Origin of the sequence: Stenotrophomonas sp. PS02297, assembly GCF_029959705.1 — a bacterium.
GTDB classification, from domain to species: Bacteria; Pseudomonadota; Gammaproteobacteria; order Xanthomonadales; family Xanthomonadaceae; genus Stenotrophomonas; species Stenotrophomonas nitritireducens.
This window is the reverse complement of sequence record NZ_JASCOS010000019.1, coordinates 1-48,071: the sequence shown is the minus strand read 5'-3', so window position 1 is coordinate 48,071 and position 48,071 is coordinate 1. Positions and strand designations below refer to the sequence as shown.

General features: G+C 68.9%; 37 protein-coding genes. 23 read left to right on the top strand and 14 right to left on the bottom strand.

The annotated features are described in order from the left end of the window. Nucleotides 1–710: 710 nt before the first annotated feature. The 7 genes from QMX80_RS06580 to pilG all read right to left on the bottom strand — a co-directional run bounded on the left by QMX80_RS06580 (nucleotide 711) and on the right by pilG (nucleotide 12,576). Nucleotides 711–1,181: a chemotaxis protein CheW gene (locus QMX80_RS06580; protein WP_055771223.1), complete on the bottom strand. Its 471-nt coding sequence runs from the start codon at nucleotides 1,179–1,181 to the stop codon at nucleotides 711–713. A gap of 25 nt (nucleotides 1,182–1,206) precedes the next feature. Then, complete coding sequence (locus QMX80_RS06575; protein WP_055771227.1) at nucleotides 1,207–2,562, bottom strand: chemotaxis protein CheB; 1,356 nt, start codon at nucleotides 2,560–2,562, stop codon at nucleotides 1,207–1,209. Next, nucleotides 2,549–9,079 carry an Hpt domain-containing protein gene (locus QMX80_RS06570; RefSeq protein WP_282276017.1) on the bottom strand — a complete coding sequence of 2,177 codons (6,531 nt, stop codon included), beginning with the start codon at nucleotides 9,077–9,079 and terminating at the stop codon, nucleotides 2,549–2,551. The genes QMX80_RS06575 and QMX80_RS06570 overlap by 14 nt, the downstream gene beginning before the upstream one ends. 108 nt (nucleotides 9,080–9,187) lie before the next feature. After that, nucleotides 9,188–11,224 (bottom strand): methyl-accepting chemotaxis protein, encoded by a 2,037-nt coding sequence (locus tag QMX80_RS06565; protein WP_055771233.1) that lies wholly within the window; start codon nucleotides 11,222–11,224, stop codon nucleotides 9,188–9,190. 41 nt (nucleotides 11,225–11,265) lie between these two features. Then, on the bottom strand, nucleotides 11,266–11,796 hold the full coding sequence (locus QMX80_RS06560; protein WP_282276015.1) for a chemotaxis protein CheW: 531 nt from the start codon (nucleotides 11,794–11,796) through the stop codon (nucleotides 11,266–11,268). After that, nucleotides 11,796–12,158, bottom strand: coding sequence for a response regulator (locus QMX80_RS06555; protein ID WP_055771240.1), 363 nt, complete (start codon nucleotides 12,156–12,158; stop codon nucleotides 11,796–11,798). The genes QMX80_RS06560 and QMX80_RS06555 overlap by 1 nt, the downstream gene beginning before the upstream one ends. 16 nt (nucleotides 12,159–12,174) lie before the next feature. Next, nucleotides 12,175–12,576 (bottom strand): twitching motility response regulator PilG, encoded by a 402-nt coding sequence (gene pilG / locus QMX80_RS06550; RefSeq protein WP_054667142.1) that lies wholly within the window; start codon nucleotides 12,574–12,576, stop codon nucleotides 12,175–12,177. A gap of 249 nt (nucleotides 12,577–12,825) precedes the next feature. On the opposite strand from pilG, the gene gshB reads away from it, so the two are divergent. Together gshB and QMX80_RS06540 are read left to right on the top strand one after the other, a co-directional pair. Next, nucleotides 12,826–13,776: a glutathione synthase gene (gene gshB / locus QMX80_RS06545; protein WP_282276018.1), complete on the top strand. Its 951-nt coding sequence runs from the start codon at nucleotides 12,826–12,828 to the stop codon at nucleotides 13,774–13,776. Continuing rightward, nucleotides 13,773–14,663: an energy transducer TonB gene (locus tag QMX80_RS06540; protein WP_055771246.1), complete on the top strand. Its 891-nt coding sequence runs from the start codon at nucleotides 13,773–13,775 to the stop codon at nucleotides 14,661–14,663. Before gshB ends, QMX80_RS06540 begins: the two co-directional genes overlap by 4 nt. 39 nt (nucleotides 14,664–14,702) lie before the next feature. Here the strand turns inward: QMX80_RS06540 and QMX80_RS06535 are convergent, their stop codons facing one another. From QMX80_RS06535 to QMX80_RS06510, 6 genes are all read right to left on the bottom strand, one after another. Then, complete coding sequence (locus tag QMX80_RS06535; RefSeq protein WP_282276009.1) at nucleotides 14,703–16,640, bottom strand: prolyl oligopeptidase family serine peptidase; 1,938 nt, start codon at nucleotides 16,638–16,640, stop codon at nucleotides 14,703–14,705. 31 nt (nucleotides 16,641–16,671) lie between these two features. Further along, on the bottom strand, nucleotides 16,672–19,359 hold the full coding sequence (locus QMX80_RS06530) for a TonB-dependent receptor (protein WP_282276008.1): 2,688 nt from the start codon (nucleotides 19,357–19,359) through the stop codon (nucleotides 16,672–16,674). 385 nt (nucleotides 19,360–19,744) lie between these two features. Beyond that, the gene (locus QMX80_RS06525) at nucleotides 19,745–22,096 is read right to left on the bottom strand and encodes a TonB-dependent receptor (protein WP_282276007.1); all 2,352 of its coding nucleotides are present in this window, start codon (nucleotides 22,094–22,096) and stop codon (nucleotides 19,745–19,747) included. 147 nt (nucleotides 22,097–22,243) lie between these two features. Then, the gene (locus QMX80_RS06520) at nucleotides 22,244–23,935 is read right to left on the bottom strand and encodes an amidohydrolase (protein WP_282276006.1); all 1,692 of its coding nucleotides are present in this window, start codon (nucleotides 23,933–23,935) and stop codon (nucleotides 22,244–22,246) included. A gap of 125 nt (nucleotides 23,936–24,060) precedes the next feature. Then, nucleotides 24,061–24,762 carry a glycine zipper 2TM domain-containing protein gene (locus QMX80_RS06515; protein ID WP_282276005.1) on the bottom strand — a complete coding sequence of 234 codons (702 nt, stop codon included), beginning with the start codon at nucleotides 24,760–24,762 and terminating at the stop codon, nucleotides 24,061–24,063. 106 nt (nucleotides 24,763–24,868) lie between these two features. Further along, nucleotides 24,869–25,303 carry an OsmC family protein gene (locus QMX80_RS06510; protein WP_055771259.1) on the bottom strand — a complete coding sequence of 145 codons (435 nt, stop codon included), beginning with the start codon at nucleotides 25,301–25,303 and terminating at the stop codon, nucleotides 24,869–24,871. A 332-nt stretch (nucleotides 25,304–25,635) separates the two neighbouring features. On the opposite strand from QMX80_RS06510, the gene QMX80_RS06505 reads away from it, so the two are divergent. The 3 genes from QMX80_RS06505 to QMX80_RS06495 all read left to right on the top strand — a co-directional run bounded on the left by QMX80_RS06505 (nucleotide 25,636) and on the right by QMX80_RS06495 (nucleotide 27,551). Further along, complete coding sequence (locus tag QMX80_RS06505; RefSeq protein WP_055771902.1) at nucleotides 25,636–26,034, top strand: HU family DNA-binding protein; 399 nt, start codon at nucleotides 25,636–25,638, stop codon at nucleotides 26,032–26,034. 533 nt (nucleotides 26,035–26,567) lie between these two features. After that, nucleotides 26,568–26,873: a DUF3861 family protein gene (locus tag QMX80_RS06500; RefSeq protein WP_055771905.1), complete on the top strand. Its 306-nt coding sequence runs from the start codon at nucleotides 26,568–26,570 to the stop codon at nucleotides 26,871–26,873. 90 nt (nucleotides 26,874–26,963) lie between these two features. Then, nucleotides 26,964–27,551 carry a DUF1439 domain-containing protein gene (locus QMX80_RS06495; RefSeq protein ID WP_282276004.1) on the top strand — a complete coding sequence of 196 codons (588 nt, stop codon included), beginning with the start codon at nucleotides 26,964–26,966 and terminating at the stop codon, nucleotides 27,549–27,551. A 552-nt stretch (nucleotides 27,552–28,103) separates the two neighbouring features. Here the strand turns inward: QMX80_RS06495 and QMX80_RS06490 are convergent. Beyond that, nucleotides 28,104–28,571, bottom strand: coding sequence for an SET domain-containing protein-lysine N-methyltransferase (locus QMX80_RS06490; protein WP_055771908.1), 468 nt, complete (start codon nucleotides 28,569–28,571; stop codon nucleotides 28,104–28,106). A 178-nt stretch (nucleotides 28,572–28,749) separates the two neighbouring features. Here QMX80_RS06490 and QMX80_RS06485 point away from each other — a divergent pair, with 178 nt between their 5' ends. The 18 genes from QMX80_RS06485 to QMX80_RS06400 all read left to right on the top strand — a co-directional run bounded on the left by QMX80_RS06485 (nucleotide 28,750) and on the right by QMX80_RS06400 (nucleotide 47,675). Beyond that, nucleotides 28,750–29,196 (top strand): SUF system Fe-S cluster assembly regulator, encoded by a 447-nt coding sequence (locus QMX80_RS06485; RefSeq protein ID WP_055771265.1) that lies wholly within the window; start codon nucleotides 28,750–28,752, stop codon nucleotides 29,194–29,196. A 17-nt stretch (nucleotides 29,197–29,213) separates the two neighbouring features. Beyond that, nucleotides 29,214–30,689, top strand: coding sequence for a Fe-S cluster assembly protein SufB (gene sufB, locus QMX80_RS06480; RefSeq protein WP_055771268.1), 1,476 nt, complete (start codon nucleotides 29,214–29,216; stop codon nucleotides 30,687–30,689). Further along, nucleotides 30,686–31,096, top strand: a complete 411-nt coding sequence (locus tag QMX80_RS06475; protein ID WP_282275999.1) for a lysozyme inhibitor LprI family protein — start codon at nucleotides 30,686–30,688, stop codon at nucleotides 31,094–31,096. The genes sufB and QMX80_RS06475 overlap by 4 nt, the downstream gene beginning before the upstream one ends. A 38-nt stretch (nucleotides 31,097–31,134) precedes the next feature. Further along, nucleotides 31,135–31,899 (top strand): Fe-S cluster assembly ATPase SufC, encoded by a 765-nt coding sequence (sufC, locus tag QMX80_RS06470; protein ID WP_282275998.1) that lies wholly within the window; start codon nucleotides 31,135–31,137, stop codon nucleotides 31,897–31,899. Beyond that, on the top strand, nucleotides 31,899–33,161 hold the full coding sequence (gene sufD / locus QMX80_RS06465; protein WP_282275997.1) for a Fe-S cluster assembly protein SufD: 1,263 nt from the start codon (nucleotides 31,899–31,901) through the stop codon (nucleotides 33,159–33,161). Before sufC ends, sufD begins: the two co-directional genes overlap by 1 nt. Then, complete coding sequence (locus tag QMX80_RS06460) at nucleotides 33,158–34,414, top strand: cysteine desulfurase (RefSeq protein WP_055771279.1); 1,257 nt, start codon at nucleotides 33,158–33,160, stop codon at nucleotides 34,412–34,414. Before sufD ends, QMX80_RS06460 begins: the two co-directional genes overlap by 4 nt. A 225-nt stretch (nucleotides 34,415–34,639) precedes the next feature. Then, nucleotides 34,640–35,176 (top strand): GNAT family N-acetyltransferase, encoded by a 537-nt coding sequence (locus QMX80_RS06455; protein ID WP_055771911.1) that lies wholly within the window; start codon nucleotides 34,640–34,642, stop codon nucleotides 35,174–35,176. Continuing rightward, nucleotides 35,173–35,505 (top strand): non-heme iron oxygenase ferredoxin subunit, encoded by a 333-nt coding sequence (locus QMX80_RS06450; protein ID WP_282275995.1) that lies wholly within the window; start codon nucleotides 35,173–35,175, stop codon nucleotides 35,503–35,505. The genes QMX80_RS06455 and QMX80_RS06450 overlap by 4 nt, the downstream gene beginning before the upstream one ends. A 292-nt stretch (nucleotides 35,506–35,797) precedes the next feature. After that, complete coding sequence (locus QMX80_RS06445) at nucleotides 35,798–38,080, top strand: TonB-dependent receptor (RefSeq protein ID WP_282275993.1); 2,283 nt, start codon at nucleotides 35,798–35,800, stop codon at nucleotides 38,078–38,080. Between the two features lie 144 nt (nucleotides 38,081–38,224). After that, complete coding sequence (locus QMX80_RS06440; RefSeq protein ID WP_055771288.1) at nucleotides 38,225–38,944, top strand: tetratricopeptide repeat protein; 720 nt, start codon at nucleotides 38,225–38,227, stop codon at nucleotides 38,942–38,944. An 8-nt stretch (nucleotides 38,945–38,952) separates the two neighbouring features. Then, nucleotides 38,953–39,630: a Fe2+-dependent dioxygenase gene (locus QMX80_RS06435; RefSeq protein ID WP_282275991.1), complete on the top strand. Its 678-nt coding sequence runs from the start codon at nucleotides 38,953–38,955 to the stop codon at nucleotides 39,628–39,630. A 93-nt stretch (nucleotides 39,631–39,723) separates the two neighbouring features. After that, nucleotides 39,724–40,191, top strand: a complete 468-nt coding sequence (locus QMX80_RS06430; protein WP_156358028.1) for a hypothetical protein — start codon at nucleotides 39,724–39,726, stop codon at nucleotides 40,189–40,191. Between the two features lie 110 nt (nucleotides 40,192–40,301). Next, complete coding sequence (locus QMX80_RS06425; protein ID WP_282275989.1) at nucleotides 40,302–42,722, top strand: TonB-dependent receptor; 2,421 nt, start codon at nucleotides 40,302–40,304, stop codon at nucleotides 42,720–42,722. Nucleotides 42,723–42,867: 145 nt separating this feature from the next. After that, nucleotides 42,868–43,512 carry a PepSY-associated TM helix domain-containing protein gene (locus tag QMX80_RS06420; RefSeq protein WP_055771300.1) on the top strand — a complete coding sequence of 215 codons (645 nt, stop codon included), beginning with the start codon at nucleotides 42,868–42,870 and terminating at the stop codon, nucleotides 43,510–43,512. Between the two features lie 26 nt (nucleotides 43,513–43,538). Beyond that, a complete protein-coding gene (locus QMX80_RS06415) occupies nucleotides 43,539–44,057 on the top strand; it encodes a DUF2271 domain-containing protein (RefSeq protein WP_273082679.1) in 519 nt (172 codons plus the stop codon). Between the two features lie 25 nt (nucleotides 44,058–44,082). Continuing rightward, nucleotides 44,083–44,937, top strand: coding sequence for a DUF4198 domain-containing protein (locus QMX80_RS06410; RefSeq protein WP_055771306.1), 855 nt, complete (start codon nucleotides 44,083–44,085; stop codon nucleotides 44,935–44,937). Nucleotides 44,938–45,099: 162 nt separating this feature from the next. Further along, the gene (locus QMX80_RS06405) at nucleotides 45,100–46,071 is read left to right on the top strand and encodes an FAD:protein FMN transferase (RefSeq protein ID WP_282275986.1); all 972 of its coding nucleotides are present in this window, start codon (nucleotides 45,100–45,102) and stop codon (nucleotides 46,069–46,071) included. Next, nucleotides 46,068–47,675, top strand: coding sequence for a sulfite reductase flavoprotein subunit alpha (locus QMX80_RS06400; RefSeq protein ID WP_282275984.1), 1,608 nt, complete (start codon nucleotides 46,068–46,070; stop codon nucleotides 47,673–47,675). Before QMX80_RS06405 ends, QMX80_RS06400 begins: the two co-directional genes overlap by 4 nt. Nucleotides 47,676–48,071 lie beyond the last annotated feature (396 nt).

The window sequence follows — 48,071 nt, the reverse complement described above, 5'->3', positions numbered from 1 at the left end:
CCCCCCCCGGGGGCGCAACCCCCGCGCACCCCCCGCGGGGGGCGGCCGGCCGCTACCGGGCCGCAGCGCTCCATCCTCTTGTAGAGCGGGGCAACGCCCCGCTGCGGCATTACCGCGCCAGCCCCGCCGGGCGTTGCCCGGCGCTACAGGGCCGCAGCGCTCCACCCCCTTGTAGAGCGGGGCAACGCCCCGCTGCCGCATCACCACGCAAGCCCCGCCGGGGGTTGCCCGGCGCTACAGGGCCGCAGCGCTCCATCCCCTTGTAGAGCGGGGCAACGCCCCGCTGGGGCATTACCGCGCAAACCCGACCAGGCGCTGCCCGGCGCTGCAGCGCGGAGGCGCTAGAGAACGATTCGCCCGCAGCCACATGCAGGCAAGCGACGCCGGGGCCTTTGATCCAGGCAAGGGGCTGCGGAATCCTGGAGGAAGATCACCGCCGCAGGGGCCGCCCGGACAATGGCCAGCACGTACGCTCCCTGCAGCCGGCACCGCAACGGCCACATACGGCGCCAGGGCTGCGCGCCCATGATCGCCACGAACAGATCGACCCCGACCGGGTCGATGAAAAGGACCAGCGGTCTCGACCCAGGGGGCCAAGTGCACACCACGATAGCCAGGACAATGACAGCCGCAGACATCCACCGACGTCATTGCCGGAGCTGCATTTTTATTCGACGGGCGCCGTGCCGGCGTTCCCGTCCCGACAAGACTCAGACCACCGCGGCCAGCGCGGCGAGCACCGCGCTTTCGATCGCGTCCAGGTCCGGCAGCAGCGCGCTCTGCTCGCCCAGCAGCACGCGCATGTGCACGCCCTGCGGCAGGCTTTCCTCGGAGGCGTCGGCCAGCAGGCCGTCGCGGGGAACCGCGATCAGCTGCGGGAAGGACTGGGTCAGCAGCGCGAAGTACGGCATCTCCGGGTTGCCGCCCAGCGCCTTGAGCACCACCACCTTGTTGCTGCCGGCGACGGTTTCGTCGCCACCGCTGAAGCGGGCATAGGACAGCAGCGGCACTTCCCAGCCCTGCCAGGCGATATAGCCGGCCAGCCAGTCGGGCGCGCCCTCGATGGGTTCCACGGTCACCCGCGACATCATTTCGGCGACGGTGGCGTTGGGCAGCAGCACGCGTTCGGCGCCGGCCTGGATCAGGACGCCACGGACTTCATCGTTGCTTGCATAACTCATGGTCGATTCCTTGATCGTGTGCGGCTCAGTCGAAGCTGCGCTGGACGAGCTCGCCGGCGAGGTATTCGGGCGGACCGGCCGGATGGCCGGCCACGGCCAGCTGGCTGGCCGCTTCCGGGTCGTAGCAGCCATCGCCGCTCTGCCCGGCCACCCAGCCGCCGCGCCCGGCGAATTCCAGCGCCGCCGGCACCAGCGACGGATCGGCGCCACTGAGCATCACCACCGCCGAGCGCTCCACCGGCAACGCCGGCAGCACCGGCGCCGGCTCGTCGGCGAAACGCAGCCCACCGGCCTGCGCCACCACCCCGACACCATCCTGCAGCACATAGACATTGCCGCCTTCCAGCGCCTGCCCCGCTTCGGCCAGGGCGACCGGCAACATGGCCACGCGCGACATCTGCTTGACCAGATTGGCGTAGCGGCCGCCGTCTAGGCGCATCTGCACCAGCACCGGCAGCGGATAATCGTCCGGCAGCGCGCTCAACAGGCGACGCACCGCATCCGGTCCGCCGATGCCGGCCAGCAGCAGCAACGCGCCCTGGGCGGGGGCATCGGCCGCCGATTCCAGTTCGACCAGCGACAGCGCGCCCAGCGCGCCGGTACCGATGGCGTCGGCCGCGTCCCTTTGCGGCGCGCCGTCCACCTCCGGTGCTGCCACCGGCGACGGCGCGGCATAGGCCTCGTCCTCGAGCAGCGACCAGCTATGGAAGCTGCCGGGCAAAGGCGCGGGAGCGGCCACGGCCGGCTCCGCGGTGTCCGCCAGCGGCGGCAGTTCGGGGGGCAGCACCGGTACGGCCTCGGGCGCCGGCCTGGACGGTGCCATGGCCATCAATTCCTCGAAGCTCAGCACTTCGGGACGGTCGACGGCGGCCGGCGGCGCATACAGCGTGTCGGCCGGCACCTCGTCGATGTGCAGCACGGCCTCGTCGACATGGAACTGCAGCGGCGCGTCGGCATGACGCTCGTCCGGGCGCTCCGGCATGCCCGGCTCGATCAGCGGCAGCGCTTCTTCTTCCTGTCCCGGCGGCATCACCTGGTCGTGGCCCTGCAGCTTGGCGGCAAGGTGGCGCGTCCAGCGCTGCGCGTCCCAGCCTTCGCGGCGCGCGGCCAGCTCGGCCTCCTCGAACATCAACTCCAGCTGCGGCGCTTCCAGCGCCGGGGCCAGGCGTTCCAGCGCGTCCTCCACCGCCGGCTCCAGCGCCACCAGCACCATCGCCGGCCCGACGGCCTGCAGCGCGGCCGGGTCCAGCGCGCCCGGATCCTCTTCCAGCACCAGCGCGCCGCCGGCGGCGAGCACCGCTTCCCTCAGGCGCTCGCGGGCCGCGCCGGGCCGCGCCAGCAGGGCGACCGGCCTGGTGGCGGAGCGGTCACTCGCGGACACGGGCGATCCCCAGCAGGTCATAGACATTGCGCATCAGATCCAGCTCCTGGTACGGCTTGCCGAGATAGCGCTGCACGCCGATCTCGAATGCGCGCTGGCGGTGCTTGTCGCCGCTGCGCGAGGTGATCATCACGATCGGCACCTCCCTGTAGCGCGGGTCGGCGCGCATCGCGGTGGCCAGTTCGTAGCCATCCATGCGCGGCATCTCGATGTCCAGCAGCATCAGGTCCGGTACGCGCTCCTCCAGCCGTTCCAGCGCCTCGACGCCATCGCGCGCGACCACCACCTCGAAGTTGTGGCGTTCCAGCACGCGGCCGGTGACCTTGCGCATGGTCAGCGAGTCGTCCACCACCATCACCAGCGGCACATGGCGCTGCTGGCCGATCGCGGCGACTTCCACCGGCTGCTGCGGCTGCGACAGGTGGCGGCGCACCAGCGGCGCCACGTCCAGGATCACCACCACGTTGCCTTCGCCGGTGATGGTGGCGCCGTAGATGCCCGGCACCGAGGCGATCTGCAGGCCCACCGGCTTGACCACGATTTCGCGGTTGCCCAGCACCTGGTCGATCGCCACGGCGGCGCGCAGGTCGCCCGCGCGCACCAGCAGCAGCGGGATCTGCGGCTGGCCTTCGGCCTTGGCCGCGGCCTGCCCGACCAGCGTGCCGAGGTCGTGCAGCGCGAAATCCTCGCCGTTGTAGTGGTAGCCGCCCTCGCCGGACTCGAAGCGCTCGCGGGCGATGCGGCCGATGCCACTGACCGAGGCCACAGGCACGGCAAAGGTGGTCTCGCCGATGCGCACGAACACGGCCTGGGTGACGGCCAGCGTCTGCGGCAGGCGCAGGGTGAAGGTGACGCCCTGCCCGCGCACCGAGTGGATGTCCACCGAGCCACCGAGCTGGCGGACTTCGTTGCGCACCACGTCCATGCCCACGCCGCGCCCGGCGAGCTGGCTGACCTGCTCGCTGGTGCTGAAGCCGGAGGCGAAGATGAGGTTGTCCAGCTGCGCGTCGTCGAGCTGTTCGCCGGGCTGGATCAGGCCGCGTTGTTCGCCGCGGCGGCGGATCGCCTCGCGGTCCAGGCCGGCGCCGTCGTCGGCCACTTCCAGCACGATTTCCGAACCTTCGCGGCGCAGGCGCAGGGTGATGCCGCCTTCCTCGGGCTTGCCGGCGGCGGCGCGCTGTTCCGGCGTCTCCAGGCCGTGGGCCACGGAGTTGCGCAGCATGTGCTCCAGCGGCGCGACCATGCGGTCGAGCACATTGCGGTCGAGTTCGCCGTGCGTACCTTCCAGGTTCAGGTGCACCTGCTTGCCGATGTCGTGCGCGGCCTGCCGCACCACGCGGCGCAGGCGCGGCACCAGGCCGTCGAACGGCACCATGCGCGCGCGCATCAGGCCGTCCTGCAGTTCCGAGCTGACGCGCGACTGCTGCTGCAGCAGGGCGTCGTAGTTGCGCGACAGGTCGTCGAGCACGCCCTGCAGGCCGCCAAGGTCGGCCGCCGATTCGTTCAACGCGCGGCTGAGCTGCTGCAGCGTGGAGAAGCGGTCCAGCTCCAGCGGATCGAACGCCTGGTCGGCCTGCTCCTGCTCGCGGCGGTAGCGGGCGACGATCTGCGCCTCGGTCTCGAGGTCCAGGCGGCGCAGCTGGTCGCGCAGACGGGCGTTGGTGCGGTCCAGCTCGCCCATGGCGCTGCGGAACGCGCCCAGCTGCTGTTCCAGGCGCGAGCGGTAGATCGCGACTTCACCTGCGTGGTTGACCAGGCGGTCGAGCAGGTCGGCGCGGACGCGCACCTGTTCCTGGGTACGGGTCGCGCCTTCCTCGTCGACGGCCTGCGCTTCGACCACCGGTGCCGACAAGGGCTCGGCGGCGATTCCGGCAGGCGCCAGCGTCTGCGGTTCGCCGGCCCGCGTATCGGCGGCGGACGCCGCTTCCGGAGCCGCTTCCATGGCGGACGGAACGTCCAAGGCGGCAGCGTCGCCGGCCTCTGCCGCCGACAGCGGCGCCACATCGGTGACCGTCGCTTCCGGGTCCGGCAACGTGTCCGCTTCGGCGACCGGCGTCGATTCGACCGGCTCCGCCAGCTGCGTCACGGCGTCCGGCATGACCATCGCCGCTTCCAACGCTTCGGTACGACCGGCGGTGCGGGTTTCGAACGCCTCGATGAGATCGGCCGGCATCTGCACCGCGCGGTGCGCGCCGGTGCGGATCAGCAACTGGTGCAGGCGGTCGAAACCGCGCTCCAGCAGCTGCACGTCGCCGCGGCCGATCTCGGTGCGGCTGGCCGCCACTGCTTCCAGCAGCGATTCGATGCCGTGGCCAAGGTCGCCGATGGCGTTGATGCCGGCCATGCGCGCGCCGCCCTTGAGCGTGTGCAGGTCGCGCTGCAGCCCGGCCAGCAGTTCGCGGTCTTCCGGCGCCGAACGCAGTTCGCTGATGAGCCGGTCGCAGTGGTCGAGCAGGTCCTTGCCTTCCTCGACGAAGATATCGACCAGTTCGCGGTCGAGGTCGTCGAAGTCGAGCGGGCCGGCATCGAAGGCGGCCGCTTCGGCGGCGGCCGCGGGAGCCGCGGCTTCCTGCACCGGCGTGGTCAGCGGCGCCAGTTCGACCGGCGCCTCGGCGACCGGTACTTCGGCTTCGGCTTCGGCTTCGGATTCGGATTCGGACTCGGATTCGGATTCGGATTCGGATTCGGCGACAGTTTCGTCTTCTGCGGTCTCGACGGCGACTTCGACCGTTCCCTCATGCCCGGCAGCTGCTTCGGCAACTTCCGGCATCAGCTCGTCCGGAACGACCGTTTCTTCCACGACCGGTGCGGCATTCAGGTCATCGGACACGGCGCCGGCATCGCCAGCCAGTGCTTCCTCGATTGCAGGCGCCTGCGCGGCACCGGCATCGTCCACCTGCGGCTGTCCGGAAGGCTCCGGTTCCTCGACGGATACCGCGACCGGCACCTCGTCCAACGCCCCCTCGACGGTCTCGACGTCGGCCGGCGCTTCTTCCATCACCGGCTCGGCCACCAGTTCGGTGCCCGCGTATTCTTCCGGCGCGATGCTGTCCAGCGACGGAGCGGTTCCGGCGTCGTCCATCGATCCGCCCGGCGCCGGGTGCGTATCCAGCGCATCGTGCGGCAGGCCCGGGACTTCCGGCTGCGCTTCGCTTTCCGGCTCGGCCGGCCAGTCGAAGACCGACACCTCGGCCGGCGCTTCGCTGCCGGCAGCAGGCGCTTCGGCTTCCACCGGCGGATGATCGGCGGCGTCCTGAACCGGCAGGCCGGCGAACGAGGCCTCCAGCAACGCGCGATCGAAATAGGCGGAAAGATCGCCGATGCCGGCCAGTTCCCCGGCCACCGGCAGCGATGCCGGGGCCGGCTCTGCGTCGGCCGCGGGCGCAGGCACGGCCGCCAGTTCTTCGTCGTCGATCTCCTCGTGCACCTGCGGCGGCCACTGCACCTCCGGCAAGGCATCGGCCAGCGCCTGCAGGCGCGCGGCCAGCGGCGCGAACGACGGGATCAGCGGCGACGGCGCCTGCAGCGCGGTGATGGTGGTGGCCACGGCGATGGCGGCCTCGCCCAGCGCGGAGACCCCTTCGGCGGACGGAACCACCGCGTTGGCGAGCGAGCGCTTCACGAACGACTCGACCGGCGCGGTCACCGCGGTGATTTCCGGCACCTCGGTCATCGCGAAGGCGCCGCTCATGGTGTGTACGGCGCGCAGCAGTTCCTCGCTCACCGGCTGCGGCTCGGGGCGCGACTGCGACAGCCAGGCCTCGACCGTGGCCAGGTGCTGGCCCACCTCGGCTTCAAGGATCTCGCGCAGCACGCTGTCCACCGAAGCCGGCGTACCGCTGGCGGCAGGAGTCGCGGCCACCGGTGCGGCGGCCGGGGGCGCAGCGGGCGCCACGCCGGCGCCAGCGACATAAAAGGCCTCCTCGCCGGCGGCGACGCGGTCGGCGATGTCCTGCAGGCCCGGCACATCGGCATGGATGCGGCCGTTGTCGCGCAGGGCGGCATTGAACTGCGGCAACACCTCATAGGCCTGGTTGACCAGGGCCACCACCGCCGGGCTTGCCGGACGGCTGCCGTCGAGCACGCGGTTGAGCATGCTCTCGATCTTCCAGCTGAACTCGCCCAGCGTGCGCGCGCCGACCAGGCGGCCGCTGCCCTTGAGCGTATGGAACACGCGCCGCACCGGGCGCAGGCGTTCCACGCTGTCCGGCGCGGCGCGCCATGCCGGCAGCAGGCGGCCCAGGTTCAGCAGCTCTTCGTCGAACTCTTCGATGAAGACATCGCGGATGTCCTGGTCGATCTGCTCGGCATCGTTGTCGAAGCCGCCGTCCAGGCCTTCGCCGGCCTGTGCGGGAGGGACAGCCGTTTCAGCCGGTGCCGGCACGGCAGGCGCCGCGTCGACCGGGGCCGCGAGAGGATCGAAGGAGGCGGCGGCCTTGTCCAGTTCGGCCATGAAGGCCGCCATTTCGCTGTCCGCCGCGGGCGCCTCGCCGGCCGGGCCTGCGACGGCCGGAGCTTCGGCTTCCGACGTGGCGGCATCGGCGGGCGCCGCGTCCACCATGGCCGGCTCGGCAACCGGCTCCTCGGGAGTGAATTCGAACGACGATGCATCGATGGGCAGCGGCGCATCGGCGCCGCCCGCTGCGGATGCTTCCTCGACCGGCGCCCATGGCTCGGCACTGACCGGGTCGAAGGCAAGGAATTCGTGGGACCCGGTATGCGCCTCCGCGGCATCTTCGCCGGCGTCGGCGACGAAAGGCTCCAGCACGATGTCCGCATGCGACGCCGTTTCCGCTTCCGCGGCGATCGGGTCGAAGGCCAGGAATCCGCTGGAAGCCAGGTGATCCGCCTGCGGCAGGCCATCGCCGGGCGTCGTGCCCGGCGGCGGCTCGAAGCCGGCATCGAAGTCCAGCGGCGCGACGGTCGGGGCATCGCCTTCCGTCGCGACGGACAGGCCTTCGGCAGCCACCGGATCGAACGCCGGGAAATCAGAAGCAGCATCCAACGGCGGCAGCGGCGGCGGCTCGGTGGCCGCTACCGGCGAAGCCGGCGCCGTGAACGCATGGATGGCGTCGCCGAACACCAGCGGCCGGGCCGGCGGCGCGAACGACGCGGCGGCGGCTTCCTGTACCACAGGCGCGGCGGACGGCTGCCGCGCGTCGTCGACGGAGGGCGCGACGTCCTGCGTTTCCCGCAGGTCCGGGGCTTCCTCCACGGCAAACGCCGCGACCGTCCCCGACATCGCCGGAGCGGCCTCCTCCTGCGCACCTGCCACGGGCACCGGCCAATAGCGCAGCGCCTCCAGGCTGCTGCGGGTGATGTCCAGGATTTCCTCGCGGCCCGGGCGCCGCTCGCGCAGCGCTTCGAGGTAGTACTCAAGGCTGGCCATGGCATCGGCCAGCGTGTCCAGCTGGCGCCCGCCGGGAATGCGTCTGCGCCCGATCAGTTCGACGCCGATGTACTGGCGGATGCCGTTCATGTAGTCCGCCGGCGCCTGCAGATCGAGCATGCGCAGCGCGCCGGAAACCTCGTCCAGCAGGCGCGGCACGTCCTGCAGGCGCGCGTGCTCCCAGTTGGTCTCGATGAAGGCGACGAAGGCCTCGCGCGCGGCCGCGAAATTGGCGATGGCCTCGTGCGCCAGCACCTCGACCGTGCGCCGGGTCTCCACCGCGGCCGGATCCTCGTCGCCCTCCAGGGTGGCGCCGAGGTAGGCGACCTGGTCGTCCAGCGAGGCGTCGACGTAAAGCAGCGCGCCGGCGATGTCGAGCAGCAGGTTGTCGTCCATGGGACGGCTGCCGTCCACCACTTCGCGCAGCGCGTCGCGCTGCTGCGCGACCACGCCGCGGGCCACGCCCAGTCCCATCACGCCCAGCGTGTCGGACACGGCGCCCAGTTCGTTGACCTGGGCCTGCAGGTCGGCGGTCGCGCCGCCCAGGCGCACGTGCAGGTCCAGCGCATCCTTGATGCGCAGCAGTTCTTCCTTCACCGCGTTGCCGACCGTGTCCAGCAGTTCGCGGTTGCGTCCCTGCAGGCTGCCGCGCGCGTGTTCCAGTTCGGCCTCGCTGGCCTTGCCCGCTTCCGGGTCGAAGGCCAGCAGCACGCCTTCGTTGATGCCCTCGGCGGCGCGCGCGGCGCGGATCTCGTTGAGCAGCGGCAGCAGCACGATCGGAATGTCGCGGTGGCCGTTCTGCAGGCGCTCCAGGTAGTCGGGCAGCAGCACGGTGCCGCGCATCAGGGTGGCGCAGGCCTCGTCGCGGTCCGGCACGGCGCCATCGCGCACGGCGTCGGCCAGCAGCTCCAGTTCCTCGGCCACCATCGCCGGGGCATACAGCTCGACCATGCGCAGCGTGCCCTGCACCTGGTGCAGGTAGCCGGCGCAGAAGCGCATGCGGCTGGTGTCGGCCGGGTCCTCGACGAAGTACTCGATCTCGCTGCGCGCCTGGCGCAGGGTCTCGTCCAGCTCGGGCTTGACCCAGCCCAGCGCCGCGTGGCTCATCGCATCGCGCAAGGTACTCATCGCACTCCCCCGTGCAGCATCGTTCGCATGCCGTCCGGGCGGCCCTGTTCTGCGGTATGACGACACATCATCTGCTGGTTCCTTTCCATCCCCGCCCGTTCAACCGGTTCAGGCCGGCAGCTTGAAGTCGGCCACCGAACGGCGCAGGTCCGCGGCCAGCTGGTTGAGCTGTCCAAGCGAATCGGCGGTCTGCCCGGCACCCTGCGAGGTCTGGCCGGTGATCTGCCGGATCACGCCCATGGTCTGGGTGATGTCGGTAGCGGCGGCGGCCTGCTGGTGGGCGGCGATGGAGATGTTCTTGATCAAGGTGTTGAGCGCGTTGGACACGCGTTCGATTTCGGTCAGCGCGGTACCGGCGTCCTCGGCCAGGCGCGCCCCCGACACCACTTCGGCGGTGGTCTGCTCCATCGAGGTCACCGCTTCGTTGGTATCGGCCTGGATGGCCTGCACCAGGCCTTCGATCCGGCGGGTCGCGCCGGAGGTGCGTTCTGCCAGCCGCTGCACTTCGTCGGCCACGACCGCGAAGCCGCGGCCCGCCTCGCCGGCCGATGCCGCCTGCACCGCCGCGTTCAACGCCAGGATGTTGGTCTGCTCGGAAATGTCGTTGATCAGTTCCACGATCGAGCCGATTTCCTGCGAGGACTCGCCCAGGCGCTTGATGCGCTTGGAGGTTTCCTGGATCTGGTCGCGGATCTGGTCCATGCCCTGGATGGTCTGGCGCACCACGCCGGCGCCCTCGGTGGCGATGACCACCGAGCGCTGCGCCACCTCGGCCGACTCGCTGGAGTTGCGCGACACCTGCTCGATGGAGGTCGCGATCTCGCCGATGCGGTCCGAGGCGCTGGTGATCTCGTCGGCCTGGTGGCCGGCCGCTTCGGCCAGCTGCATGGCCGTGGCCTGGGTTTCCTGCGCCGACACCGCCACCTTGCTGGAGATGTCGTTGATCGTGGTCACCAGGTGCCGCAGTTCGTCCACGGCGTAGTTGATGGCGTCGGCGATGGCGCCGGTCATGTCCTCGGTCACCGAGGCCTTGACCGTCAGGTCGCCTTCGCCCAGCGAGCTGATTTCGTCCAGCAGCCGCATGATCGCCTGCTGGTTGCGGCTGTTGAATTCCACCTGGGTCTGGTAACGCAGTTCCTGTTCGCGCGACCGGCTGCGCACCGTGCTCCACACGAAGCCGATGATCGACAGCACCGACAGCGCGCCGAACACCACGCTCCACCAGAAGTTCGGGAAGATGCGGGTGTCGCGGGTGGAACCGAATGCGGAGAAGGCATCGAACAGCTTGCGGCTGTTGTCCAGCATGCGGTCCGAGCCGCTGGCCAGCGCCGCGGCCGAGGACTGCGCGGCGAACAGGTTGCGCGAGCTGGCCAGGATCGCGTCGGCGTCCTTCTTCATCTTGGTCCACTGGGTGGTCGACTGCTCCAGCGCCACCTGCGCGTTGGGGTTGCGTACCGCGGCGATGCCCAGCTCCTCGTTGCCGCTGCGCAGGCCTTCGAGCACCTGGGTGAACACGGTCATGTCGCGCGCCAGCGCGTCGCCGGCACCGCTGGCGCCGGGGCCGCCAGCACGGATTTCGGTGACGCGGCGGGCCATGGAGCCGACCACCACGACCTGCTGCAGGCCGTTGTAGATCTGCGTGGACTGGGCGCCGCCGGCGGTCATCGCGCGCACCACTTCGTTCAGCTGTGCCTGCAACTGCGGCACTGCGCCGACGAAGCTGTCGGCGTTGCCGGCCAGCGCCAGGACGGCGGGCTCGCTGGCCACGATCTGTTCGGCGTTCTTGGACAGCGGCTGCCAGGTCTCGACCAGCTGGCGCAGCGGTGCGGCCACGCCGGCTTCCTCGCCGAAGCGGCTCTTCAGCTCGCCCACGGTGCGGTCGACCTTGGCACGGGTGTCCTTGAACGCGGCGTAGGCCTCGCGGTTGCCCGCCACCGCCTCGCGGCCCTGGTTGGCCAGCTGCTGCGACAGCACCTGCAGGTCGGCCGCGCCGGTGCCCGCGCCTGCCAGGCGGCTGCCCTGCCAGGTCGCGACGCCGGTGTTGGCGCCGAACACGATCATCGACAGTACCAGCAGGCCCAGCCAGAAATTGGTACCCACGTTGCCAAGCTTGCCGGTCTTGGCGGCGTCCGGAGCAGTACTCATGTTTCGACCTCGGTATCCAATACGGAAAGGCGGGCCCGCACTCAGGCGGCGGCCTGCCGGAATTCAGGCGTGCGCGACAGCAGGGAAAGCGAGAACACGCCCCAGTCGTGGCCGCCATCGTTGAAGGCATGCTCGATGAAATGGGCGTAGCGGCCCTGGGCGATGTCGCCGGCCGGGACCTGGGTGGACAGTTCGAAGCTGCGCTGTCCGTAGAGTTCGTCGATGCTGATGGCGACGTCGCCGCCGGTCTGGCGCATGATCAGCACGCGGTGGCCTTCCTGCTGGACGGTGCGCTGCCCTTCCAGGAAGTACTTCAGGTCCACCACCGGGAACAGGTTGCCGCGCAGGTTGCCCACGCCCAGCAGCCACGGCTGCGCGCCGGGCACCGGCGTGACCGGCGGCATCGGCACGATCTCGACCACCTCGCGGAAATCGGATACCAGCCGTCGGCCGCCGATGCGGTAGCCGACGCCGCGCCAGACGTCGGTGGAGAAGTGCCGCTCCGGCAGCTGTACCGCGTGCGCCAGGCTGCGCTGCTCGTAAGCCTCGAGGATGTCGAAGGGAGATCGCATCAACCCACCAGTTTGTTGATCCGCGCGATCAGGTCGTCCTCGCGCGGCGGCTTCACCACGTAATCCGACGCGCCCTGGCGCATGCCCCAGGCCATGTCGGTCTCCATGCTCTTGGTGCTGACGATCAGCACCGGAATGCCGCGGGTGGCCTCGTCGCGCGACAGCGCGCGGGTGGCCTGGAAGCCGCTCATGCCCGGCAGCACCACGTCCATCAGCACCAGTTGCGGCGCCTGGCTGCGCGCCATCTGCAGGCCGTCCTCGGCATTGTCGGTGGCGAGCACCTCGTGCCCGGCCTTTTCCAGCCACTGCGTGAACACCGCCCGGTCGGTCGGTGAGTCCTCGATCAACAGGATTCGAGCCATGTGCCTTACCCCCTGGTCAGGCGTTGACGTATGTACGGATGGCGCCCAGCAGTTCTTCGCGGGTGAATGGCTTGGTCAGATACTGCTCGGAGCCGACGATGCGCCCGCGCGCCTTGTCGAACAGGCCGTCCTTGGAGGACAGCATGATCACCGGCGTGGACTTGAAGAGCTGGTTGCCCTTGATCAGCGCGCAGGTCTGGTAGCCGTCCAGGCGCGGCATCATGATGTCGACGAAGATGATCTGCGGCTGCTGGTCGGCGATCTTGGCCAGTGCCTCGAAACCGTCGGTCGCGGTCACGACCTCGCAGCCTTCGCGCTTGAGCAGTGTCTCGGCGGTACGCCGGATGGTCTTCGAGTCATCGATGACCATCACCTTCAGCCCTGCGAGTTCCCCACCCGCAGCCATGTTTTCAACCATTGCGATATTCCCCGGGCGCGCAGCGCGCCATCTGAATGTGGCGCTGCTGCGAAAGCGGTCTATATCCCAGCCCTGCCGCGAACTGTCAAGAGCTGTCGTCGTTGCGGGGGCGGCGCCGCGCGCAGTGTGAACCCCATCGCAGTCGTTGCGCGGGGCCATTCAGCCCCCGCAACGCTCCGGACCGCGCATGGCGCTGGGCGCCCGTCGCGCCGGGACGCTACCATCGCTGCTTGACCCGAAAGGCCGTGGATCATGCTGGACGTCATCGTGGTGATGGACCCCATCGCCCAAATCAAGATCGCCAAGGACACCACCTTCGCCATGCTGCTGGAAGCCCAGCGGCGCGGCCATCGCCTGCATTACGTGCGCCCCGGCGGGCTGGCGCTGGAAGGCGGCACCGCCGTGGCCGAGACCGCGCCGCTGCAGGTGCGCGACGACCCGGCCGGCTGGTTCACCCTGGGCGGCTACGTCCGCACCGCGTTCGGCCCCGGCCAGATCGTGCTGATGCGCAAGGATCCGCCGTTCGACGGCGAGTTCCTCTACGACACCCAGGTGCTGTCGGTGGCCCAGGCAGCCGGCGCCTGCGTGGTCAACGACCCGCAGGGGCTGCGCGACTACAACGAGAAACTGGCCGCGCTGCTGTTCCCGCAATGCTGCCCGCCGACCCTGGTCAGCCGCAGCAACACCGCGCTGAAAGCCTTCGCCCACGAACACGGGCAGGTCGTGCTCAAGCCGCTGGACGGCATGGGCGGACGCTCGATCTTCCGCAGCGGCACCGGCGATCCGAACCTCAACGTCATCCTGGAAACGCTCACCGACGGCGGCCGCCGGCTGGCGCTGGCGCAGCGCTTCATCCCCGACATCAGCGCCGGCGACAAGCGCATCCTGCTGATCGACGGCGAGCCGGTGGACTACTGCCTGGCGCGCATCCCGCAGGGCGACGAATTCCGCGGCAACCTCGCCGCCGGCGGCCGCGGCGAAGGCCGTCCGCTGAGCGAGCGCGACCGCTGGATCGCCGCCCAGGTCGGCCCGGAGATGAAGCGCCGCGGCATGCGCTTCGTCGGCCTGGACGTGATCGGCGACTACCTCACCGAGGTCAATGTCACCAGCCCGACCTGCGCCCGCGAACTCGACGCCCAGTTCGGGCTGAACATCGCCGGCCAGCTGTTCGACGCACTCGAGGCCGGCCTGCCGCGATGAGCGCATCCGCCGATGCCCTGCCGCCGCCGGCACGGGTCACCGAGCCGCAACGGCTGGGCGCCACGCTGACGCTCTCGCTGCTGGTGCACGGCGTGCTGATCCTGGGCGTGGGCTTCGCGGTCGGCGGCAACGCACCGCTGGTGCCGACGCTGGACGTGATCTTCAGCCAGACCAGTACGCCGCTGACGCCGAAGCAGGCCGATTTCCTGGCCCAGGCCAACCAGCAGGGCGGCGGCGACCACGACACGCCGCAGCGTCCGCGCGACAGCCAGGCCGGCATCGTGCCGCAGCCCGACGACGGCCTGGCGCCGGTACCGATGCAGCGCCAGGACGCGGCGGAACCTCCGCCGCCGCAGGCGCGCGTGGTCAGCAGCACGCAGGGCGAACAGGTCCTCGCCGCGGCGCAGCCGCAGCCCGTGCCCGAGCGCCCCGACATCAATGCCCCGATGACGGCGCGCGAGCAGCGCGATGCGGAGATGGCGCGGCTGGCCGCCGAGGTGCACCTGCGCTCGGAGCAGTACGCCAAACGCCCGAACCGCAAGTTCGTCTCGGCCAGCACCCGCGAATACGCCTACGCCAACTACCTGCGCGCCTGGGTGGACCGCGCCGAGCGCGTCGGCAACCTGAACTACCCCGACGAAGCCCGCCAGCGCCGCCTCGGCGGCCAGGTGGTGATCACCGTCGGCGTGCGCCGCGACGGCAGCGTGGAAAGCAGCCGCATCCTGCGCAGCAGCGGCACGCCGCTGCTGGACGCCGCCGCGCTGCGGGTGGTGGAACTGGCGCAGCCGTTCCCGCCCCTGCCCCGCACCAGCGACGACATCGACATCCTGCAGGTCACCCGCACCTGGGTGTTCCTGCCCGGCGGGCAACTGCACGACGATCGCTGATCCCCGGGCGCCGGCTGCGGCCGGCACCCGGGGCCATGCTCAGTCGAGCAGCGTCTTCTTCCAGAACTCGATCCCGGCCCAGAAGATGTAGTCGCGGTTCTCGCGCTTGTTGAAGCCGTGGCCTTCGTTGTGCGCCAGCACGTGCCAGGCTTCGCCGCCCTGCCCGCGCAGCGCCTTGACGATCTGCTCGGCCTCGGAGGCCGGCACCCGCGGATCGTTGCCGCCGGCGGCGACCATCAGCGGAATGCGGATCTTCCCGACATTGCGCAGCGGCGATATCTCCGCCAGCCTGGCGCGCTGCGCCGGGTCGCGCTCGTCGCCGTACTCGACCCGGCGCAGATCGCGGCGGTAGGCCTGGGTGTTCTCCAGGAAGGTGACGAAATCGGAGATGGCGACGGCGCAGCTGGCCGAACGCAGGCGGTCGCTGTAATGCACCGCCGAGGCGTAGCACATGTAGCCGCCATAGCTGAAGCCATAGACCGCGAAGCGCGCCGCATCCAGCCGCTGGTCGCCCGCCAGCGCGTCGATGAACGCACCCACGTCCTTGACCGAGTCCTCGCGCTTCCAGGGGCCGTTGTCCAGGTCCAGGAAGCGGGCGCCGTAACCGGAGGAACCGCGTACATTGGGCAGGAACAGGGCCACGCCCAGTTCGTTGACCAGGTAGTTGTCGGCCCCCAGGAAGCCCGGCCGGCTCTGCCCTTCCGGGCCGCCGTGGATGTCCATGATCAGCGGGCGCTTGCCGGGGAAACGGGAGGGATCGGGGCGGTACAGGAAGCCGGAGACCTTCTCGCCGTCGAAGCTGGTCACTTCCACCAGTTCCGGCTCACGGTTGCGCTCCAGGTCCAGGCCGCCGGCCTCGCTCCAGGTCCAGCGCTTGACCGCCAGCGTCTTCGGATCGACCGAATAGACGTCGCCCGGCACCCGCGCCGAGGACATGCTCAGGCCGATCTGGCCGGTCGCGGACAGCTGCAGCAGCCTGCCGAAACTCCAGTCCAGCACGCCATCGGGCAGCCCCTCGACGGTGCGCATCGCGCCGCCCGTGCCGTCGCCGATGCGCAGGCGCGAGACGCCGGCCTCGTTGATCGCGTAGGCGACCATGCCGTCGTCGGCGCTGACCACGTAGTCGGTGACGTCCCAGCGCGGCTCGCGACTGACCGCCCTGAACGCGCCATTGCGCGGATCGAGCTTGCCGAGGCGGACGAAATCCGAATCGCGGTTGGACAGCACCCAGATCTGGCCGTCGGCGGCATAGTGGGCATCGCCGTAGGACGCCACGCCCTTCTTCGGCGTCAGCACCCGCAGCCCGCCCTTGTCCAGGTCGATCTCGGCGACCACGGCGTGGTTGATCGAGATGCGGTTGATCGCCAGCGCCCTGCGTCCGTCGGCCGAGAAATCGGAGATGTTCCAGCCGCCGCCACTGACCTGCGCCACCATCCGGTCGCTGCCGGGCGTGCGCGGATCGAGCACGTACAGGTCCATGTCGGCGCCGTTGCGGCGCGAGGACGCATAGCCGAGCAGGCGGCCATCGCGGCTCCAGCTGCCGAACCAGTTGCGCGACTTGCCGTCGGTCAGCAGCTCCAGGGCTCCATTGTCCAGCCGGTACAACTGGTAGAACTCGTTGCCGCCGACGTCCTTCTGGATCACCAGCGGGCCGCCTCCCGGCGCCTGGCTGGCGAACGGCACCGGCTCGGCCTCGAAGCTGAGCTGGGTCCGCGCCGCGCCCGGGCCGGCCACCGTGTGCAGCTGGTCGGTGTTGCCGAAGCGGGTCTTGACCAGCGCGGTGCGGCCGGTGGCGTCCCAGCCGAGGAAACTGGCGCGGCGGAACTCCAGGTAGGGACGGGTATCGCGGGCGGTGGCCTCCGGGATCGGCGCGACGCCGTCGGCGGTCACCGCGCCGGGGATGGAGACGGCGGCCGCGGCGGTGTGGGCCGCCGCGACGAGCGCGGCGGCCAGGAGGGTGTTCAGTGCTCTTGCCATGTCTGTTCCTGTGCGTTGCGCGGATCGGCGATCAGAACTTCACCCGCACGCCGGCGGTGTAGTAGGCGCCCATGACGTCGTAGTACGGCGAGAACGTCGAGGCGATCGGCGCCTTCTTGTTGAAGACGTTGTTGGCGTTCGCATACAGCTCCACCTGCCCGGAGCGGCCCAGGCGGTAGGCGCCGCCGAGGTCGACGTAGGTGTAGCTGGCGATGTGGTTGTTGACGATGTTCTGGTTGCGGTCGTAGTCGCCGGCCGAGATGTAGCGCGCGCGCGCGTTGACCGAGAAGGCCTCGCTGTCGAACGCCACGCTGCTGACCGCACGCCACCTCGGCACGCCGAGGCCGAAGGCATAGCCCTGCGAACCGACGTACTCCATGCTCTTGACGCCGTCGTCGGTGCTCATGCGGTTGACCCAGGTCGCCAGGGTGCGGAAGCGCAGGCGCCCGGAGACGCCGAACAGGCTGGCGTCGCGGCGGTACGAGGCTTCCAGGTCCACGCCGTCGGTCTTGTACTGGGACAGGTTGGTGTAGCTGGAAACGATGCGGACGATGTTGCCGCCGGCGTCGCGTTCCACGCGCGCGCACAGCGCCGCGTTGCCGGCCGCGCAGCGGGCGAGGATGTCCTGCAGGCCGATCGTGGTGATCACGTCCTTGATGTCGATGTTGAAATAGTCGACCGAGAAATCCAGCCCTTCCACGCTCTTCGGCGACCAGCTCAGGCCGGCGGTCAGGGTATCGGCGGTTTCCGGCTTCAGGTCGGGGTTGCCGCCGCCGTTGCTCAATGCATAGACGGTCTGGTTGTTGGTCGGATCGGTGACATAGCTCCAGCCGGTCGTCGTCGTGGTGAACAGCTCGCTCAGGTTGGCCGAGCGGATGTCGCGCGAACGGGCGATGCGGCCACGGAAGCCGTCGAAGAACTCGTTGGTGAGGCCGAGTTTCCAGGACCAGATCGAGCCGGTGGTGTTGTAGTCGGAGATGCGCGCGGCGGCGCTCAGGGCCAGGTTGTTCAGGCCCGGCACGTCCTTGACCAGCGGCACCAGCACTTCGCCGAAGGCCTCCTTGACGTTGAAGGAGCCCTTCATGGCGCTGAAGTTGAACGACCGGAACGCCTTGGCCGCGTCCAGCTCGCCGACGCGCTGGTCGATCGCCTCGCGCCGCCCTTCCACGCCGAACGCCACCGAGACCGCGCCGGCCGGCAGCTCCCAAGGCTCGCCGCGCAGACTGGCGCCGAACACGTCCAGCGTGGTCTTGGCGCGCTGCTGCGGGGTACCGGTCACGTAGTCGATGGCCTCCTGCGCCGGAGCGCCTTCGCCGAACACGTTGATCGGCACGCAATGCACCGCCGGATTGCCCAGGCTGACGCGGCAGACCGGCTTGCCGGTGGCCGGGTCGATCACCGAATCGACCGCGTTGGCCCAGGCGTCGCGCAGGATGAACCCCGGGGTGTCGAAGTTGGCTTCGGCCTCGCCATGGCTGTAGTAGGCGCTCCAGCGCCAGTCGCCCGCGTAGCCGTCCAGCGCCAGGGTGGCCTGGGTGGTCCTGCGCTCGAAATCGATGTGCGGATAGTTGATGTCGTTGTTGAAGCGGCCGATGCGCAGCTTGGTCTCGCCGGCCTGCTGCATCGCCTCGCGGACGGACTGCGGCAGGAACGCATTGTCGATGCCGACGTCCAGATTGTTGCGGTTGTGGTCGCCGAACCAGATGTAGTTGTTGTACATCCGCGAATGCCGCACCTCGGCGGTCAGGCGCACGTCGTCGTTCAGATCGTAGCGGCCGCTGGCCAGCACCGAGTAGCGCTTCTGCGGCGCGCTCAACGGACTGTAGTCGTCGTTGGAAGGGCCCTCGCCGCCGCTCATCAGCGCGCCGACGACCTGGCCGTACTTGAAATCGCGCAGCGAACCGTCCGGATTGAAGGCCTTGCCCTTGAGCACCCCGGAGAGGATCAGGCCGCCGTAGCCTGCGTCGGAAAAGCCGACGTCGGGCATCAGCTGGTACTGGCCATTGCCGATGGACAGCGTCGACCAGCGGCCGGCGCGGTTGCGCGAACTGCGCGGCACGATGCCGTCGTTGTCGAGGAACTCGCCACCGACCAGGAAATGGCCGCGCCCGTCGGCGAAGTCGGTTCCCCAGGCGGCCTCGAAACGCTTTTCCTTCGCATCGTCGTAGGTCGACTGCCCGGCCTGTGCGCCGGCCTTGAAGCCGACGAAGTCGTGGTCGAGGCTGATATTGACCACGCCACCGACCGCTCCCGAACCCCACGCCGCGGAGGCGCCGCCGGTCACCACGTCGACGCTCTTGACGACGATCGACGGGATCGTGTTGAGGTCGTTGTCGCTGGAGATGCGGCGGCCATCCTGCAGCACCAGGGTGCGCGAGATGCCCAGGCCGCGCAGGTCGACCGGCGCGTTGCCGGCGCCGGTGTTGGAGCCGGTGGTCTGCGGCGAGCTGGTGGCGCGGAACTGCGGCAGGTCGTTGAGCGCCGCGCCGATGTTGGTGCGCGAATCCAGCTTCAACTCTTCGGCGGTGATGGGCAGGGTCGGCGTCGGCGCCACCAGGTCGGGGCGGTCGATGCGCGAGGCGGACACGCTGACCGCGGCGAGATCGCTGACCTTCCGGTCGCTGCCTTCGTCCTTGCTCTGGGCATGGACGCTGGCCGAGGCGGCCAATGTCGCCAGGACGCACAACGTCAGGGGATGAAGCGGGAGTGGCTTGCGCATGTGTTCGTTACTCGAATTCGCGATGGCTGGGGGACGCCCGGCTGGGGGCGCGCAGACAGTGCCAACTCGCAAACGAACAATGAGTACCGTCTACGGAAAGACGAATTTTCTTTCCGCTGAAACAAGAAACCACCAACGATCGAAGCGCCCGTGCAGCGACGCCAAAAGCACGCGGAAACGCTTGCTCCGCAAGGTGCCGCGCATTCCACGCGGCTCCGTATTCGAACCCCACCCTCTCGACCGCATTGTGGAATACATCACACTCGACAAGGACACGGCGAGCGGATCGTTTCTTCCGCAACCTCGCCGGCGTTGTGGATTCCGGCCCGGAACCGCGCCAGCCTTCCCGCTCGCGATAGGGGCGGAAAGGCTGGCCGCGACCGGCTCAGCGCCAGTTGTAGTTGAACGACACGCCGACGATGCGCGGCTCGTTATACACCGCCGCCATGTAGTTCTCGATCACACCCTTGAGGTTCTTCTCGTTGGTGATGTTGCGCGCGAATGCCGCCACTTCCCACGCACCATAGCCGCCGCTGTAGCCGATCCGCAGGCCGCCCTCGAAATTGCCCTTGGAATGGAATTCGTCGGTGCGGTACAGCACGAACTGGGTCTGGCCCTGCCTGTTCCAGTCGGTGGCGAAGAACACCGCGCCATCGTCGCCCACCGGGAGGTCGTAGCGCGCGGCGAGGTTGAGGTTGTACTTCGGCGCGTTCGGCAGCGGGTTGCCGTCGATCTGCGCGTAGACGTTGCTGCCGATCTTGATGGTCGGGTCCTTGACCGTGCACACGACCACGCCGTTGAGCGCGCAGACCTGCGCATATACGCGCTTGTCCTGGATCCTGCTGTGCAGCAGGCTCAGGCCGGCACTCAGCGAGAAGTTCGGGATCGGGCGCCAGTCCATGTCCGCCTCCAGGCCGTAGGCGCGCGCCTTGTCGGCGTTGAACAGCACGCCGTTGCCGTTGGAATCATTGCCGTTGAGCTGGATGTCGTCGACCGCGTAGGTGAAGCCGGTGACGTTCAGGCGCAGGCGGTTGTCGAACAGGCTGCTCTTGATGCCGGCTTCCCACGACAGGATGGTTTCCGAATCGGCGGTGGTGAAATCGGAATTGAACACCGCCGAACGGCCCTGGATGGTCGGCCCGCGGAAGCCGCGCGCCACGCGTGCGTAGACGCTCAGCGCCGGATTGACCTCGTACATGGCGCTCAGGTCCCAGCTGGGCTGGGTATCGGACATCGCCACGTCGCGGCGGCCCTTGTAGGTCACCACGCCTGCGGCGGTATCGGCGGTCTTGAGCAGGCGCGTGCTCTTCTCGTCCCGGGTCGCGCGCACGCCGGCGGTCAGGGTCAGCGCATCGCTGGCCTTCCAGCTCACCTGGCCGAAGCCGGCCCATGACGTGTTGATGTTGCGCAGGCGCACCCAGTTGTTCGGGTTGCGCGCCGCGCCCTGCAGGAACCAGGCGCGCTGGTAGAAATCGGTGGTGTCGCGTCCATCGAAATAGAAGGCGCCGACCTGCCAGGACCACGGATCGGTGGTGTTGCTGGCCAGGCGCAGCTCCTGGGTGAACTGACCCAGGTCGCGCACCTGCCCCATCGACTGGCCATAGCCGTTGGGCACGCCGTTGACCGGGAAGTCGGCCGCGGCGCCGCCATCGGTATCGCCGCGGCTATAACCGGAGGTGGTCTCGTAGGCGCTGATCGAGGTCAGCGTGGTCGCGCCGAAATCGTAGACCGCCTTGATCGAGCCGCCGTGGGTCCGGTACGCCTGCGGGTTGTTGTCGGCTTCGTCGTAGGCGACCTTGTCGCGCGCCACGTCGACCTTGTTCGAGCCCTTGTGCATCGCCCCGCGCAGGAACAGCGTGGAGGTGCCGTCGTAGTCGCGGGTATGCGCCGAGGCCAGCAGCGAGAACTGCTCGCTGGGCTTGAACAGCATCTGCAGGCGCAGGTTGCGGTCGTCGTAGCCGCCCATGGCGTTGTTCCTCGGGCTGACCGTGCCGTCGGCGCTGGGGCCGCTGTAGGTATTGTCCACCCAGTCGCCGCGGTGCTGGTACAGCGTGGATACGCGGAAGGACAGCACGTCGTTGATCGGCCCGCCGATGCCGCCGTCGATCGCCACGGTGTCGTGGCTGCCGTAGCTGGCGTTGACCCGGCCGCTGAACTCCCCGCCGGGCTTGACCGTGTCGAACTTGACGATGCCGGCGGTGGTGTTGCGGCCGAACAGAGAGCCCTGCGGGCCGCGCAGCACTTCCACCTGGTCCACGTCGTAGACCGGGTTGGACTTGAGCACCACATGCTCGAGCACGACGTCGTCCTGGATGATCGACACCGGCTGCGAAGCGCCCAGGTAAAAATCGATGTTGCCCAGGCCGCGGATGTAGAAGCGCGGGAAGATGCGGCCGGTGGTGGTCTCGGCGTAGAAGCCGGGCACCTTGCCGGACAGTGCCAGCAGGGTGTCGTCGCCGCCCTCGGTATAGGCGCGCATCGCCTCGCCCTGCACCACGCCCACCGACACCGGCACGTCCTGCAGGTTCTGCGCGCGGCGCTCGGCGGTCACGGTGATCGTGTCCAGCGCGGTGGCGGCGCTGCGCGCGGCCGGGTCGGCCGCCTCTTCCGCCATCGCCGCGGTGGCGCCCATCGACAGCACGAGCAGGGCGCAGGCCTGGGAAAGTGTGGAGCGACGCGGGAAGAAACGATGGGATGGGCTGCGGTCTACGGCACCGGAGCAGGAGCGGAGCTGCATGGAGTTCGCCTTGATGTTGGCGTGGGAGAAGCCCTCCGGCCGTGGCTGGCCCGATGGCGCGCGATTGAAGCGCGCAGAGCATGGGCAGCCAAGGTTGCAGCATGGTTTCAGCGCCGCGGGGCGATGGCCTCCGCGGCGCCGGGAAGGTCAGCCCTTGTCGGCTGGCGCTGCGGCCTTGTAGACCGGTTCGCCGTCGACCCAGGTGGACAGCACCTTCAGTTCGTCCAGGCGGCCAGCGTTCTCGTCGAGCGGATCGCGGTCGAAGATCACGAAGTCCGCGCGCATGCCGCTGCGCAGGCGGCCGACCTGGGCCTCGTCGTGCCCGGCATATGCGGCGTCGCTGGTGAAGCCGCGCAGGGCCTCGGCCGCGCTCAGGCGCTGCTCCGGCTGCCAGCCGCCCGGCGGCCGGCCATCGCGGTCCTGCCGGGTCACCGCCGCGTACAGACCCAGGCGCGGGTCGACCTGCTCGACCGGAAAGTCGGATCCCAGCGCAAGGTGCGCGCCACTGTGCAGGAACCGCTGCCAGGCATAGGCGCCCTTGATCCGCTCCGGCCCCACGCGCTGCTCGGCCCAGCCCATGTCCGAGGTGGCATGGGTGGGCTGCATCGAGGCGATCACGCCCAACCGGGCGAAACGCGGGATGTCCTCCAGCGTCACCACCTGCGCATGCTCCACGCGCCAGCGGTGGTCGTTGCCCTTGTGCGCGCCCAGGACCTTGTCGTAGGTGTCGAGCACGATGCGGTTGCCGCGGTCGCCGATCGCATGCGTGGCGACCTGCACCTTGCAGCCATCGGCCTTGCGCACGGCCACTTCGAAATCCTCCGGCGAGGTCATCAGCAGGCCGCGGTTGTGCGGATCATCGCTGTAGTCGGCAAGCAGGGCCGCGCCGCGGCTGCCCAGCGCGCCGTCCATGAACAGCTTCACGCCATGCATCTGCAGGCGCCCGCCCGGATGGGTGTACAGGCCGCTGGCGCACAGATCGTCGAGCGCGCCGTGGTTGCCGTCGGCGTAGGCATCGATGCGCAGCGGCAGCTTGCCCTGGTCGGCCAGCCGCTTCATCACCGCCAGGTCGCCGCGCGAAACGCCCATGTCGTGAACGCCGGTGAGCCCGTTGCTGAGCGCCAGCTGCACCGCGGCCTGCAGGCGCTTCTCGCGCACGGCCTCGTCCGGCGCCGGGATATGCGCGCCCACCAGCGACGCCGCACCGTCCACCAGCACGCCGGTCGGCTTGCCGGCGGCGTCGCGCAGGATGCGCCCGCCCTCGGGCTGCCAGTCGCCGGACAGCGGCTTGCCCGCCTTCTCCGCGATCCGCAGCGCGGCGCCGTTCACCCACCCGGCATGGCCGTCGATGCGCTCCAGGTACACCGGCCGCTCGGGAAACGCCGCGTCCAGATCGGCCGCCGTCGGGAAGGCGGTGTTGTCCCAGCGGTTCTGGTCCCAGCCCGCGCCGAGCAGCCATTCGCCCGGCGCCAGCGTCTTCTCGAAAGCCTTCAACCGCTCCACCACTTCGGCGCGGCTGCGCGCGCCGGTGAGGTCGGCCTGCGCCAGCGTGTCGCCAAGGCCGACCAGGTGCGCATGCGCATCGATCAGGCCCGGCACCACGGCGACCTTGCCCGCATCGATGCGCGCGGCCTGCGGATAACGCTGCAGCACCGCCGCGCGTTCGCCCACCGCGAGAAGGCGGCCGTTGTCCGTGTCCCACGCCAGCGCGCTGGCGGTGGGCTGCTGTGGATCACCCGTGCGGATGGTATCGGCGAGCAGCACCCGCACTTCGGCCGAGGCCGGTGCCGGATGCAGGCAGGGAAGCAGGACGGCGAGACAGGCGGCGGTACGGCGCATGCGGGAACACTCCTGGCCAACGGGAACGGCGACTATGCCGCCATCGGCCAGGCGTGACAACGAAACCGCGGAATCGATGTACCGCAATGCCGGCGCATGGCGACGGCACCGGGCACCACGCAGGATCAGTCGGCGCTGACGTCCACCCGCACCCGGATGCGTTCGCCCGGATGGTAGTCGCGACGGGTGTGGTATTCGCGGCCGCCGTACTCGTAGGTGACGTCGTAGCCGTCCACGCGCTCGCTCTCGTAACCGTAGCCATCACGGCCGTAACCCCCGCGCCCGGGCTCGCAGACGCGTACGTCCGAACGCCGGTAGACCGGACCGGTGTTCGCGTCGTAGATCGCACGCCCGGCGGCACCGCCGGCGACGGTGCCGATCGCCGTGCCCAGGTAGCGCCCATCGCCGCCACCGATGCGGCTGCCGATGATGGCGCCGGCCAGGCCGCCGATCACCGTCGCGACCTGGCGACCGCCATCGCTGCCCTGCCGGTAACCGCCTGCATATCGGTCGTCGCCGTAATCGCGGGTATCGCGACGCTCCTGCCGGTAGCCATCCGGCCCGTATGCGTAATCGCCATCGCTGCGCTCGTAGCAGCGCCCCTGGCGGTCGCCGCCATCGACGATGATCGGGTCCACGCGCACCACGCGCGCGTAGTCGTAGACCGGGCCGTTGTCGCCCGCGTAGTAGCGGTCATCGTCCTGGCGCCAGTCGCCGCTGGCCGGCGACGGACGATAGCGGCCGTCGTCGTAGCGCTGCGCCGAGGCGGAAAACGCCAGCAGGCAACCGAAGACCAGGACACCTGCAAGAGGCAATGATCGGGACATGGCGGCCGTACCGGCGGGTTGGAATGGACGGATGCTCGGGCGCGGCGCGTGAAACGCCCCTGAACCGGAACGCCGGGGCGGCACGGCCGCCGCCCCGGCCGTGGGATCAGGCGGAGAACTCGGTCTCCAGGCTGATCGGCACCGCGCTCAGCGCCTTCGATACCGGGCAGTTCTGCTTGGCATCGTCGGCCACCGCGCGGAACTTCACCTCGTCCATGCCCGGCACCACTGCCTTCACCTTCAGGCGGATCTGCGACAGCTGCGGACCGCCATCCATGGACAGGTCGACATCGGCGCGGGTGTCGAGCGAGCGTGGTGGGAAACCGGCCTCGGCCAGCTTCGCCGACAGCGCCATGGTGAAGCAGCCGGCATGCGCGGCGGCGATCAGTTCTTCCGGGTTGGTTCCCTTCTCGTCGCCGAAGCGGCTGGAAAAGGCGTAGCGCGTGTTCTCCATCAGCCCGCTCTGCGGCGTGCTCAGACGCCCCTGTCCGCTCTTGAGGTCGCCCTCCCAGTGCGCGGTGGCGTGGCGTGAAATACCCATGGCGTCTCTCCTGTGCATGCGTGGAAGGTCGCTCCAGCGTATGGCAGCGTTCGTTAGCGCCTTGTGCGCCGCAGCGGCACCGCGCACCGCGACCGCTCCCCGACGACACCGCCGTCCATGCCGCGCATCCGCGACGGACGCACCGGACCCCTGCTTTTCCCGCCTGTTTTGCCGCGGACGCCGCCTCATGCCCCGGCTGGAAAGCGGTTGGATGCAATTTTTATGGGGTTTTTGTGCTCCGCCCTATTGGCGATGCACCGCGCATGCCCTACATTTCGCTTGCCGACGGGGTCGGCATGACCAACAACCAACCGTTCACGGAACAGGAAATCATGGCAAAGACCGCTAAGAAGGCTGCCCCGAAGAAGGCAGCGAAGAAAGTCGCTACGAAGGCAGCCGCCAAGCCGGCCGCTCCCAAGCCGATCAAGGAAGCCCTGACCAAGTCGGGTCTGGTTGCGCACCTGGCCGAGGCGACCAGCGTCGCCGCCAAGGATGTCCGCTCCATCCTGGCCGCGCTGGAAGGCGCCGTCGCCGCATCGGTCAACAAGAAGGGCGCAGGCAGCTTCACCCTGCCGGGCCTGTTGAAGATCTCCACCGTGAGCGTGCCGGCCAAGCCGAAGCGCAAGGGCATCAACCCGTTCACCAAGGAAGAGCAGTGGTTCGCCGCCAAGCCGGCCTCCACCAAGATCAAGGTGCGCCCGCTCAAGAAGCTCAAGGACGCCGCGGTCTGATCCGCACGCCCTTGGACGAAAGAACGGGACGGCCATGCCGTCCCGTTTTTTTTGCGCCGCCCATGGCGCTCCCGCGGACCATCGATGTGCCCTGTCAAAACCGCTCCCGACGGCTTTCTGCGCGGCCTCCACGGCAGGCGGCGTTCTTCCAGGGGCAGTTCGTCCACCGGCCAGGGCGCAACCATCCGGGCTGCGACAATCCGTTGCCGGAATGGCTGCAATCCGTTTTCCAGCCACTGCAATGCATCCGCGGGAGCGCCCCCCGGGGTGAGGCATACGCCGAAGCCCCCCGGGCGTAGAGATCCACGAAAAGGAGCCCACTGTCTGCGCCGCAGCTCGTGGAACGCCCGAGCGGGGAAATCGCAGGAGCGGTTTCCAGCATTGCGACGCGACGCCCCACAGGGGTGCCGCCAGGAATGACGGGGGTAATGCGCTGGCGCTTCGCACTGGAACACAGCGTCATGGGCCGGCGCCTCGCCCGGGCCGCCTGCCGGGCCTATGGTGACGACCAAGCCACAGCCACCTCCCACGTCATGTCCAGCAGCAAGCACCGTTACCGCATCACCGTCACGCCGATCGAAGCCGATGGCCTGCAGTGCAGCGGCCGTTGCACCATCGAATTCGAACAGCGCAGTCCCCGCAACTGGATGCGCGAACTGGAAGGCGCACAGCGGCAGCGGCGCCTGTCCTGCAACGAGGATGCCGGCGTGGTGGTGGCCACCGGCCTGCTGGAGACGCTGGCCGCGGCAGCGCGCGAAGGCGACCACCCGCTGGCGGCGCTGCAGCCGGAGCTCGACGGCCTGATCGCCAAACTGCAGGCGCTGCGCGAAGCGCAGTAGGCGCGCTGGCGATGCTGTTCCGCTAACCGGCCATTCACCGCTTCCAGGTATCGTGCGTTGCTTCCGTCGCACTCTTCCCAGGCCGATACGATGAACTTCCTCTCCCTGCTGCTGCCCGCCGTCGCCTGCGTGGCCATGGCCACCAGTGCCCATGCATCGCCGCAGGTCAGCGGCCGCAAGCTCATGGTCGACGCAGCCGACGTGCAGCATTACCTGGATGGCAGCTTTCCGCGTTCGCAGAAGGCGCTCGGCGGGCTGCTCGCGCTGACGGTCAGCCAGCCGCGGCTGACGCTGCCGGCCGGCAACCGCCTGAACCTGCAGTTCGACCTGGCCATGGCCGCCGCCGGCGGTGCCCCGACGCAGGTGGGCAACGTGCAGCTCAGCAGCAGCCTGCGCTACGACGCGGCCACGCGCGGCTTCCACCTGGAACAACCAACCGTCGACGCCTTCCGCCCGGCGATGGCCGGTGCCGAGCTCGATTCCAGCACCCGCGGCCTGCTCAACAGCTGGCTGGCCGACTATGCGCGCCGCGAGCCGATCTACCGCATCGATCCGGCCATCGCCAACGTGATGGGCGCGCTGCAGGTGAAGTCGGTGGGCATCGAGAACGGCCGCATCGCGGTGGACTTCAACCAGGACCTCGGCCGGCTGGTGCCGCAGGGGCTGCTGGGAAACTGATCCAGCCGGCCGGAAGGCATTCGCGGCGGGGAGTCACTCCCTCAGAAGCCGGGATGGTCCGCAGCGCCGGCGGGGCTCCAGCGGACAAACCCCCGTGGAGCGTTGCCCGCGCTACGCGGTGACGGATCGCCGCGGTGCGCTGTAGCGCCGGGCAACGCCCGGCGGGGCCTTTGCCGGGAACGCTCCAGCGGGGCGTTGCCCCGCTCTACACGGGCAGGGTTCTGTAGCGCCGGGCAGCGCCCGGAGGGCTTTCCCGGTGAAGCTCCAGCGGGGCGTTGCCCCGCTCTACACGGGACAGGGTTCTGTAGCGCCGGGCAGCGCCCGGCGGGCTTTCCCGGTGAAGCTCCAGCGGGGCGTTGCCCCGCTCTACACGGGACAGGGTTCTGTAGCGCCGGGCAGCGCCCGGAGGGCTTTCCCGGTGAAGCTCCAGCGGGGCGTTGCCCCGCTCTACACGGGACAGGGTTCTGTAGCGCCGGGCAGCGCCCGGCGGGCTTTCCCGGTGAAGCTCCAGAGGGGCGTTGCCCCGCTCTACGCACGACACCGGAGAGAAGCTCAGCGCTTGGGCTGCAGCATGGTGCCGGTGCATTTGGGCGAACCGCAACGGCACTCCCAGATCTTCTTCAGGCGCGGGGTATGGCGCTCGGCCAGGGTGATGCCGTAGTTGTAGGTCAGTTCCTCGCCCGGCTTGATCGCGCGGATCGCCTCGATGAACACCTTGTCGGCGGTACGGTCGTCGCCTTCGGCCTCCTCGATCAGCGCTTCGCAGTTCGGGTCGCAGCTGTGGTTGATCCAGCGCGCGTCGTTGCCCTTGTGGTTGGCATCGATGACGTAGTCGTCGTTCAGCGTGAACAGGAAGGTGTGGCCGCTTTCCACGTCGCCCGCATCGTCGGCGTCCACCTCGGCATGGGTCCGGCGCAGGCCCTTGTACTCGATGACGCGCTCGCCCTTGGCGATGGCCGCCAGCGCGAACACGCCATTGCCGTGGATGGTGGATTTGCGCGCCTGGATCTTCTTGGGCATGTACATGACCGGGAAACGATGAGGAAGGGGGATTCTCGCGCAGTCGCGCGGGCTTCCCAAGCCCGGGCGAACGATGCGGACCGCTTGACCTGCATCAACGCCCCGCCACAGGCCGGGTTTGAGGCGCCGCGCACAAAAGCGTACAATTTCGGTCCACATTGATTTCCACGCCCCACCCATGCTCCGCGTCACCAAGCTCACCGACTACGCCAGCGTCGTCATGACCGTGCTCGCCACACGGCCGGACGAGGTGCTGAGCGCGACCGAACTGGCCGAGGCCGCCGGGCTGGAGCCGCCGACCGTCAGCAAACTGCTCAAACCGCTGGCGCAGGCCGGGCTGGTCGAGGGCCTGCGCGGCGTACGTGGCGGTTACCGCCTCACCCGCCCCGCCACCGAGATCAGCCTGATCGAGATCGTCGAGGCGATGGAAGGCCCGCTGGCGATCACCGAGTGCAGCCAGGGCCAGAGCCAGTGCGGCATCGCCAGCCAGTGCGGCGTGCGCTCCAACTGGCGGCTGATCAACGACGTGGTCGCCGACGCCCTGCGCGGCGTGACCCTGGCGCAGATGCTGCACCCCCTCCCACTTGCCGACCGTCGACGCATCGACGTCAGCATCGTTTCCTGAATTCCGTAGGCAGCCTCATGGCCACCGAGACCATCGAAAACGTCGGCACTGCCGACACCCCCAACCGCGAGATCCACGAACAGCTGGGCCGCAAGTACGAGGCCGGCTTCGTCACCGACATCGAGTCCGATTCGTTCGCGCCCGGCCTGGACGAAGACGTCATCCGCGCGCTTTCGGCCAAGAAGGAAGAGCCGGAGTGGATGACGCAGTGGCGCCTGGACGCCTACCGCCACTTCCTGACCATGCGCCAGCCGGACTGGGCCAAGCTGCAGATCGGCCCGATCGACCTGCAGGCGCTGAGCTACTACTCCGCGCCCAAGGGCCCGAAGTACAAGTCGCTGGACGAAGTGCCCAAGGAACTGCTGGACACCTACGACAAGCTCGGCGTGCCGCTGCACGAACGCGCCAAGCTCGCCGGCGTGGCGGTCGACGCCGTGTTCGACTCGGTTTCGGTCGGCACCACCTTCCGCAAGGAACTGGCCGACAAGGGCGTGATCTTCTGCTCGATCTCCGAGGCCATCCGCGAATACCCCGACCTGGTCCGCCAGTACCTGGGTTCGGTGGTGCCGGTGGGCGACAACTACTTCGCCGCGCTCAACTCGGCGGTGTTCTCCGACGGCAGCTTCGTGTTCGTGCCCAAGGGCGTGCGCTGCCCGATGGAACTGAGCACCTACTTCCGGATCAACGCCAACAATACCGGCCAGTTCGAGCGCACGCTGATCATCTGCGAGGACCGGGGCCACGTCTCCTACCTGGAAGGCTGCACCGCGCCGATGCGCGACGAGAACCAGCTGCACGCCGCGGTGGTCGAGCTGGTCGCGCTGGAAGACGCTGAAATCAAGTACTCCACGGTGCAGAACTGGTACCCGGGCGACGAGAACGGCGTCGGCGGCATCTACAACTTCGTCACCAAGCGCGCCGAATGCCGCGGCGCGCGCAGCAAGGTCACCTGGACCCAGGTGGAGACCGGCTCGGCCATCACCTGGAAGTACCCGTCCTGCGTGCTGCTGGGCGACGATTCGGTGGGCGAGTTCCACTCGGTGGCGCTCACCCACCACCGCCAGCAGGCCGATACCGGCACCAAGATGATCCACGTCGGCAAGCGCACCAAGAGCAAGATCGTCTCCAAGGGCATCAGCGCCGGCCGCGGCCAGAACACCTATCGCGGCCTGGTCAAGGTTGCCGCCGGCGCCGACGGCGCGCGCAACTACACCCAGTGCGACTCGCTGCTGATCGGCAAGAAGTGCGGCGCCCACACCTTCCCCTACATCGAGGTGAAGAACCCCAGCGCCACCGTCGAACACGAAGCCACCACCTCCAAGATCTCCGACGACCAGATGTTCTATTGCCGCTCGCGCGGCATCGACCAGGAGAACGCGGTGTCGATGATCGTCGACGGCTTCTGCAAGCAGGTGTTCAAGGAGCTGCCGATGGAGTTCGCGGTGGAAGCCAAGAAGCTGCTGGAAGTGTCGCTGGAAGGCTCGGTCGGATGAGCCGCCTGCCCCTTCTGCTGCTCGCGCTGCTGCCGTTCGCGGCCCCCGCCTCGCCATTGGGCAAGGCCTGCGACGACGCCCGCAGCCAGCTGGACATCAACGAATGCGCGGCGCGCGAGGCCGGGAAGGCCGATACGGAGCTCAACGCCGTGTACCGGCAGGTGATGCAGAAGCTGCAGGGCCAGCCGGTCGCCATCGAAAAGCTGCGCGGTGCCCAGCGCCTGTGGGTCCAGCTGCGTGATGCCGACATCGACGCGCGATACCCGGTCGGCAAGGACGAGAACCCGCGCGTCCTGTACGGCTCGATGTACCCGGCGCTGTATTCGGCCGACAAGGCCGAGCTGACCCGGCAGCGCACCCACTGGCTGCGCGCCACTTTCCTTGATCGCGCCGAAGGCGAACTCTGATCGCCCCGCCCCCCATTCAAATCGAAGACCGTACCCTCATGCTGAAGATCGAAAACCTCCACGCCAGCATCGCCGGCAAGGAAATCCTGAAAGGCCTTTCGCTGGACGTGAAGCCCGGCGAAGTGCACGCCATCATGGGGCCGAACGGCGCCGGCAAGTCCACGCTTGGCAACGTGCTTTCCGGGCGCGACGGCTATGAAGTCACCGAGGGCAGCGTGCGGTTCGAGGGCGATGACCTGCTGGACCTGGAGCCGGAAGCGCGCGCCGCCGCCGGCCTGTTCCTGGCCTTCCAGTACCCGGTGGAGATCCCGGGCGTGAACAACACCTACTTCCTGCGCGCCGCGCTCAACGCCCAGCGCAAGACGCGCGGCGAGCCGGAGCTGGACTCGATGCAGTTCCTCAAGCTGGTCCGCCAGAAGCTGGCGGTACTGCACCTGAAGGACGAACTGCTGCACCGCGGCGTCAACGAAGGCTTTTCCGGCGGCGAGAAGAAGCGCAACGAGATCTTCCAGCTGGCCGTGCTGGAGCCGAAGCTGGCGATCCTCGACGAGACCGACTCGGGCCTGGACATCGACGCGCTCAAGAACGTGGCCGACGGCGTCAACGCGCTGCGTTCGCCTGAACGTTCGTTCCTGGTCATCACCCACTACCAGCGCCTGCTCGACTACATCAAGCCGGACGTGGTGCACGTGCTGGCCGACGGCCGCATCGTCAAGACCGGCGGCCCGGAACTGGCGCTGGAGCTGGAAGCCCACGGCTACGATTTCCTGAAGGACCGCGTGGTCCGCGAGGCCGCCAAGTAATGAGCGCGCTCCTGGATTCACTGGCCGCCGGCTTCAGCGGCAGCGATGCCCGCCGCACGCTGCTTGATGCCGCGCTGCAGACCGGCCTGCCCGCTGCGCGCAGCGAGGCCTGGAAGTACACCTCGCTGCGCCAGCTCGAACGTCGCACGTTCGCCGCAGCGCCGCCGCAGGCCGCGGACATCGATGCCGCCCTGCTGGCCCACATCCCGGCGCCGCGACTGGTCTTCGTCAATGGCCGCCACAGCGCTGCGCTGAGCGATCTGTCGGCGCTGGCTGCGGGTGTGCAGGTGCGCACCCTGGCTGCGGTGCAGGCCGAAGAGCCCGAAGCCCTGCGCTTCCTCGATCGCCGCTTCGAGCGCGCCGATGAAGTGTTCGCCCAGCTCAATGCCGCACTTGCCGATGAAGGCGTGCTGGTACAGGTGGCCGAAGGCGCCCACAGCGAGACGCCGCTGCACCTGGTCTTCGTCAGCGCCGCCGATTCCGCCGACCGGGCCTGGCACCACCGCCACCTGATCGAGCTGCGCCGCGGCGCCGTGTTCGGCCTGGTCGAGCATCACCTGTGGACCGGCGACAGCGCGCACCTGGACAACACCCTGGTGCACGTCCACCTGGCCCAGGACGCACGGCTCTCGCACGCCCGCGTGCAGGCCGACGGCGCGCGCGCCACCTCGCTGCTGCGCACCGACGCGGTGCTGGCCCGCGATGCCGAGTACCGTCGCATCGACCTGGAGTTGGGTGCCGCACTGAGCCGCCATGAACTGAACGTGCGCCTGGAAGGCGACAACGCCAAACTGACCGCCAATGGCGTGCTGCTGGGCACCGGCCGCCGCCATATCGATACCCGCCTGGGCATCGAGCACATCGCCAAGGACACCAGCGCCGAGCTGCTCTGGCGTGGCGTTGCGGCCAACCGCAGCCGCGTGGTGTTCCATGGTGGCATCAACATCCGCGAAGGTGCCGACGGCACCGATGCCAACCTGTCGAACAAGAACCTGCTGTTGTCGGCCGATGCCGAGATCGATACCCAGCCGACGCTGGTGATCGATGCCGACGAGGTCAAGGCCGCGCATGGCGCCACGGTCGGCCAGCTCGATGCCAATGCGCTGTTCTACCTGCGCTCGCGCGGCGTGCCGGCCGACCAGGCGCGCGCCATGCTCAGCGCCGCGTTCTGCCACGAACCGTTGGCCGCGGTGGAGGGCATCCTGACCGAAAAGCTGGTCCGCCACCTGGACCAGGCGCTGCAGCAGGCAGGCGTGGCATGAACCTTTCCTCCCCGCGCCCGATCCCGTCCTCGCCCGCCGCCCCGGACTGGGAGCGCGTACGCGCCGATTTCCCGCTGCTCATGCGCGAAGTCAACGGCAAGCCGCTGGTGTACTTCGACAATGCCAACACCGCGCAGAAGCCGCTGTCGGTGATCGGCGCGGTGGACGAGTTCTACCGCCGCTACAACGCCAACGTCAGCCGCGCCGTCCATGCCCTGGGCAGCGAGGCCACCGAGGCCTACGAGGGCGCGCGCGGCAAGCTGGCGCGCTTCCTCAACGTGCGCGCCGACGAGCTGGTCCTGTGCAGCGGCACCACCTTCGCGATCAACCTGGTCGCCTATTCGTGGGCGCTGCCGCGGCTCAAGGCCGGCGACGTGATCCTGGTTTCGCGCATGGAGCACCACGCCAACATCGTGCCCTGGCAGCTGGTGGCGCAGCGCACCGGCGCGAGCATCCGCGTGGCCGAAATCGCGCCCGACGGCACACTGGACATGGACGCGCTGCATGCGGCCATGACGCCGGAGGTGAAGCTGCTGGCGCTGGCGCATGTCTCCAACGTGCTGGGCACGGTCAATCCGGTACGCGAGATCTGCCGCGAGGCGCGCAGGCGCGGCATCGTCACCGTCATCGACGGCTCGCAGGCCGCGCCGCACCTGGAGCTGGACGTCGCCGCCGTCGGCTGCGACTTCTACGCGGTCACCGGCCACAAGATGTGCGGCCCCACCGGCACCGGCGCGCTGTGGGCGCGCCGCGAACTGCTGCAGGAAATGCCGCCGTTCCTCGGCGGCGGCGAAATGATCAAGGAAGTCAGCTTCGACGGCACCGTGTTCAACGATGCCCCGCACAAGTTCGAGGCCGGCACGCCGAACATCGCCGGCTTCATCGGCCTGGGCGTGGCGGCGGACTACCTGGACGGGCTCGGGCGCAATCACGTCGCCGCCCGCGAGCAGGAACTGCTGGCGCACTTCACCGAGGAGCTGCAGCGCATCGACGGCGTGCGCATCTTCGGCACGGCCCCGCACAAGGCCGCGGTGGTGTCCTTCCTGGTCGAAGGCGCGCACGCGCATGACCTGGCCACCCTGCTCGACCTGCAGGGCGTGGCGGTACGCTCCGGCCAGCACTGCGCGCACCCGCTGCTGCAGTACTACGGCGTCGCCGCCACCTGCCGCGCCTCGCTCGCCTTCTACAACACCCATGAAGAGATCGAAGCCTTCATGGCTGCATTGAAGAAGGTACGCACGCTGTTGGGGTGAGCGCCCCATGGCGCAGCGTGCCCCCCCCCGCTCCACAGGGAGTGGAGAGGGAGGCTCTGCAGCGCCTGGCATGGCCCGGCAAGGCCGGGTGGGGAGTGCCCCAGCGGGGCATTGCCCCGCTCTACACGGGACGGAACAGGAAAGCCCCGTAGCGCCGGGCATCGCCCGGCGAGGCATTGCCGGGAGCGCTCCAGCGGGGCGTTGCCCCGCTCTACAATGTCCGGCATGGACGCCCTCATTTTCCGCACCGCCACACCGGACGACGTTCCGGCCCTGATCGAACTGGTCACCTCCGCCTACCGGGGCGACACCTCGCGCGTGGGCTGGACCACCGAGGCCGACATCCTCGATGGCCAGCGGGTGGATGCCGAAGGCATCCTCGCCGACATCGGCCGGCCGCGCAGCCTGATCCTGATCGCCGAGCAGGCCGGGCAGATGCTGGCCTGCTGCCACATCGCCGACGAGGACGGCCATGGCTACTTCGGCATGTTCGCGGTCAGTCCGAAGGCGCAGGGCGGCGGCGTCGGCAAACAGGTCATGCAGCAGGCCGAGCGCCACGTGGCCGGGCAGTGGCGGCTGCCGACCATGCAGATGACGGTGATCGACTGCCGCGACGAGCTGATCGCCTTCTACGAGCGACGCGGCTACGCCCGGACCGGCATCAAGAAGCCGTTCCCCTACGGCGACGAGCGCTTCGGTATCCCCAGGCGTGACGACCTGCGCTTCGAAGTCCTGGAAAAGCGCCTGGAGCCGGCCGCATGAGTGCGACCTGGACCTATGTCTGCGCCAGCGGCGAACTGCTGCCGGGGGAAATGAAGACCGCTTTCGACGAAGTCACCGGCGCGCCCATCGTCGTGTTCAACCTGGACGGCGAACTGTACGCACTGGAGGACCAGTGCACGCACGAGGAGTTCGAGCTGTCCTCGGGCAACCTCGACCCGGCCGAGGGCAGCGTTGAGTGCATCCTGCACGGCGCCCGTTTCGACATCCGCGATGGCCGCGCCCTGTGTGCACCGGCCTATACCCCGGTGCCGAAATTCCCGGTCAAGCGCGAGGACGGCGGGATCTGGGCCCGCGACGACCGCGACTGAGGACCGCCCCGCACGGCCGCGGCGCGGCTGCCCGTGCCGCGGGGCCTGCCGGAGCGCATTCGCAGGCGGACCCGCCTTTTTGATCCTTGCCGCTGCCCCGATACGGGGCTGCATGACCGGCTCAGGCTGCCACCCATCCAATAATCTCGTTGTTATTGATAACGATTATCGTTAGGATGCGCATCTGCCTCCACCAGCGGCGCCCATTCCCGGGCGCCGCTGGGCGATCCGGACGGCATCCACTTCCCCTGCTCTTTGCAAAGGGATCTTTCCCTTCCTTTCCCGACCGCCCATGAACCACATCACGTCCCGCAAGTACGCACCGCGCGCCACCCTGCTGGCCACGGCCACCCTCGCCGCCGGCTTCTCCTCCCTGTCGGCCCAGGCCGCGGACGCCGACAGCGGCGACGCGCCGGCCACCGACCTGGACAAGGTGCAGGTCCGCGGCAGCTGGTTCGCGCCGTCCTCGCCCAAGTTCACCGCCGAACTGCTGGATACGCCGAAGTCGGTGTCCGTGGTCACCGAGAAGACCATCCAGGAAATCGGCGCGACCAATCTGGTCGATGCGCTGCGCATGGTGCCGGGCATCACCTTCGGTGCCGGCGAAGGCGGCAACTCCACCGGTGACCGTCCGTTCCTGCGCGGCTTCGATGGCCAGAGCAACATGTTCGTCGACGGCCTGCGCGACGTCGGCACCCAGACCCGCGAAGTGTTCGACCTGGAACAGCTGGAAGTGGTCAAGGGCCCGAGCTCGGCCTACGGCGGCCGTGATTCCGGCGGCGGCAGCATCAACCTGGTCAGCAAGACCCCGAAGTTGAAGAACGAAACCAACGTCAGCATGGGCGTGGGCACCGACAGCTATGCGCGCGGCACCGTGGACGCCAACTACGTGCTCGGCGACGGCATCGCCGCACGCCTGAACCTGCTCAAGCACGAGTCGGACATCGCCGGCCGTGATGCCGCCAATGTCAGCCGCTGGGGCATCGCGCCGTCCATCGCCTTCGGCCTGAACGGCCCGCTGCAGCTGATCGCCAGCCACTACCACCTGGAAACCGACGACCTGCCCGATGCAGGCGGCTTCCCGTACGGCAACCCGGCCACCGGCACCACCACCGGCAAGCCGCTGGTGCCCAACCGCAACAACTACTATGGGCTGAAGGACCGCGACTTCCAGCGTACCCGCGCCGACATCAGCACCATCGACGCCAGCTACGACCTCGGCGGCCACAAGCTGCGCAACATCGCGCGCCTAGGCAACACCAGCAACGACTACCTGTGGACCCAGCCGGACGACAGCAAGAACAACCCGCTGCAGTACGGCACCTTGTGGCGCCGTACCAACAACCGCGCCATCGATACCAAGACCTTCGCCGACCAGCTGAGCCTGACCGGTGCGTTCCAGACCGGCGGCCTGAAGCACAGCTACAGCGCTGGCGTCGAGTACAGCGAAGAAAAGAGCAGCAAGGGCGGCTACGAGATCGGCGGCGGCGGCACCAACAACCCGATCAGCAACAACCAGGTGTGCAAGACCACCGGTGCTGCGACCGGCTACAACTGCACCGACTTCTACAACCCGAACCCGAACGATCCGTGGTCGGCCACCCACCCGGTGACCCGCACCAACAAGGCGCTGGATGTCGAGCAGACCACCAAGACCAAGTCGGTCTATGCATTCGACACCATCGAGCTGAGCGAAAAGTGGCTGGTCAACCTCGGCCTGCGCTGGGACGACTACGACACCGAACAGGTCACCCCGGTCCTGAACAAGGCTCCGACCGTGCTGCGCAACAGCGACGGCTTCCTCAACTACCAGGCCGGCGTGGTGTTCAAGCCGACCGCCAATGGCAGCATCTACCTGTCCTACGGCACCTCCTCGACGCCGCCGGGCATGGACAGCGGTGAAGGCAACGACTCGATCAGCGCCGCCATCCAGAACCTCAAGCCGCAGGAAACCAGGAACTACGAACTGGGCACCAAGTGGGACCTGTTCGACAAGCGCTTGAACCTGACCGCCGCGATCTTCCATACCGAGATGAGCAATGCGCGTGTCGTGATCGACACCGGCAGCACCCAGAACGCCGGCAAGAAGGCGATCACCGGCGTCGAGATCGGCGTCAATGGCCAGATCACCGACCGCTGGAACGTCGCCGGCGGCTACACCTACATGGATTCGGAGCTGAAGGACAACGGTTTTGTCTGCTCCATTTCCAGCCGTACCGGTTGCCCGGCTCCGGGCGTGTGGATCGTCTCGCCGAACAACGGCAACATGTTCCCGAACACCCCCAAGCACGCCGCCACGCTGTGGACCACCTACATGCTGCCGTTCGGCCTGACCATCGGCGGTGGCGCCAGCTATGTCGACAAGCAGTACGGCGACGTGGCCAACACCAAGTGGATCCCGGCCTACACCCGTTGGGATGCAATGGCCAGCTACGCCATCCAGGACAACATCAGCCTGCAGCTGAACGTGCAGAACCTCACCGACAAGACCTACTTCACCAAGGCCTATGCCTCGCACTACGCAGCGATCGCACCGGGCCGCGCCGCCACGCTGGCACTGAACGTCAAGTTCTGATGCAGGCATGAGCAGCAACGGCGGCAGGCGCAAGCCTGCCGCCGTTCTGCGTTTCCGCTGGCGGCCACGGCAGGCGACCCAGTTCACCCGCAATGGCAACCATCGGCTGACCCTGCCGATTCAAACCAGGTCACAGGCACGACCATGTCCACTCCCCTTCCAAGCGATGCCACCGCGCTGGCGCGGCAACTGCTCAGCGATCCCCAAGCCACCTTCGCGCAGATCCGCGAGGCGGCACTGGCAGGCCAGCTGGATGCACAGCTGCTGCTGGCCCAGCTCTATATCGAAGGCAAGGGCGTGGCGCGTGATGAACACGCCGCACTGCTCTGGTACGAGACCGCCGCCAACAACGGCAGCGCGCTGGCGATGAACATGCTCGGCCGCTGCCATGAGCTGGGCCAGGGCTGCGCACCCGACGCCACGCTGGCCGCCGTCTGGTACCGCAATGCCGCCGAGGCCGGGCTGGACTGGGGCATGTACAACCATGCCAACCTGCTCGCCACCGGCCGTGGCGTGCCACAGGACCGGCCGCGGGCGCTCGCGCTGTATACCCAGGCCGCGCATATGGGCCATGCCAAGTCGATGAACCTGCTGGCGCGCCACCTGGAAGACGGACTGGAAACCGGGCGCGATCCGCAGGCCGCGCTGGACTGGTACCGGCGCTCGGCCGAAGCCGGCGACTTCCGCGGGCAGGCCAATTACGCCTCCATCCTTCTGCAGGATGGCCGCATCGACGAAGCCCTGCATTGGCTGCGGCTCGCGCTCGCGCACGGCAGCCCTGCGTTCATGACCCATATCGTCCCGGAACTGGCCGCGTCGCCGCATCCGCGGGTGCGCGGGCTGGTCACCCACCTCGCAAGCTGAGGCCTTCCATGCTGCTGCACATTCCCAACGTACTCACCCCCGGGCAGGTCGCCGGATTCCGCGCCAGGCTCGACGCCGCGCAGTGGACCGACGGACGCGAAACCGTCGGCCACCTCGGCGCGCAGGCCAAGCGCAACGAGCAGTTGCCCGAGGAGTCGCCGCTGCGGCGCGAGCTGGGCGAGACCCTTCTCGTCGCGCTGGCCAAGAACCCGCTGTTCTTCAGCGCCGCGCTGCCGCTGAAGTACCTGCCGCCGCGCTTCAACCGCTACGCCGGGGGCGGCACCTACGGCTTCCATGTCGATGGCGCGGTGATGAACCTGTCCCAGGGCGAGCAGCTGCGCTCGGACGTGTCGTGCACGCTGTTCCTCAACGCCCCGGACGAGTATGAGGGCGGCGAACTGGTCATCAGCGACACCTACGGCGAGCACGAAGTGAAACTGCCGGCCGGCGACCTGATCCTGTATCCCTCCAGCAGCCTGCACCAGGTCACCCCGGTGACCCGCGGCGCACGGCTGGCCTCGTTCTTCTGGGTGCAGAGCATGATCCGCGACGACGCGCGGCGGCGGATGCTGTTCGAGATGGATACCTCCATCGAAACCCTGCGCCGCGGCAATGCCGATGCCAACGCGGTGCTGCAGCTGACCGGCGTGTACCACAACCTGCTGCGGCAGTGGGCCGAGGTCTGAGCATGGCTCCCCTGCGCCCGGCCTGACCTGCGTCAAGCCGGACTCAAATGCAATGAATTCTTATTTGCACCAGGTAACGAATCCCAACTACAATTGAGCGACACCACCGGCCCATCCGGCCGGTGCCTTGCGCCAACGGGGATTCAAGTGCGCCATCTGCTCCAGCCATATCGCCTGCCAGCCGTAGCGCTCCCGCGCGCCGGCCTGCGTGCGCCTTTGCTGGTACTGCTGGCGATGTTCTCGATGCTGATGCCCGGCTGGCCGAGCGCGACCCTGTCGACGGCAGCGGCCGGACTGGCCGTCCATGCGCCCGTCAGCGGCGAGGAAGGACCGACCGGCGAATCCGCCGAACGGGAAAATCCGGCCAAACTCCGCCGCGCAGCCACGCTGCAGGCGCCCCGCGCCGCCTGGAGTCGTCCCGCCCCGCCGCGCCCGTCGGCATCCGCGGGCGATCAGGCAGTCGCCCTGCGCTCCACCGTACCGGTCGCCGCACCGACGCCACCGGATGCCACGCCGGTGCGCTGGCGCCTGCAACGCAGCCAGGCGCCTCCTCTGGCCTGATCGTCCGCCGCGGTAGCGCGGCGCGGATCCACTTCTGTCCATTCCCGTCATGGCGCCCGCATGCGCCACGGCCAGTCACGCCTTTTCCCTTTCGTTTTCGAGGTCATCCCATGGCTCTGCGCCATCGTTTCCGCGTGCCCGCCGCACGCACTTCCCTCGCCATCGCCGTGCTGACCGCCATGTCGGCCCACGCCTCCGGCGTACCAGCCGGCCAACCGGCCACGCTGGATACCGTGGTGGTCACCGCCTCGGGCTTCGAGCAGAAGATCACCGACGCGCCGGCCAGCATTTCGGTCATCACCCGCGAGGAACTGGCCAGGCGTCCCTACATGACCCTGCTGGACGCGGTACGCGACCTTGAAGGCGTGGACGTGGGTGAAACCCGCGACAAGACCGGCCAGGGCACCATCTCCATGCGCGGCATGGGCTCGGACTACACCCTGATCCTGGTCAACGGCAGGCGCCAGAACAACCACGGCGACATCTATCCCAACAACTTCGGCGGCAACCAGTTCAACCACATCCCGCCGCTGGATGCGATCGAGCGCATCGAGGTGATCCGCGGCCCGATGTCCACGCTGTACGGTGCCGATGCCATGGGCGGGGTGATCAACATCATCACCAAGCGCACCCTCGACGGCTGGCACGGCTCGGCCAGCGTCGCCCGTACCGTCGAGACCAGCGACGAGTTCGGCGACGACAGCACCATGGACTTTTTCCTCACCGGCCCGCTGCTGCCCGGCGTGCTCAATCTCAGCGCGCGCGGCAGCTGGTACGACCGCAAGGCGTCCAACCCGACCTACGCGCCGGTCACCGATCCCGCCGGCGGCCTGCACACCCGCCCGCTGGGCTTCGGCAGCGGCGGCAAGACCGTGGACAACACCAACAAGGCCGGCGGCATCACCCTGACCTGGATGCCCACCGACAACCAGACCGTGTCCCTGGACTACGACGCTTCGCGGCAGGAATACGACAACAGGATCAAGCTCAACGACAGCGGGGTCGAGGAATACCCCGTCGGCACCGTGGACAACATCAACAGCGTCTGGCGCGCCTCCAACTTCTGCCTCGGCGCGGCCGGCGCCATCGCCAATGCCTGCCGTGCGAACGGCGGCAGCTGGGCGCGCCGCGCCGATCCGCGCGTCGGCTACAGCCCGTCGCAGGAATTCACCCGCGACGCCTGGGCGCTGACCCACGAAGGCCAGTGGGATTTCGGCAACAGCTTCGTCTCGCTGGCGCACGTGGCCACCAACAACGATGGCCGCACCCTGCCGTTCACCGTGGCCGAGCGCGAGCAGCTGCTGGCGATGATCGACGGCACCGGCCAGTACGCCGGCATGGGCCTGGCCGAGCGCCGTGCGCTGGCCGAGTCCACCTTCCTGCCGCGCCCCAAGCGCACGCTGGAGAGCGCGCAGTACACCCTGGACGCCAAGCTCGACATCCCGTTCCAGACCGCCGGCGAGCACACCCTGGTGGTGGGCACCCAGGTCATCCGCGGCGAGTTGACCGATGGCGTGTTCGGTACCGAGAAAGGCACGCCGGGCCTGAAGCAGGAGCACGACATGTACTCGCTGTTCGTCGAGGACAACTGGAAGGTGAGCGCGCCGTTGACCCTCACCGCCGGCCTGCGCTACGACGACCACGCGGTGTTCGGCGACCACCTGAGCCCGCGCCTGTACGGCGTCTATGCCCTCAACGGGCAGTGGACGGTCAAGGGCGGCGTCAGCACCGGCTTCAAGACGCCCAAGACCACCGACCTGTACGACGGCGTCACCGGTTTCGGCGGCCAGGGCACCTCGCCGTTCTTCGGCAATCCGGACCTGAAGCCGGAAACCAGTACCAGCACCGAGCTGGCGGTCTACTGGCAGCATCCGCAGGGCCACAATTTCAACGCCACGCTGTTCCACAACCGGTTCGACGACAAGATCGACAGCCAGCCCTGCGGCGCCGGCCTGGCGCTGAGCTGCACCAGCAGCGGCGAGTACGCCGAGCTGGGTTATTCGAGCAGCAGCCGCACGGTGAACATCGACGAAGTGGTGATCCGCGGCGCCGAGCTGTCCGGGCGCTGGAAGATCAGCGATGCCTTCGGCTTCCGCGCCAACTACACCTTCACCGACAGCGAGCAGAAAAGCGGCGCCGAGAAGGGCCTGCCGCTGGGCAACAGCGCGCGGCACATGGCCAATGCCACCCTCGACTGGCAGGCCAACGACCGCTTCGGCCTGTTCCTCACCACCGAGGCGCGTTCCAGACGCTACCGCGGCGTCAGCGCCGTCACCGGCAACGAGCTGTACTACAGGGACTACACGGTGCTGCACCTGGGCGCGTCGTTCGAGGCCACCCGCTGGCTGACGATCAACGCGCGCATCAACAACCTGCTCGACCGCGACTTCACCACCTACCAGGCCTCGTTCAACGACCTCAACGGCAACGGCATCTACGGCGACGTGACCAACGAAGTGCTGTTCGAGGACGACTACAACAACAAGGACAAGGCGCGCAGTGTCTGGCTGAGCCTGAACATGCGCTTCTGATCCGTCCGCCGTGGTGGAGGAAGACCCGTTCCTCCTCTCCGGGAACGGGTCTCCTCCTGCCCGGCAGGCAGCGAATGAAGCGATACAAATTGCGAATCATTCTCATCAATGTTCTAATTCCACCTCTTTCTGCCGCATCGCGCACGTGTCCCCAGAACGCTCTCCCACCGATCTCGTCCAGCAGCAGGCCAGCCGCGGTTTCTGGCTGCGCACGCTGCACCAGTGGCACTGGATAAGCTCGGCGGTCTGCCTGGTCGGCATGCTGCTGTTCGCCGCCACCGGCATCACCCTCAACCACGCCGCGAAGATCGAGGCCAAGCCGCAGGTCACCAACCTTCACCTGGAGCTGCCGGCACCGCTGCTGCAGGCGCTGGCTCCGCATGAAGACGGCAACGCCCCGCTCCCGGCCAAGGTCGCCGACTGGTTGTCGCGCGAGCTGGAGGTGGCCATCGGCCGACGCGCGGCCGAGTGGTCCCCGGAAGAGGTCTACCTGTCCATGCCCGGCCCCGGCAGCGACGCCTGGCTGAGCATCGACCGCGAAACCGGCGCGGTGGAATTCGAACAGACCCGCCGCGGCTGGGTGTCGTATTTCAACGACCTGCACAAGGGCCGCAACGCCGGCGCCGGCTGGGGCTGGTTCATCGACCTGTTCGCGGTGGCCTGCCTGGTGTTCTGCATCACCGGCCTGTTCCTGCTGCACCTGCATGCGCGGCAGCGGCGCATGACCTGGCCGCTGGTCGGCCTGGGCCTGCTGATCCCGCTGCTGATCGCCCTGCTCCTCATCCACTGAACACGCTTCCCCTACGGAGTCGCACCATGCGCGTCACCCTGACCATCGCCTTGAGCGGGCTGCTCGCCGCCACCCCGGCGGCCTATGCCGCCAGCCTGGACATCAACGTCGAGATCCCCAAGCTCAACGTGGCCGAATACCACCGCCCCTACGTGGCGGTGTGGATCGAGGACGCCGGGCAGAAGTCCGCCGCCAATCTGTCGGTGTGGTACCAGCAGACGGCCAATGCCGAAGGCCACGGCACCAAGTGGCTGCCGGACCTGCGCCAGTGGTGGCGCAAGAGCGGCCGTACCCTGCAGGTGCCGGTGGATGGCGTGACCGGCCCCACCCGCCCGGCCGGCAAGCATGCGCTGGGCTTCAGCGACAGCCAGCCGCAGCTGCGCGGCCTGCCCGCCGGCCAGTACACGCTGGTGGTGGAGGCGGTGCGCGAAGTCGGCGGCCGCGAACTGCTGAAGATTCCCTTCGAGTGGAAGGGCAAGGCCGGTAACGGCACCGCCCAGGGCCAGAGCGAGCTCGGCCTGGTCACCCTCGCCATCAAGCCCTGACGTTCCGAACAAGGAGAAACACGCCATGAAACGCACCACCCTGCTCGCCGCGCTGATCGCCGCCACGCTTCCGTTCTCCGCCCTGGCCCACAAGCAGTGGCTGCTGCCCTCGTCCACCGTGGTCGCCGGCAACGACGTGTGGGTGACGGTGGACGCGGCGGTATCCAACCAGCTGTACTACCCCGACCACGTGGCCATGCGCCTGGACAACGTCACCATCGCCACGCCGGACGGCGGCACCCTGCAGCCGCAGAACCCGGCCACCGGCAAGTACCGCAGCGTATTCGACGTGCAGCTGGAGCAGGAAGGCACCTACCGCATCGCCAATCTCAACAGCGGTATGTCCGCACGCTGGGACACCCCGGAAAGCCTGGCCGCGGCCAAGGACAAGCCGGCGGCCGGCGGCATGGGCGGCCCGCGCGGCGGCTTCCTGCGCAACGCCACGCCTGAAGACCTGGCCACCAAGATCCCGAAGAACGCGCAGAACCTGATGGTCACCGAGGGCATCGGCCGGGTGGAGACCTTCGTCACCAAGGGCAAGCCGAGCAGCGTCGCCGCGATCGGCAAGGGCCTGGAGCTGGTGCCGGTCACCCACCCCAACGATCTGTTCGCCGGCGAGGAAGCCACCTTCAAGCTGGTAGTCGACGGCAAGCCCGCCAGCGGGCTGGAAGTGGAGATCGTGCGCGGCGCCACCCGCTATCGCAACGCGCAGGACGAGATCAAGGTGACCACCGGCGCCGACGGCAGCTTCAAGGTGACCTGGCCGGAAGCGGGCATGTACTGGCTGGAGACCTCGACCACCGACGCCAAGACCAGCGCGCCGCAGGCCAAGCAGCGCCGGCTGAGCTACGTCGCCACGCTGGAAGTGCTGCCGCAGTGACGCAGGAATGAGTGAAGAGGAGTGAGGGGCGAGAAGAGCCGCAACACCGGCGACGACCCGCTCCCCTCCTCCCGCTCCATGCCTGCGCTTGTCGGGAGGACGGACAGGCACGCCTGTCCGCATCCCCTCCCCACTACCTTCTCTTCACTCGATTCTGGCTCCATGTCTTCTCCCGACATCGCCGCCCTCGGCGGCCACACCATGGGCACCACCTGGAGCGTGAAGCTGGTGGCGCCACGCGGTCGCGACCTGCACCCGCTGCATGCGGGCATCCAGGCGCAGCTCGACCGCGTGGTCGCGCAGATGAGCACCTGGGAGCCGGGGTCGGACATCAGCCGCTACAACCGCGCCGCCGCCGGCAGCTGGCAGACGCTGCCCGGCGAGTTCTGGCGCGTGCTGCTGGCCGCGCAGGCCGTGGCCGAACGCAGTGGCGGCGCTTTCGATCCCACTGTCGGCCCGTTGGTGGCGCTGTGGGGTTTCGGTGCCGATGCCGGACAACGGCGTGCGCCCGATGCCGCACGGCTTGCCGAGGTCGCCGCGCAGTGTGGGTGGCAGCGGCTGCAGCTGGACCCGCAGGCGCAGGCCGCGCTGCAGCCCGGCGGGCTGCAACTGGATCTGTCGGCCATCGCCAAGGGTTATGGCGTCGACCTGGTCAGCGACTGGCTGCGCGGACAGGGCATCGACGCGGCGCTGGTCGAGGTCGGCGGCGAACTGCACGGCCGCGGCCGCAAGCCCGACGGCCAACCGTGGCGCGTGCTGGTCGAATCGGCGCCGGAGGAAGACGCCGGCGCCGGGCATCCGCCGCGCGTGCTGGCGCTCGACGACCTGGCGGTGGCCACCTCCGGCGACCGCTGGCACCGCTACGAACAGGACGGCGTGAGCTACAGCCATACCCTGGACCCGCGCCGGCATGCGCCGGTGACGGCCGCATCCGCGGCGGTCACCGTGATCCATCGCGAAGCGATGCTGGCCGACGCCTGGGCCACCGCATTGACGGTGATGGGCGCGGATGAAGGGCTCGCCTTCGCCGACGCCCATGGCCTGGCCGCGCGCTTCCTCCAGCGTGGCGCCGATGGCCCGGTCGAAACCCTGTCGCAGGGCTTCCGGCGGCACCTGGACGCAGGCAACGCATGAGCCGCTCCGCCTCCGCGCGCATCATCGCCGGCAATGCCGCGGTCATCGCCCTGCTGCTGGCGATCGCCGGCCTGCTGCTGCGCCTGCACCTGGGCGAGAACTGGTGGCTGGCCGCACCGCTTCCGGCCCGGCGCTGGATCGCGCTGGCCGCCCTGCTCGCCTATGCGGCCGGGTGCGCGGCGCTGTGGTGGCATGCGCGTCCGCGCCAGGACGATTCAACCGAGGCCGGCGAGCCGCCGCTGCTGGTGGTCTGGGCCAGCCAGACCGGCTTCGCCCGGCAACTGGCCGAGCACACCGCGCAGAGCCTGCGCGATGGCGGCTGCCGGGTACGCCTGCGCGCGCTCGACCAGGTCGATGCGGCCTTGCTGGGCGGCACGCGCAAGGCGCTGTTCGTCGCCAGCACCACCGGCGAAGGCGACCCGCCCGACCACGCGCTGGCCTTCCTCGGCCAGGTGATGCGGCAGGCGCCGCCGCTGCCGGACCTGCACTACGCGGTGCTGGCGCTGGGCGACCGCAGCTACGAGCACTATTGCGCGTTCGGCCATCGGCTGGACGACTGGCTGCGCCAGCACGGCGCCCGGCCCCTGTTCGATACCGTGGAAGTGGACAACGCCGACCCCGCCGCCCTGCGCCATTGGCAGCAGCTGCTCGGCCAGTTCGGCGACGGCAGCGTCCAGGCCGACTGGAGCGCACCGGAGTACCAGCCATGGTTGCTGCGCGCACGCCAGCAGCTGAATCCCGGCAGCGTCGGCGGCCCGGTATTCCACCTGCGCCTGCAACCGGCCGATGGCGACCTGCCCGCGTGGCAGGCCGGCGACATCGCCGAAGTCGGCCCGCGGCATGCCGCCGGCGCCGTCGAACACTGGATGCGCACGCATGATCTCGACGTGCGGACGACGCTGGCCGATGGCCGCGCATTGCGCGAGGTCCTGGCCGCCTCCAAGCTGCCAGACACCCTCGATTCCAGCGCCCCCGACGCCATCGCCGCCGCGCTGCAGGCCTTGCCGCACCGCGAATACTCCATCGCCTCGCTGCCATCGGAAGGCAGCCTGCACCTGCTGCTGCGCCGGCAGGCGCATCCGGACGGAACACCGGGCCTGGCCAGCGGCTGGCTGTGCGACGACGCCGCCATCGGCGGGCGCATCGACCTGCGCCTGCGCGCGAATGCCAACTTCCATCCGCCGGCGGACGATGCGCCGCTGGTGCTGATCGGCAACGGCACCGGCATCGCCGGCCTGCGCGCGCACCTGCGCGCGCGCATCGATGCCGGCGCGCGCCGCAACTGGCTGCTGTTCGGCGAGCGCAACCATATCCACGATTTCCACTTCGGCGACGAACTCGAACAGTGGCGGCACGAAGGCTGGATCGAACGTCTGGATGCCGTTTTCAGCCGCGACGGCGGCGCACACCGTTATGTGCAGGACGCCTTGGCCGCGCAGGCCGACCTGCTGCGCCAGTGGGTCGACGACGGCGCCGCCGTACTGGTCTGCGGCAGCCTGCAGGGCATGGCCCCGGCGGTGGACGCGGCGATCGCGCAGGCGCTTGGCGAGGAGCGCAAGGAACAACTGGTGATGCAGCGGCGCTACCGGCGCGACGTGTATTGAGGCCAGGAACGAATCAACGAGGAACGCGCAAGGGCAGCCGCAGGCGCCGCGTTATCGTGGCGACGTCTGGTGTGGCTCTGTCGGGAAGGCCCCAGCGGGGCGGTGCCCCGCTCTACAACGGCACGGGGTTCCGTAGCGCCGGGCAACGCCCGGCGGGGCTTGCCCGGGAAGGCCCCTGCGGGGCGGTGCCCCGCTCTACAACGGCGCGGGGTTCCGTAGCGCCGGGCAACGCCCGGCGGGGCTTGCCCCGGGAAGGCCCCAGCGGGGCGGTGCCCCGCTCTACGACGGCGCGGGGTGCTGTAGCGCCGGGCAGCGCCCGGCGGGGCTTGGTCTGGAAGGCCTCAGCGGGGCGGTGCCCCGCTCTACAACGGCACGAGGTTCCATAGCGCCGGGCAG

What these genes read in the sequence shown, in the direction of transcription:
- QMX80_RS06580 (WP_055771223.1), bottom strand. Translation starts at nt 1,181, where the DNA reads ATGAGTTATGCAAGCAACGATGAAGTCCGTGGCGTCCTGATCCAGGCC.
- QMX80_RS06570 (WP_282276017.1), bottom strand. Translation starts at nt 9,079, where the DNA reads ATGAGTACCTTGCGCGATGCGATGAGCCACGCGGCGCTGGGCTGGGTC.
- QMX80_RS06565 (WP_055771233.1), bottom strand. Translation starts at nt 11,224, where the DNA reads ATGAGTACTGCTCCGGACGCCGCCAAGACCGGCAAGCTTGGCAACGTG.
- QMX80_RS06560 (WP_282276015.1), bottom strand. Translation starts at nt 11,796, where the DNA reads ATGCGATCTCCCTTCGACATCCTCGAGGCTTACGAGCAGCGCAGCCTG.
- QMX80_RS06555 (WP_055771240.1), bottom strand. Translation starts at nt 12,158, where the DNA reads ATGGCTCGAATCCTGTTGATCGAGGACTCACCGACCGACCGGGCGGTG.
- pilG (WP_054667142.1), bottom strand. Translation starts at nt 12,576, where the DNA reads ATGGTTGAAAACATGGCTGCGGGTGGGGAACTCGCAGGGCTGAAGGTG.
- QMX80_RS06540 (WP_055771246.1), top strand. Translation starts at nt 13,773, where the DNA reads ATGAGCGCATCCGCCGATGCCCTGCCGCCGCCGGCACGGGTCACCGAG.
- QMX80_RS06535 (WP_282276009.1), bottom strand. Translation starts at nt 16,640, where the DNA reads ATGGCAAGAGCACTGAACACCCTCCTGGCCGCCGCGCTCGTCGCGGCG.
- QMX80_RS06530 (WP_282276008.1), bottom strand. Translation starts at nt 19,359, where the DNA reads ATGCGCAAGCCACTCCCGCTTCATCCCCTGACGTTGTGCGTCCTGGCG.
- QMX80_RS06525 (WP_282276007.1), bottom strand. Translation starts at nt 22,096, where the DNA reads ATGCAGCTCCGCTCCTGCTCCGGTGCCGTAGACCGCAGCCCATCCCAT.
- QMX80_RS06520 (WP_282276006.1), bottom strand. Translation starts at nt 23,935, where the DNA reads ATGCGCCGTACCGCCGCCTGTCTCGCCGTCCTGCTTCCCTGCCTGCAT.
- QMX80_RS06515 (WP_282276005.1), bottom strand. Translation starts at nt 24,762, where the DNA reads ATGTCCCGATCATTGCCTCTTGCAGGTGTCCTGGTCTTCGGTTGCCTG.
- QMX80_RS06510 (WP_055771259.1), bottom strand. Translation starts at nt 25,303, where the DNA reads ATGGGTATTTCACGCCACGCCACCGCGCACTGGGAGGGCGACCTCAAG.
- QMX80_RS06505 (WP_055771902.1), top strand. Translation starts at nt 25,636, where the DNA reads ATGGCAAAGACCGCTAAGAAGGCTGCCCCGAAGAAGGCAGCGAAGAAA.
- QMX80_RS06500 (WP_055771905.1), top strand. Translation starts at nt 26,568, where the DNA reads ATGTCCAGCAGCAAGCACCGTTACCGCATCACCGTCACGCCGATCGAA.
- QMX80_RS06495 (WP_282276004.1), top strand. Translation starts at nt 26,964, where the DNA reads ATGAACTTCCTCTCCCTGCTGCTGCCCGCCGTCGCCTGCGTGGCCATG.
- QMX80_RS06490 (WP_055771908.1), bottom strand. Translation starts at nt 28,571, where the DNA reads ATGCCCAAGAAGATCCAGGCGCGCAAATCCACCATCCACGGCAATGGC.
- QMX80_RS06485 (WP_055771265.1), top strand. Translation starts at nt 28,750, where the DNA reads ATGCTCCGCGTCACCAAGCTCACCGACTACGCCAGCGTCGTCATGACC.
- sufB (WP_055771268.1), top strand. Translation starts at nt 29,214, where the DNA reads ATGGCCACCGAGACCATCGAAAACGTCGGCACTGCCGACACCCCCAAC.
- QMX80_RS06475 (WP_282275999.1), top strand. Translation starts at nt 30,686, where the DNA reads ATGAGCCGCCTGCCCCTTCTGCTGCTCGCGCTGCTGCCGTTCGCGGCC.
- sufC (WP_282275998.1), top strand. Translation starts at nt 31,135, where the DNA reads ATGCTGAAGATCGAAAACCTCCACGCCAGCATCGCCGGCAAGGAAATC.
- sufD (WP_282275997.1), top strand. Translation starts at nt 31,899, where the DNA reads ATGAGCGCGCTCCTGGATTCACTGGCCGCCGGCTTCAGCGGCAGCGAT.
- QMX80_RS06460 (WP_055771279.1), top strand. Translation starts at nt 33,158, where the DNA reads ATGAACCTTTCCTCCCCGCGCCCGATCCCGTCCTCGCCCGCCGCCCCG.
- QMX80_RS06455 (WP_055771911.1), top strand. Translation starts at nt 34,640, where the DNA reads ATGGACGCCCTCATTTTCCGCACCGCCACACCGGACGACGTTCCGGCC.
- QMX80_RS06450 (WP_282275995.1), top strand. Translation starts at nt 35,173, where the DNA reads ATGAGTGCGACCTGGACCTATGTCTGCGCCAGCGGCGAACTGCTGCCG.
- QMX80_RS06445 (WP_282275993.1), top strand. Translation starts at nt 35,798, where the DNA reads ATGAACCACATCACGTCCCGCAAGTACGCACCGCGCGCCACCCTGCTG.
- QMX80_RS06440 (WP_055771288.1), top strand. Translation starts at nt 38,225, where the DNA reads ATGTCCACTCCCCTTCCAAGCGATGCCACCGCGCTGGCGCGGCAACTG.
- QMX80_RS06435 (WP_282275991.1), top strand. Translation starts at nt 38,953, where the DNA reads ATGCTGCTGCACATTCCCAACGTACTCACCCCCGGGCAGGTCGCCGGA.
- QMX80_RS06425 (WP_282275989.1), top strand. Translation starts at nt 40,302, where the DNA reads ATGGCTCTGCGCCATCGTTTCCGCGTGCCCGCCGCACGCACTTCCCTC.
- QMX80_RS06415 (WP_273082679.1), top strand. Translation starts at nt 43,539, where the DNA reads ATGCGCGTCACCCTGACCATCGCCTTGAGCGGGCTGCTCGCCGCCACC.
- QMX80_RS06410 (WP_055771306.1), top strand. Translation starts at nt 44,083, where the DNA reads ATGAAACGCACCACCCTGCTCGCCGCGCTGATCGCCGCCACGCTTCCG.
- QMX80_RS06405 (WP_282275986.1), top strand. Translation starts at nt 45,100, where the DNA reads ATGTCTTCTCCCGACATCGCCGCCCTCGGCGGCCACACCATGGGCACC.
- QMX80_RS06400 (WP_282275984.1), top strand. Translation starts at nt 46,068, where the DNA reads ATGAGCCGCTCCGCCTCCGCGCGCATCATCGCCGGCAATGCCGCGGTC.